Genomic DNA, 42,439 nt, shown 5'->3' with positions numbered 1-42,439 from the left:
GGCCGGGAACAGCAGGGTGCCGTCGCGGTGCATCTCGTACAGGCGGTGGACGCCGGTCGTGGTCTCCTCGGTCACGCCGCGGATCTCGGACGCCATCGAGGTCCAGTCGAGAGGGCTGCGCTCCAGCAGGGCCCGTAGCACGGCGAGTTCCTCGTTGTCGGCGGCCGGGAGCTCGCCCGTCTTGCGGTACTCGACGCCCTTGTGGACGAGGAGGGTGGCGTCACCACCGTCGTCCAGGATCATGTTGGGGCCGTCGGCCCCGGGCCAGGTCAGGGCCTGCTCGGTGCACCACCAGTATTCCTCCAGGGTCTCGCCCTTCCAGGCGAAGACCGGTATGCCCGCGGCGGCGACGGCGGCGGCCGCGTGGTCCTGGGTGGAGTAGATGTTGCAGGAGACCCAGCGGACCTCGGCGCCGAGGGCGACCAGGGTCTCGATGAGCACGGCGGTCTGCACGGTCATGTGCAGGGACCCGGTGATGCGGGCGCCGGCGAGCGGCTGGGCGGCGGCGTACTCCCTGCGGATGGCCATCAGGCCCGGCATCTCGTGCTCGGCGAGGGTGATCTCCTTGCGGCCGAACGCGGCGAGCGAGAGATCGGCGACCTTGAAGTCCGTGATGTCAGCGGACACTGAGGCTCCTTGACGTCTGAAGGTTGCGATGGATGTCGAGTGCGGCGGTGGACCGGTTGAGCGTGATGTAGTGCAGCCCCGGGGCTCCCTCCGCGAGCAGCCGCTCGGCCATGGCGGTGGCGTGGTCGACACCGATGCGGTGTCCGGCGGTGGGATTGCCACGTGCCTGTTCCAGGCGATGCGCCAGGTCCTCGGGGAAGGCGGCACCGGAGAGTTGGGCGAAGCGGTGTATCTGGCGGGCGTCCGTTGCGGGCATGATCTCCGGGATGATCGGGATGCCGCACCCCGCGGCCGTGACGCGGTCGCGCAGCCGCAGATAGTCCTCCACGTGAAAGAACATCTGGGTGATGGCGTAGTCGGCGCCTGCCCTGCACTTGTCTATGAAGTGCCGGATGTCGGACTCCCAGTCGGACGAGCGCGGGTGCCGCTCCGGAAAGGCCGCCACACCGATGGTGAAGTCCCCCAGCGAGCGGATCAGCTCCACCAGCTCGCGGGCATGCGTGAATCCCTCGGGATGAGCGGTCCACAGGCCGCCCGGATCGCCGGGCGGGTCCCCGCGCAGTGCCAGCACGTCACGGATGCCGGCGTCCGCGTACTGACCGATGATGTGGCGCAGTTCGGCGACCGAGTGGCCGACGGCGGTCAGGTGGGCGACCGGTCTGAGGGTGGTCTCCGCCGCGATGCGCCGGGTGACGGCGACGGTGCGGTCCCGGGATGAACCACCAGCTCCGTACGTGACGGAGACGAAGTCGGGGCGCAGCGGCTCCACCCGGCGGATCGCCTCCCAGAGCACCCGCTCGCCCAGCTCGGTCTTCGGGGGGAAGAACTCGAACGAGAAGGTTGTCATGCCCGCCCTCCCGCGTTGAAGTAGCCGGCCTCGGGGTGGTGCGTGACGATGGCGTCCGTCGACTGCTCGGGGTGGAGCTGGAACTCCTCGGAGAGCTGGACACCGATGCGCTCCGGCTGGAGCAGGTCGGCGATCTTGGCGCGGTCCTCCAGGTCCGGACAGGCCGGGTAGCCGAGCGAGTAGCGGCAGCCTTGGTACTCGGTGCGAAACATGCCGCTGAGCGACTCCGGGTCGTTCTGCTCGATGCCCAGTTCAACGCGCACGCGGGCGTGCCAGTACTCGGCGAGGGCCTCGGCGAGCTGTACGGACAGGCCGTGCAGTTCGAGGTAGTCGCGGTAGGCGTCTGCGGCGAAGAGCTTCGCGGTCTCCTCACCGATGCGGGAGCCGACGGTGACGACCTGGAAGCCGACGACGTCCCTCTCGCCGGACTCCTCCGGGCGGAAGAAGTCGGCCAGGCACAGGTGTCGGCCGCGCAGCTGGCGTGGGAACGTGAACCTGGTGCGCTCGTTGCCCGCCTCGTCGAGGACGATCAGGTCGTCGTTCTTCGAGACGCAGGGGAAGTAGCCGTAGACGACGGCCGCTTCCAGCAGGTTCTCCGTCTGGAGCCGTTCCAGCAGCCCGCGCAGTCGCGGCCGGCCCTCCGTCTCGACCAGTTCCTTGGTCAGACCCCACTGACCCCGGAAGAGTGCGGTTTCGTCCAGCCAGCCGGCATAGTCCCTGAGTTGGATGCCCTTGACGACGCGCGTGCCGCGGAAGGGCGGCTCGGGCACCGGGTTGTCGGTGGCGACATCGGAGCGCGCGGGCCCTCGTTCCGGGCGCTCTTCCAAGGTCACGGTGGCTGCCCGCACCCTGCGCTGCTTGAGATCGGGCAGTTTGGCGCCGGGCACGCCGCGCTTGATGCCGATCAGGGCGTCCATGAGGCGCAGGCCCTCGAAGGCGTCGCGGGCGTAGCGGACCTCGCCGTCGTAGATCTCGTGGAGGTCCTGTTCGACGTAGGCGCGGGTGAGGGCGGCGCCGCCGAGGATGACGGGGTAGTCGGCGGCCAGCTTGCGCTGGTTGAGCTCCTCCAGGTTCTCCTTCATGATCACCGTGGACTTGACCAGGAGCCCGGACATGCCGATGACGTCGGCCTTGTGCTCGTCGGCCGCCTCCAGGATCGCGGAGACCGGCTGCTTGATGCCGAGGTTGACGACGTTGTAGCCGTTGTTGGACAGGATGATGTCGACGAGGTTCTTGCCGATGTCGTGGACGTCACCGCGGACCGTGGCCAGCACGATGGTGCCCTTGCCGTCGTCGTCCGTCTTCTCCATGTGCGGTTCCAGGTGCGCCACCGCGGTCTTCATGACCTCGGCGGACTGCAGCACGAACGGCAGCTGCATCTGGCCGGAGCCGAACAGCTCACCGACCACCTTCATGCCGTCCAGCAGGGTCTCGTTCACGATCTCCAGCGCGGGACGCTCCTGGAGGGCCTCGTCCAGGTCCGCCTCCAGGCCGTTGCGCTCGCCGTCGATGATGCGCCGCTTGAGCCGCTCGTCAAGCGGCAGCGCCGCCAGCTCCTCGGCCTTGGACGCCTTGAGGGACTTGGCGGTGGCGCCCTCGAACAGCGCCATGAGCTTCTGCAGCGGGTCGTAGCCCTCACGACGGCGGTCGTAGATCAGGTCGAGCGCGGTGGTGACCTGCTCCTCGTCGAACCGGGCGATCGGCAGGATCTTCGAGGCGTGCACGATCGCCGAGTCCAGACCCGCCTTGACACACTCGTCCAGGAACACCGAGTTCAGCAGGATGCGGGCGGCCGGGTTGAGGCCGAAGGAGATGTTGGACAGGCCGAGCGTGGTCTGCACGTCCGGGTGCCGCCTCTTCAGCTCCCGGATGCCCTCGATGGTGGCGATGCCATCCTTGCGGGACTCCTCCTGGCCGGTGCAGATGGTGAAGGTCAGGCAGTCGACGAGGATGTCCGACTCGTGGATGCCCCAGTTCCCGGTGAGGTCGTCGATGAGCCGCTCGGCGATCTCGACCTTCTTCTCGGCGGTGCGGGCCTGGCCCTCCTCGTCGATGGTCAGCGCGATCAGCGCGGCGCCGTGCTCCCTCGCCAGCGCCGTGACCCGCGCGAAGCGGGAGTCGGGGCCGTCGCCGTCCTCGTAGTTCACCGAGTTGATCACCGCGCGGCCGCCGAGCTTCTCCAGCCCGGCCTGGACCACCTCGACCTCGGTGGAGTCCAGCACGACCGGCAGGGTCGACGCGGTCGCGAAGCGCCCCGCCAGCTCCTCCATGTCGGCCACTCCGTCGCGGCCGACATAGTCCACGCACAGGTCGAGCATGTGCGCGCCCTCGCGGATCTGGTCCCGGGCCATCTCCACGCAGTCGTCCCAGCGGCCCTCCAGCATCGCCTCACGGAACTTCTTCGAGCCGTTGGCGTTGGTCCGCTCACCGATCGCCAGGTACGACGTGTCCTGCCGGAAGGGGACCGTCTGGTAGAGGGAGGCGGCACCCGGCTCCGGACGCGGATCGCGGGCGGCCGGCGTGGTGTCGCGGACCCGCTCGACGACCTGGCGCAGATGCTCCGGTGTGGTGCCGCAGCAGCCGCCGATCAGGGACAGGCCGTACTCGCGGACGAACGTCTCCTGCGCGTCCGCCAGCTCCGGCGCCGTCAGCGGGTAGTGCGCCCCGTCCTTGCCCAGGACCGGCAGACCGGCGTTGGGCATGCACGACAGCGGGATGCGAGAGTGCCGGGCGAGGTAGCGCAGGTGCTCGCTCATCTCCGCCGGGCCGGTGGCACAGTTCAGGCCGATCATGTCGATGCCCAGCGGCTCCAGCGCCGTGAGCGCGGCGCCGATCTCCGAGCCGAGCAGCATGGTGCCGGTCGTCTCCACGGTCACCGACACGATCACCGGCAGGTCGAGGCCGAGGGCGTCCAGGGCGCGCCGGGCGCCGAGCACGGAGGACTTGGTCTGGAGGAGGTCCTGCGTGGTCTCCACCAGCAGGGCGTCCGCGCCGCCCGCGACCAGGCCCTCCGCGTTGCGCTGGTAGGCGTCGCGCAGCACCGTGTACGGGGCATGGCCCAGGGTGGGGAGCTTCGTGCCGGGGCCCATCGAGCCCAGCACCCAGCGCTGCCGGCCGTCACGGGCCTGGAACGCGTCGGCCACCTCACGGGCCACCCGCGCCCCGGCCTCCGACAGCTCGTGCACACGCTCGGGGATGTCGTACTCGCCCAGCGCGGAATGGTTCGCGCCGAAGGTGTTCGTCTCCACGCAGTCCACGCCGGCGGCGAAGTACTCCTCGTGCACCGAACGCACGATGTCCCGCCGGGTCAGGTTCAGGACCTCGTTGCACCCCTCCAGCTGCTGGAAGTCGTCCATGGAGGGGTTCTGCGCCTGCAGCATGGTGCCCATCGCGCCGTCGGCCACCACCACACGGGTGGCGAGGGCCTCACGGAGGGCGTCGATCCGCTGCTTCTGCCCGCCGCTCATGACGCGCTCACCAACAGGGGCTCGAGATCGCCGGCCGCTGCCCGGCCGTAGACGCGGTCGACGCGGGAGAGGAGGTCGGACGGCACGATTTTGTACTCCTGGGTGCCCACCGTTTCCAGTACCGCGGTGGCGAACACGCAGCCCAGCTGGGCCGCTCGCCGGTACGGCAGTTCGCCCGCGATGCCCGCGAGGAAGCCGGCCCGGAAGGCGTCACCCACCCCGGTCGGATCGGCGACCGCTTCCGACGGCACCGCCGGGACGTCCACCAGGGCGGCGTGGCCGGAGAGCAGAGTGACCCCGTCCGCTCCTCGGGTGAGGATCCAGGTGCCCACCCGCCGCAGTACCTCGGCCTCGCTCCAGCCGGTGCGCTCCTGGAGCAGGGCGGCCTCGTACTCGTTGGTGAACAGCCAGCGTGCCCCGTCGACCAGGCGTCTGGTCTGCTCGGTGTCGAGGCGGGCGAGCTGCTGCGAGGGGTCGGCGGCCACGTCGAGGTCGAGGTCGTGGGCGGTGCTCGTGTGTCTGAGCATGGCCCGGGGATCATCGGCGCCGACCAGGACGAGGTCCAGGCCGCCGACCGCGCGGCGGACCGTGCCGAGGTCGATGCGGCGGGCCTCGGTCATGGCGCCCGCGTAGAAGGTGGCGATCTGGTTCTGGTCGGCGTCGGTCGTGCACACGAAGCGCGCCGTGTGCAGCGTTTCGCTGATCCGCACGGCCGACGTGTCCACGCCGGCCGCCCGCAGACTGTCGCCGTACTCGGCGAAATCGGCACCCGCCGCGCCGACCAGTACGGGGCGCAGCCCGAGCCGGCCGAGGCCGAAGGCGATGTTGGCGCCCACTCCGCCGCGCCGGATGTCGAGCCGGTCGGCGAGGAAGGACAAGGACACACGGTCGAGCTGCCCTGAGATGAGCTGGTCGGTGAAGCGGCCCGGGAAGACCATGAGATGGTCGGTCGCGATCGAGCCGGTCACGGCGATACGCACGGCGTTTCTCCCTGAGAGGTCGGATGCCCGAGGTCGGGCCGGCGTGGGGGCGGATCAGTTCGGGGGCTGCCACGTCGGACGTGGCACCGAGAGCCAGGCGCCCGCGGCGCGGTGCGGCCCCTGGCGCAGCGCCCATCCGGCTCCCGGCCGCTGGAGCGCGGTGCGCAGCGCACCTTCGTCCCGGGCCGCCAGGGAGAGCAGGACCGCGGTCAGGGCGGCGAGTTCCTCCGGCCCGGGGTTGCCGTGCAGGACTCGGATGGCGGCGCTCATTGCGGCTGGTTTCCGTGTTTGCGGCTCGGGAGCGGAGCGTGCTTGGCCCTGAGGGCCGTGAGCGCGTCGACCAGCCGGGCGCGGGTGTCCGCAGGGTCGATGACGTCGTCGACCAGGCCGCGCTCCGCCGCGTAGTACGGGTGCATCAGCTCCCGCCGGTACTCGGCGATCCGTTCGGCGCGGGTCCGGGCCGGGTCGTCGGACGCGGCGATCTCACGGCGGAACACCACGCCGGCCGCGCCTTCGGCGCCCATGACGGCGATCTCGTTGGCCGGCCAGGCCAGGGCGAGGTCGGCGCCGATGGAGCGTGAGTCCATCACGATGTAGGCGCCACCGTACGCCTTGCGGAGGACGACGGAGACCCGGGGCACGGTGGCGTTGCAGTATGCGTACAGGAGCTTGGCCCCGTGCCGGATGACACCGTCGTGTTCCTGGCCGACGCCCGGCAGGAACCCCGGTACGTCCACGAGGGTCACCAGCGGAATGTTGAAGGCATCGCACATCTGGACGAACCGTGCGGCCTTCTCGGACGAGTGGATGTCGAGCACTCCGGCCAGGCTGGAGGGCTGGTTGGCGACGACACCGACCACGGCACCGCCGAGCCGGGCCAGGGCGCAGACCACGTTCGTGGCCCAGCGCTCGTGGACCTCGACGTACTCGCCGTGGTCGGCTATCTCCTCGACCACTCGGCGCATGTCGTACGACTGGTTCGGGTCGGCCGGTACGAGGTCGAGCAGTGCTTCGCACCGACGGTCCGCGGGGTCGTCCGTCGATGCCGGCGGTGCGAGCTCCCGGTTGTTCGACGGCAGGAGGGACAGCAGGTAGCGCACCTCGGCGAGACAGCTCTCCTCGTCGTCGTGGAGGAACGAGGCCACACCGGAGGTGGCGGCGTGCACCTCGGCGCCTCCCAGCCCGTCGTGGGTGATCTGCTCGCCTGTCACGGCCTGCACCACGTCCGGTCCGGTGATGAACATCTGGGAGGTGCCCCGGACCATGAAGACGAAGTCGGTCAGGGCGGGCGAGTAGGCGGCGCCCCCCGCGCACGGCCCCAGGATGACGCTGATCTGGGGAATCACCCCGGAGTTGCGGACATTGCGCTGGAATATGCCACCGTACCCGGCGAGGGCGGTGACGCCTTCCTGGATCCGCGCGCCGGCCCCGTCGCACAGCCCCACCAGCGGTGCGCCCGCGGCCTCGGCCAGGTCCATGACCTTGTGGATCTTCTGAGCGTGTGCCTCGCCAAGTGCGCCGCCGAACACACGGAAGTCGTGGGCGTACGCGAACACCCTGCGCCCGTCCACCAGGCCCCAGCCGGTGATCACGCCGTCGGTGTGCGGACGCCTCGCCTCCAGACCGAAGCCGCTCGCCCGGTGCCGACGCCATGGCTCGATCTCCGTGAACGTCGCCTTGTCGAAGAGGAGTTGCAGACGCTCGTGCGCCGTGAGCTTGCCCTTGGCGTGCTGCGCCGCTGTCGCCTCGGGGGCCGGTCCGTGACGGATCCGTTCCCGCAGCCCGGCCAGTTCCGCGGTGCGCTCCCGCAGCGTGGGTACGCGGGCCGGCCCCGGGGCGGGCGCGGAGCGCTGACCCGGTACGGCGGAGGGGACCGGTACGGGGGTGAAGGCGTGCAGGGGATGCGCCGAGTTCCTCTCCTCGACGATACTCATGGGCTGTCCTTTCGGCGGTGGGGTGGACGTGCGGGGAGGTACGTCCTACAGCCCGGCCGCGGTGCGCAGCGCCCCCACGCGGTCGGTCCTCTCCCAGGTGAAGTCGGGCAGCTCACGGCCGAAGTGGCCGTAGGCGGCGGTCTGGGCGTAGATCGGGCGGAGCAGGTCGAGGTCGCGGACGATCGCGGCGGGACGCAGATCGAAGACCTCGGTGATGGCACGCTCGATCAGGTGCTGGGCGACGGTCGCGGTGCCGAAGGTCTCGACGAACAGACCGACGGGCTCGGCCTTGCCGATGGCGTAGGCGACCTGTACCTCGCAGCGACGGGCGAGCCCGGCGGCGACGACGTTCTTGGCGACCCAGCGCATGGCGTAGGCCGCGGAGCGGTCCACCTTGGAAGGGTCCTTGCCGGAGAAGGCGCCGCCGCCGTGCCGGGCCATGCCGCCGTAGGTGTCGATGATGATCTTCCGGCCGGTCAGGCCCGCGTCTCCCATGGGTCCGCCGATCTCGAAGCGGCCGGTCGGATTGACCAGGAGCCGGTAGCCGTCCGTCTCCAGGTTGACGCCGTTCTCGGCGAGTTCCTTGAGTGTGTACTCGACGACCTGCTCGTGGACGTCCGGTGTCAGCAGGGAGCCGAGGTCGATGTCGCTCGCGTGCTGCGAGGAGACGACGACCGTGTCGAGGCGGACGGGTCTGGTGCCCTGGTACTCGATGGTGACCTGCGTCTTGCCGTCGGGACGCAGATAGGGCACGTCGCCGCTCTTGCGGACCTCGGTCAGACGGCGGGACAGCCGGTGGGCGAGGCTGATGGGCAGGGGCATCAACTCGGGAGTCTCGTCGGTGGCGTAGCCGAACATCAGGCCCTGGTCGCCCGCGCCCTGCCGGCTCAGCTCGTCTTCCCGGGCCTGCGGGCCGGATTCCGCGACGCGTGCCTCGTACGCCGTGTCGACGCCCTGCGCGATGTCGGGCGACTGGGCGCCGATCGAGATCGAGACACCGCAGGAGGCGCCGTCGAAACCCTTGGCGGAGGAGTCGTAGCCGATGTCGAGCACCGCGTCCCGCACCAGGGTCGGGATGTCGGCGTACGCGCTCGTCGTGACCTCCCCGGCCACGTGCACCTGGCCCGTGGTGATCAGGGTTTCCACCGCGACGCGCGCCGTGGGGTCCTGTGCCAGGAGTGCGTCGAGGACGGTGTCGCTGATCCGGTCGGCGATCTTGTCCGGATGGCCCTCGGTCACGGACTCCGAGGTGAAGAGCCGAGAAGACATGCGGTTCTCCCGTTCGGGGCGGAGGTTGGTTCCCGTCGCACCGATGGTCGAGAGGCTCACGGAAGCGGGGCAACGGACGGCGGGCCCGGTGGCCCGAAAGGGGTACGGCGCCCCCACCACCTTCGGCGTAGCGGCTGGTCAGCGCGGTCCGGCCGGGGAATCGAGGGCCTAGCTTCGACAGCGCACACGACCCTGTGGAAGGTTTCGTAAACGCAGCATGGGCAGGACGACTAGAACGTGCTGTGTGTTCAGTGTATTCTGAACAAGCCAAAGGAGGTGAAGGTCGATGTCGGTAAGCGCGGTCACTTCGGAGGAGCTGGAGTTCGTCGAGGCGGTCGCTCTGCAACTGGAGCAGCAGGGGCTGATCCGCATGTCCGGCCGGGCCATCGGCTGGCTGCTCATCTGCGATCCGGCCGAGCAGACGCTCGGACAGATCGCCGCGGCACTCTCCGTCAGCGTCGGTTCGATCAGTACGGCGCTGCGGCATCTGGTGCCCAGCGAGCTGGTCGAGCGCTTCCGCAGACCGGGTGAGCGGGGCGACCGGTATCGCATCAACCCTCACGCCTGGATCGAGCACGCCAAGACCCAGGCCTCGCGATACGGCGAGTTCAAGCGGGTCACCGCGCGCGGGCTGGAACTGCTGGCGGACCAACCGCCGGTACGCAGTCGGCGCCTGCAGGAGATGTACGACTTCTACGAGTGGCTGGAACGCGAGATGCCCCTCGTCTGGAGTCGCTGGGAGCAAGAGAAGAAGGAGCGGATGCAGCATGACCCCTGTGGCGCTGGCCGAGGGACTCAGTAAGTCCTACGGGAAGCACAAAGCCCTGGACGGGCTGTCACTGAGCATCAACCAGGGGGAAGTGTTCGGTTATCTCGGCCCCAACGGTGCGGGCAAGACCACGACCATCCGGCTGCTGCTCGATCTCATCCGACCCACCTCGGGCCGGATCGAACTCTTCGGCATGAACCCTCGAGAGGGCGGCGGCGAGCTGCGCCGGCGCGTCGGATACCTGCCGGGCGAACTCCCGCTCGCGGGACGCGGCAGCGGCCTGGAACTCCTGGAGTTCCTGGCCAAGGTCCGCGGCGGAGTGAACAAGGCCACGATCCTGTCGCTCGCCGAGCGACTGAACGTGGACCTCAAGCGTCCGGTGCACAACCTTTCCAAGGGCAACAAGCAGAAGGTCGGCATCATCCAGGCCTTCATGCACAACCCCGAGCTGCTGATCCTCGACGAGCCGACGACCGGTCTGGATCCGTTGGTGCAGCAGGAGTTCCTGGCCATGGTCCGCGAGGCGAAGCAGAACGGGCAGACCGTCCTGATGTCCTCGCACATCCTGTCCGAGGTCCAGCACGTCGGCGACCGGGTGGCCATCATCCGCGGCGGAAAGCTCATCTCCGTCTCGGACGTCGACACCCTGCTCGAACAGGCCCAGCGCCGGGTGGAGATCCGCTTCGCCGACCCCGTGGACCCGCGTCGCTTCTCCGTCCTGCCCGGTGTGCGCGACGTCGACGTCCGGGCCAACACGCTCAGTTGCACGCTCGACGGCGCGGCCGACGCGCTCGTCAAGACGGCTGCCCAGCACACCGTGGTCAGCCTGGTGTGCGAGGAGCCCGATCTGGAAGAGATCTTCCTGCACGCCTACGCGCAGGAGCCCGAGGAGGAGATGCACGGTGTCCGCTGAACCACTCGCCGTCTTCGGAAAGGCACTGCGCGACCAGCGCCGCGGCCTGGCCTTCTGGGCGGCCGGACTGGCTCTGGTCACCCTGATGTACACCTCGAGCTTCGACCCCGACAAGGTCACCGAGGACCCCAGCGGCTTCCAGAAGGCCTTGTCCTTCGACGACCTGGCGACCGGGCCAGGCTTCCTGCGAGCCACCATCCTCGGCATGATCGTGCCGCTGCTGCTCCTGGTGTACGTCACGATCACCGGCTCGAAGTCGGTCGCCGGGGAGGAGGAGACGGGGCTGCTCGACCTCTACCTCGCCCAGCCGGTCGAGCGCGGGCGGCTGCTGGTGCAGCGGTTCGCCGCGACCTGCGTCGCGGTCGCCGGCTTCTCGCTGATCGTCCTGCTCGAACTCGCGGTGCTCAACTCCGCGCTGGACATGCAGGTCGAGTTCGGCAACCTGCTCGTCACCGTCGTCGGACTGGCCTTCCTGGTGATCACGTTCGCGGCCGTGGCGTTCGCCACCGGCGCGATCACGGGCCGCCGTACCCTCACCCTCGGGGTGACGGCGGGCTACGGCGCCTTCGCCTTCGTCGTGAACGCCCTGGCCGGCCAGTCGGAGGCGCTCGAGCCGCTGAAGTACCTGTCGGCCTTCCACTACTACCTGGGCGGCAGCCCGCTCCGCGAGGGCTTCGACCCGGGGATGCTGGTTCTCCTGGTGGCTCCCGCGGTGCTCTTCGGCGCCGGCCTCGCCCGGTTCAGGAGCCGCGACCTGAACGTCTGAGCCGCGCGTCCACATCGCTCGACGGCCCTACGACCCTCCGCCGCGCCCCTGCCGGGCGCGGCGGAGTCACGAGGAGGGGACGATCCTTGACGTACGGTTCAGCGAAGAACGCACCGCGGGGCGGCGCCACGCCGAGGGCCTACCTGCCTGCCATGGACGGTCTGCGCGGCCTGGCCGCGGTGATGGTGGTCACCATCCACCTCGCCGGATGGACCGGGGTGGCCTTCGACCCGCAGGGCAAGGGACTGCTCGCCACCCTGGTCAACCGCTTCGGGGTGTCCGTGTACATCTTCTTCGTCATCTCGGGCTACCTGCTCTTCCGGCCCTTCGCGGCCGCGGCGCTGGAGGGGCGCGAAGCCCCCGGCCTGAAGGCCTACTACTGGCACCGGTTCCTGCGCATCTATCCGGCGTTCTGGGCGCTCCTCCTGCTCTCGGTACTCTTCTTCCACCGGAGCCTGACCGAGGAGCCGGCGCGCCTGCTGCGTGTCCTCGCCCTCCAGCACACGTTCGTGGCGGGCGATTTCCCGCACACGCCCGAGTGGCCGTGGAGCACGTTCTCCCAGACCTGGAGCCTGTCCACGGAGATCAGCTTCTACCTGGTGCTGCCGCTGCTGGCCGCGTTGTTCCGCGGGCTGCTCGGGGGTGGCCGGGGCCTCGGCCCTGCGCTGGCCGGCTGCGCCCTGCTGGAAGCGGTGAACGTGGCGTGGTGGATCGGCATCTGGTCGAGCGCGGACACCGCGGTCGATCCGACCCGGTGGTGGTGGCTGCCCGGATACATCGGCTTCTTCGCCGCGGGAATGGCTCTGGCGACGGTGTCCGTGTACGTGAGGCGACAGGCCGACGGGCCCCCGGCCCTCGTGCGGTTCGTCGTCCGCCGCCCCTGGCTGTGCTGGGCCGCGGCGCTCGCGGCGTACGTGGTGATCTCCACACCGCTGGCCGGCGGTCACATGGAGCCCCCGAGCCCGCGCACCGCCCTGGTCGAGCACTTCGGCTACCTGGTGGTCTCCGTGGGCCTCGCGCTTCCTCTGGCGCTCGCACCCGGGAGCGGCCCGGAGCGGCTGCTGTCGACCCGGGGCATGACCTGGCTGGGCCGGATCTCGTACGGAATCTTCCTGTGGCACATGTTCGTCATGGCGGCCGCGCTGCGCCTCGGCGGATGGGACTGGGGCGAACCGGGGATGAAGGGCTTCCTGCTCCTGCTCCCGGTCACGGCCGCGGGGACGGTGCTCCTCGGGTGGTTGAGCTACGTGCTCGTCGAACGGCCCTTGCGACGTCGGTTCCGCCGCCGAGTCCGCCCCTCGGACTCCGCAGGGCACGTGACGGCCGAGCGGGCGAGCGACGATCGCCGCGCGCGGAACGCCGGCATGTGATCACCGCTTCCCGCTGCCGCCTGCCGCGGCGCGGGACGGACGCCGTCGACGTCACTCCGCTCGCGGCAGGACGGCGACAGCCCGCAGACCGCCCGTGGGCGCGCGGCCCAGTTCCAGGCGGCCGCCCGAGGCCCGGAGGAGCGCCCCGGCGATGGTCAGGCCCAGTCCGGTGCCCTGCCTGCCGCGTCCCGCACTGCCCCGCCAGAACGGTTCGCAGGCATGGGAGATCTCCTCCTCCGTCATGCCCGGACCCTGGTCACGGACTTCGACCCGTACCTCGGCGGAGGACTCCTGGACGGTGACGGTGACACAGCCGCCGTCCGGGGTGACGTGGAGGGCGTTGTCCACGAACACGTCGAGGCACTGCTCCAGGGAGCCCCGGACCTGGCTGCCGGTGACCGCGATGCCGTCCAGGCCCAGCCGCACACCGCGGACGGATGCGAGGACCTCCCAGGCGTCCACGCGAGCCGCGGCGACGCCGAGGGCGTCCACCGTCTCCATGGGAACGTCGCTCTCCTGCTCGACGGTGCCCCATGCCAGGACCTGCTCCAGCACCTGCGAGAGACGGCCCACCTCCCGCAACACGCCGCGGACTTCGCGTCGGGCGTCCGCGCCCGGTGCCGCGGCGAGCCGGTCCAGCAGGAGCTCCAGGCGCAGACGCACGGACGACAGAGGGCCACGCACCTGGTGGGCGGCGACCGCGGCCACCGTGGTGGAGCCCTCTCGGGGCAGGGGCGGTGCCGGAACCGGCGCGGGAGCGGGCAGGATGGTCGTCATCGTCGTAGATCCCGTCTCAGACGTGGGCGGCCGTCGGTACCGCGAGTCGGTAGCCGACCCCCCGAACGGTCTCGATCCAGTGTGTGTTGCCGAGCTTGGTGCGCAGCGATCCCACATGGACGTCGAGGGTGCGGGTGGATCCGAACCAGTTCTCGTCCCACACCCGGGACATGATCTGCTGGCGTTCCACCACGGTTCCGGGCTCCTCCAGGAGCATCGTCAGGAGGTCGAACTCCTTGCGCGTGACGCGCATCTCCTCCCCGTGCACGAAGACCTTGCGGGTCCGTGGATCCAGCTGGACGGGGCCGGCCCGCAGCGGTGCCTTCTCGGGCCGGGGCGGTTCTCCGCCCGGTTCTCCGGAACCCGTTTGCGACCGCATGGCGGCGACGGGTGCGGGGAGGGGAGGGGGCACCGGCCCCGGCTCCGCCGGTGGGGCGGCGACCGTGGCCGGAGCGGTGTTCCGCGCGGGAACCGGGGAGGGAGGCACCGGCTGGTGCGGTGGCGCGCCCTCGGCGGCCGGGCGCCCCGCCCCGTGCAGAGCGCAGCCTCCCGCCCGGCGCAGGAGAGACCGGATCCGCGCCACCAGCTCGTGCCTGCCGAAGGGTTTGGGGACGAAATCGTCCGCGCCCATGTGGAGTGCCATGACCCGGTCCAGCTCCTCGGTCCGGCCACTCAGCGCGATGACCGGAACGCAGGACACCTCGCGGATCCGGCGGCAGACCTCGTGGCCGTCGAGGTCCGGAAGCCCCAGGTCGAGCAGGACGAGGCCGACGTGCGCGAGGTGGTCCAGGGCCTCGGCCCCGGTGGCGACACGACGGGTGCGGAAACCGTGGGCGCCCAGGGTCTCCTGGAGCGCCTCGGCCACTCCGTCGTCGTCCTCGACGATCAGCACGTTCATGGATCTGATGCCTCCCCGCAGGCAGAGCCCTGTCACGATCTCGAAGAACGGTGGAACGGTCCTTGATTGCTGCGAGTCAATCAATACTGGTCGACCGGTATCAACAGCGCGCAATGGCTTGGCTCCCAGTGAGGTACCCCCCGATGTGTCTTTAGGGGCACGGGACGCGGCCATCGGACGGCGGAAGGGGATCTTGACGCGTTCTTGACGCGCCTCGTTCAAGTGAGCGATGTAGTCTCCAGTACCGGACGCAGGTGCAAAGCGGAGGGGACGTTCGCCTGCTCAGCGGGGGTGTTTCGACGTGGAAGCTCGACGGGGCATGCGCAGCACCGCCGCTGCCGTGCTGGAGCGCCGTATGGACGAGATCCTGGCGGCGTACGAGGCGGCGCTGCACAGCACCGACTCCTCCCTGCTCAGGGAAGAGCGGAACGCGGAGCCCTACGTCGCGGAGGCACGGCGCGTCCTGGCCCATGTCATCTCCGAACTGCACCGCGGAACGTATCTGCCGCACGGCACGGACTACCTGGGCGACGCCCTGGGGCCCGGCGGTCCCCGCACCCATCCCGTCGAGTCCGGACGCGCCGCGACGGCACTGTTCGACGCGGTGGTCGTCGTGCTGACGGACGAGTCCGAGACGAGCCGGCCCGCCGCGGCCGAGACGGCCGTCCTCTTCTCCCTGCTGCACCGGCAGATCGTCGCCAGGCACACCGCCCGGTCCGTGGCGCACATCGGCTACCTGCTGGAGCGGATCCGCAGCGCGCACAACGACGAACGCCGGCGCATCGCCCGGGAGCTGCACGACGAGGTGGCCGGCCAGTTGGGCACCGCCCTCAACTGGTTCGAGCTGCACGAGGTGTACGAGCCCGACCAGCCAGAACTCGCCCGGCAGAAGCTCGACGCCGCCCGAGCCACGGTGCGGGACTCCCTCGGCAGCCTGCGCGAAGTGATGACGGGCCTGCGCCATCGGATCGACACCGCCTCGCTGCACACCGCCCTCACCCAGGACCTCGACGGCACGGGCGACGAAGGCGCCCAAGTGCGGGTCTCCGTGACGGGTGACGAATCGTGGCTGCCGCCCGGAGCGGCGGAAGAGCTCTTCCTGATCGTCCGGGAGGCACAGCGCAACGCCGTGCGCCACGCCCGCGCCACGCTGATCACGGTCGAGGTACACGTGGCACCCGGAGAAGTGCGCGCGGCCGTCGAGGACGACGGCATCGGGTTCGACCCGGTGGCCACCGTCCCGCGCGGTCACAGCGGCATGCTCTCCATGCGAGAGCGGGCCGAACTGCTCGGCGGCAGCGTGACGGTGGAGTCGCAGCCCGGCTGCGGCGCACGCATCTTGGTCTTCTTACCGCTGGAGGGGGAGAACAGTGGCGAGCCCGCGTAGACCGATCAGGATCCTGATAGCCGACGATCACACGCTGTTCCGGGAAGGCGTCACGGAGATCCTCACCGCCGCCGGAGGCGTCGAGGTCGTCGGAGAGGCCCACAGCGGCAAGGACGCCTGCGAGAAGGCGGCCGCGCTGCGCCCGGACGTCATCGTCCTCGACGTCGAGATGCCCGGCCAGGGAATCCGGGAGACGCTTCCGCAGCTGCGGCGGGTCTCGCCTCGTTCCCGTGTCGTCGTGCTGACCATGCACGACGACGTGGTGCTGGCCCGGGAACTGCTCGCCCTGGGCGCCAGCGCCTATCTCGTCAAAGGGTCGACGCGGCACGAACTGATCTCGGCCATCCACAGCGTCGTCGTGGACCGCGGAGCGGGCCACGTCATCCTTTCCGTCTCCCAACAGGGCCTCGACCGGGTCGGGCAGGCACCGGGCGACCTCCTCTCGGAACGCGAGCGCGAAGTGCTCGCCCTCACCGCCGAGGCGCTCAGCAACTCCCAGATCGCCCGGCGGCTGAACATCGCCGAAGGGACCGTCAAGCGCCACCTGCGCAACGTCTTCCGCAAACTCGGCGCGGTGTCCCGGCTGGACGCGGTGAACAAGGCGGTGGCCGCCTCGCTCATTCCGGCGCCACAGCCGAGGGAGGACTGAGCACCCGCGCCGGGCCGGCTCCGGTGCCGGATCAGGGGATCGTCGCGGCGTAGAGGTCCCCGGTGACGTCCGCGACGAGTTCGGCACGGCTGGGGTTCAGGAAGAAGTGACCGCCCGGGAAGGTCCGCAGGCGGAACGCCGACGCGGTGTGCTGCTTCCAGCCGTCCAGCTCGCCGGAGTCGAACTCCGGGTCGTCCTGGCCTCCGTAGGCCGTGACGGGGCAGGGCAGCGGCGGTGCGGGGGTGTGGACGTACGTCTCCAGCAGCGTGACGTCCGCGCGGAGCACCGGCAGGTAGAGCGCGCGCATTTGGGGATCGTCGCGGATGGCCGGCGGGATGGCGTTGAAGCGCCGGTCCAGTGCCTCCAGGAGCAGGTCGTCGGGCAGCCGGTGGACCACGGCGTGCCGGAGCGGGAGGTGGGGAGCCGAGCGGGCGGAGACCGCCAGGTGGACGGGTCCCCTGCCGTGGGAGCGGCGCAGTTCGCGGGCGAGTTCGTAGGCGATCAGCGCGCCGAGGCTGTGGCCGAAGAGGGCGTACGGGCCGTCCAGGGCCGGGCCGAGGACGGCCGCCGCCTCCTTGACGAGGACCGACACGTCGGTGTGCGGATCCTCGCGGAAGCGGGCCTCGCGTCCGGGCAGCCGGAGGAACCAGGGTTCGACGGTGTCCGGCAGCAGGTCGCTCCACCCCTGGAAGGCGGCGGTGCCCCCGCCGGCGTACGGCACGCAGAGGAGCCGGAGAAGGGGGGCCGTGCGTGGAGCGGGGCGCAGGACCCAGCGGTCGAGGTCGGACAGGGCCGTGGTCATGGTGGCACTCCAGGGGAGGAGGACGGTGCCGGCGGCGGGTCGGCCCGCCGCCGGCACCGGACTGCGGGGTGTCAGTTCCGGGCGTAGTACCAGGACAGGGCGTCGTCCGGGGCCGCGGCGGCGGGGGGCGCGGGGGACGCGAAGCGGGCCCGCAGCCCGTCGAGGCTGGGCAGCATGCCCAGGACCGTCTCGAACGGGACGCCGAAGTCGACCAGGCACGCGATCTCGCCGACGCCGATGTCGCTGAGCCGCCGCACCACCTTCGCGCACTTGTCGGGCGTACCGAGCAGCGAGCGGCGCTGGTAGAAGTCCTCCGCCGCGATGTCGACGAGGGCCTTGTGCTCGGCGTCGCTCATGGCCGACGACGCTCCGTCGACGGCGGCGTCGTTGCGCTTCTGGGCGACGAAGGAGGACAGGTAGTTCCGGACCGGTTCGTGCACGATCCGCTTCACCTCCGCCTCGTCGTCGCCGACGAACGTGTGCAGTCCCACGGTGACGATGCCGGACGCCGGGTCGAGCCCGGCCTCGGCCCGCGCCCTGCGGTAGGCGGAGATGTTCTCCTCCAAGCGCTCCCAGCTGTCCAGCAGCGTCAGGACGTTGAGCCCGGCGCGGCCCGCCTGGAGCCACGTCTGCGGGTTGGAGGTGTGCACCAGCCACAGAGGCAGCTCCGGCTGGTGCGGGCGCGGGTAGGTGCGCACGTTCAGGGGCTGTCCGTCCGGGCCCGGGAACGCCACCTGCTCGCCGCGCCACAGGGCGCGCAGCGTCTCGATGTGCCCGAAGGTGTACTCCCGCCGCGTCTCGTACAGGTCGGGGTGGAAGACGAAGTCGCCCTTGTGCCAGCCCGTGGCGAGGCAGATGCCGACGCGTCCGCCGGAGAGCTGGTCTACCAGGGCCCACTCCTCGGCGACCCGCACCGGGTGATGGTGCGGAAGCACGACGCTGCCGGCCCGCAGGTGCAGGTTCTTCGTCGTGGCCGCCAGGGCCGCGCTGAGGACGGACGGGTTGGGGAAGCTGCCGCCGAACTCCTGGAAGTGGCGCTCCGGGGTCCAGATGGCCTTGAAGCCCTTGTCGTCGATGGCGCGGGCGACGTCGAGGACGAACCGGTACCGGTCCCCGAAGCCGTTGCGGTCGTTGGAGGAGAAGAAGTAGACGCTGAAGTCGGTCATGAGCGCGGTCCGTTCGGAGCGAGTGCGGGCAGGGTGCGGGTCACGACCTCGGCGATGGCGCGCAGGTTGTCCTCCAGGACGATCGTGAAGTGGTCCGCGTCCAGGTCGTGGATGCTCACGTCGTCCCCGGCGAGCGAGCCGAGACCGTTGGTGGTGTCGGAGTCGTCCCGCCCGATGGCGGGCATGCCGTACGGATTCTCCGCGGCGGAGAAACCCTTCGTGGCGTGGAAGACCGTCGTGCGCACCGGGCGGGCGAACGGCCGGGCCTCGTAGTCGAGCAGCAGCTTGCCGTTGAGGTCGAGCAGGGCGAAGCGGGTGCGGACCAGCCGGTGCACCTCGTCCGCCGCCAGCTGCGCCGGGGAGCCCTCCACGACGTGCCGGGTGATGTGGTCGATGGCCTCGTCGCTGGACATGCCGATCAGTTCGTCGATGGTCAGCGTCGGATCGGCCTTCCACAGCTGGGACGCGGAGTTGCCGATCAGCATCAGCGTCACCGCGTCCTGGTTCTCCTCGGTGATCACCGTGTTGTCGACGCCGTTCCAGGCACCGGTGCCCGGCAGCAGCGCGTCCACCAGGTACAGGCGCGACACCTCCTGGCCCGCCTCGACCAGCTGACGCGCCATCTCGAAGGCGAGGATGCCGCCGAAAGAGGCGCCGCCGAGCACATACGGCCCCTCGGGGTGCTCCTCGCGGATCTCCGCCACATAGCGGGCCGCCATCGCCTCGATCGACGGGAACTCGGTGAACCGGAGGTCGGAGTCGAGCTGCTCCAAGCCGTACAGCGGGTGCTCCATGCCGAGATACCGGGACAGGTAGATGCAGTAGCTGACATCTCCGAACAGGTGGTGCACCCAGAACGACGGCGTCTTGCCGCCGCTGCGGTTGATCGGCACCAGGAAGTGGCGGTCATCCGCGGGCACGGTGCGGACCTCGCGGTCGGTGATCCGCAGCGGTGTCCGCGCCGCGGGCGCCGGCTCGGCGGTGCGCGTGGCCAGCAGGGCCGCACCCTCGCGGGACACCGCCCCGCCGGGCACCGTCACCGGTTCCAGCAGCGCCGGCGGCGGCACGAGCGCCCGGTCCCAGGACCTGGCGTCGGGCGTGGCCAGGACGGCGGTCCGGCCGGCCAGGGCCAGCGGGCGGACCGCGGTGTCGCCGGCCGCCCGGCGCAGCACCCCGCGCCAGTCGGCGGCGAAGGCCAGGCGCTCGGTGAGTTCCGTGCCGCGCAGGGGAACTCCGGGTAGCGCGGAGAGGGATTCCGCGGCCGACCGCAGGGCGGACGCACGGTCCGGGCCGGTGCCGGTCGTCGTCAGCGGATTGCCGGACCACACGGCGGCGAAGTGCTCGGCCACGGCCCGGACGTCCGTCGCGGGGTCCTCCGCGAGCGTGGCGTCGGGTCCGGGCGCGTCCAGGAGGATCAGCTGCGCGACCTCGTGACCGGCGTCGGTCAGGATCCGGGCCGTCTCCGCCGCCAGACGCGCGGCGACCGAGTGCCCGGCCAGCCGGTACGGGCCTTCGGGACGGTCGGCCAGGATCGCGCCGGCGCACGTCTCGGCGAGCTCGGTCAGACCGTGGCCGTTGTTCGTGCCGTGCGGCGCCGGGGAGGTGAACTCCACGCCGCGGACTTGGCCTTCGGCGCCGAACCAGGCGCGCAGGTGCAGCAGCCAGGTCAGTTCGCCGGTGGCTCCGGGCAGGCCGTACAGCGGGGTACCGGGGCCGTCATCGCCGAAAGGGACGACGGCTGCCTCCGGGGCGGCGGCGTCCGGCTCGACGGGCGCCTCCGACGTGCGCGGGGTGGCTGCTTCGGTGTCACCGGCCGCTGTGCCGCGCGGCGAGACGCCGTACTCGTCGACCAGGTGCTGGACCAGGCTGTTCAAGGTCGTGCACTCGAAGATCGCCGCCATCGGGATGTGGTCGCCGAACGCCGCCTGGATGCGCTGCATGATCCGCAGAGCGGAGATCGAGTCGACGCCGTACGCCGTCAGGTCGCGGCCGGCGTCCACGGACTCGGGCGGCAGCCCGATGCCCTCGGCCAGGAGGGACCGCACCTGTGCGGCCAGTTCCTCGGAGGGACCGGAGGCCGGGCCCGCCGCCGACGCGCCGGTCGAGTCGGCCGCGGTCGTGGCGGTGGGCTGGACCGGGACGGACGGGGCTTTGGGCCCGGGGCCGGTGACGGCGGTCGTCGGGACGGTGCCGTCGGCCGACGGCGCGGCACCGCTGACGGGGGAAGCCACGGGGAGCGGTGGTGCGGCGGGGGAGACCGGGCCTGCCGCGGCCGGGGCCGCCGGAACCGCCGCCGGAACCGCCGCCGGAAGGGGCGCCGGAAGTGGCCTCGGAAGTGGCGCGGGCGGCGTCGTGGGGCTGGGCGCGGGGTTCGCCGGCGCCGCGGCCGGGGCGGGAGCGGTCGGCGCGAGGGTCGGAACCGGAGGCAGCCAGTGGCGCTCGCGGGCGAACGGGTACGTGGGCAGTCCGGTCACCCGGCGCCACGGGGCACCGGTGTGCAGCGCCGACCAGTCGATGTCCGTGCCGCGCACCCACAGCGCCGCGGCCTTGCCGAGGTCACCGGACCGGGCCAGCTCCAGCACACGTGCCCGGTCGTCGTCGTCGAGCAGGCCGGCGGCGGTCCGGTCGGGGGCGGCCGGGGTGGACTCGACGGCGAGGTCGTTCTTCTCCCCGGTGGCGAAGGCCCGCAGCGCGTCCGCCAGCCGGGCGGCCGAGTCGGTGACCACGGCCAGACGGCGCTCCAGCGTGGGCCGCCCGCGCTGGAGCGTGCGGGCCAGACTCCGCAGATCGACGGCGTCGCCGCCACGGGCCGCCGCCCGTGCCACGTGGTCGGCGAGCAGTGCCGCGTATGCCTTGAGCCGGTCGTCGGTGCGGGCGCTCAGGACGAACAGCTCGGGGGTGCCGTCGTGGACCTCGGCCGGACGCGGGTCGACGAACTCCTCGACGACCACGTGGGCGTTGACCCCGCCGAAGCCGAAGGAGCTGACCCCGGCGAGGCGCGGCGCCTCGGCCCCCGAGGCGGTGCGCGGCCGGTCCCAGGGACGGGCCGAATCGACCAGGTGGAACGGGCTGCCCGCCAGGTCCAGCAGCGGATTGGGCCGCTCGACGTGCAGGGTCGGCGGGAGCATGCGATGGCGCATCGCCAGCACGATCTTGATCAGACCGGCGATCCCCGCCGCGGTCTCCAGGTGGCCGACGTTGGTCTTGACGCTGCCGAGCCCGATGAACCGGCCCCGGTCGGGGCCCACTCCCAGCTCGCGGAACGCCTGGGTCAGGCCGTTCAGTTCGACCGGGTCGCCCAGGGCGGTCCCGGTGCCGTGCGCCTCGACGTAGCCGACGAGAGAGGCGTCGGTGCCGCCGCGCCGGTGGGCCGCCGTGATCACGGCCGCCTGCGATCCGGAGTTCGGCGCGGTCAGCGAGGCGGCCCGGCCGCCGTGGTTCACCGCCGTACCGCGCACGAGCGCGTACACCGTGTCGCCGTCACGCAGGGCCGCCGACAGGGGCTTCAGCAGGACCGCGCCCACCCCCTCACCGCGCACATAGCCGTCGGCGCGGTGGTCGAACGTCTTGCAGCGGCCGTCCGCGGCGAGCATCCCGGACTTGCCGAACGCCAGGTAACCGGTGGGGGTCAGGGTGAGATTGACGCCGCCGGCGATCGCCGCCGAGCACTCGCCGTCCTGGATGGCCCGCACCGCGCGGTGCACGGCGACCAGACTGGAGGAGCAGGCCGTGTCCACCGGCTCGCTCGGACCGCGCAGGTCCAGCAGGAAGGAGACCCGGTTGGCCAGGACGCTGTGCGCGTTGCCGGTGGCCAGCTGGCCGTCGATCTCGACGCCGGACTGGAGCAGCAGCGTCGCGTACTCGGTGGAACCGCAGCCGACGAAGACGCCGGTGTCGGTACCGGCCAGGGACGCGGGGTCGTGCCCGGCGTCCTCGACGGTCCGCCACACCGTCTCCAGGAAGAGCCGGTGCTGCGGGTCCATCAGCTTGGCCTCGCGCGGCGAGATGCGGAAGAAGCCGGGGTCGAACAGGTCGGCGTCGGTGAGGAAGCCGCCCCAGCGGGAGGGCACCTTCTCCGGGTCGGTGCTCGGGTCGCCGTAGATGTCGTGCCAGTCGAAGCGCTCGGCGGGGATCTCCGTGACGAGGTCCCGTCCGGCCAGCAGATGGGACCAGTACGCCGGGAGGTCGGGGGAGCCGGGGAAGGATCCGGCCATGCCGACGACGGCGACGGGCTCGTCCGCGTGTCCGACCGGGGCCTCCTCCGCCACGGCCGTGGGGAGTACGGGCTCCTGCCGTACGGGGGCGGGTTCGTCCCGTACGGGGGCGGGTTCGTCCCGTGCGGGGGCCGGTGCCGTCGCTCCGGCGGTCTGCCGGGCCAGCTCCTGGACCAGCGCCCCGACGTTGCGGAACCCGTACAGGTCGGCCGGGTTCAGGGCGGTGCCCAGCTCGGCGTTGACCCGGTCGGCCAGGTCGACGACCGTGACGGAGTCGAAGCCGAAGTCGCTGAGGTGCTCGTCCAGGCCGATGTCCTCCGGCCGTACCCCCAGCACCGCCGCCACCGCGTCCACCACGGTCGTACGTATGCGCTCGACGGCCTCCGGCGCAAGGTGGCCGTTGGTCTCTGACACGTCGTTCTCCTCCAGGTCCGAGGGCTGCCGGGACTGTGGTGCCCGGGATGGGAAAGAGGCGGGCGCGGGGGTGCGGTGAGGCGTTTTTGCGCGGTCCGCGTCGGGCGTCCGGGCGGCCGTGGCGGAACCCGGCTCGGCGGGCAGGCGGTGCACCGTCCGCGCGAACGGGTAGCCCGGCAGCGACACGATCCGTCCGTCGGTGTGGCCGAGCGCCCCGTCCGCGCCGGTCAGCCGGGCGCCCGTGACCCAGGCCGCGCCCGCCGCGACGAGCGCCGTGGTGCCGTCGCCGGCATCGGCGTCGGCGTCGGCGGGGACGGGGACGGGGACGGGGACGGCATACTCGGTGTCCGCGTCGGCGGGGGCATGACCGGTGCTGACCCGCTCCGGCCGCTCGCCCGCGAGGTGGCCGTCCAGCAGGGTCAGCAGTTCAGGCACGCCACGTGCGACGACGGCCAGCCGCCGGCCGAGGGGTTCACGGCCCGCGGCGAGCGTCCGCGCGATGTCCGCGAGCGCGGGCGCAGCGGTGCCGAGCGCCGTCAGATGATCACGCAACCGCTCGACGTGGGTGCGCAGTTGGTCCTCCCGCCGGGCCGACAGCAGCACCAGCCGCGGCCTGTCCCGCGGATCCGCCGTCCGTGCCGGGGTGGGCGGTCCGGCCACCACCACATGGGCGTTGGCACCGCCCGCGCCGAAGGAACTGATCGCGGCCACGCGCTCGGCCGGGGGCACACGGCCCGGCCATGGCTCCCGCTCGCGCACCAGGCGCAGTGTCCGGCCGTCGAACTCCTCGACCGGCTGCGGGCAGTCCAGCGTGGCGGCCAGCTCGCCGTGCCGCATCTGCAGCAGCACCTTGGCCAACTGGGCCATGCCGGAGGCCGCTTCCAGGTGCCCCAGCGAAGGCTTGACGGAGCCGACCGCCGTGCCACGCCCGCCGAACACCCGGGCCAGCGCCGCGGCCTCCACCGGGTCGGCCAGCGGGGAGCCCGTCGCCTGGGCCTCGACGTACTGCACCCCGTCAGGGCGCACGCCGGCGCGGGCGAGGGCCCGGCGGAGCAGTTCCTCCTGCGCGTCGGCGCTCGGGGTGACCATGCTGTCGGTCGCCCCGTTCGCGTTGACGGCGGTGCCGAGCACCAGCCCGTGGACGCGGTCACCGTCGCGCAGCGCCGCCGACAGCGGCTTGAGGACGACGGCGCCGACGCCTTCTCCGGGCACCATGCCGTCGGCGTCCCGGCCGAAGGAGCGGCTGCGGCCGTCCGGCGAGAGCATCTTCATGCCGGCCAGCGCGGTGTGGTGGGACGGGTCCAGGATCAGGTTGACCCCGCCCACCACTGCCGCGCCGCAGTCGCCGCGCCGCACGGCCTCGCCCGCCAGGTGCAGTGCCGTCAGCGCGGACGAGCACGCCGTGTCCACGGCGAGGCTCGGCCCGGTGAAGCCGAAGACGTGCGAGGCGCGGTTGGCCACGGACCAGTGCGCGGAATGGGCGTGCGCGTCGGATCCCGCGCCGCGCAACTCGGCGGCCAGCACCTGATAGGGACTGTGCATCAGACCGGCGAACACGCCGACACCGGTGCCGGCCGTGGCCCGCGCCGAGCGCTCCAGCCCGGCGCGCGTCGTCCCCGCGTCCTCCAGCGCCGTCCACACCGCCTCCAGGAACAGCCGCTCCTGCGGGTCGCTGCGCTCGGCGTCCCGCGGCGACATCCGGAACACCAGCGGGTCGAAGGCCTCCACGTCGTCGAGGAACGCGCCCCAGCGGCCGGCGCGGTCCGCGCCCGCCGGGTCCCAGCGGTCGCCGGGCACCTCCGTGACGGCCCGACGGCCCGCGCGCAGGTGGTCCCAGAGGCCGTCGAGGGTGTCGCCGCCGGGGTAGCGGCCGGAGACGCCGACGATCGCGAGGGGCTCCTCCACGGCCGGCGGCGGCGTCGCCCGGGCCTCTGCCGGGCCGGCGACGGGAACGTGCGTGGTGACCGGAGTGGCCGTCTCGGCGGGTACTCGCGCGGCGACCGGAGTGGCCACCGTGCCCGGTGCCGGGGCGGTCGCGGCAGCCTCTTCCGAGGCGTCGCTCACGGCCGCCTCGGGCCGTGCCTCGGTCGGCTCGGGCCGCCTGCGGCGCCGGGTGGGAACCGTCGGCGTGCTGGTGTCGACCAGGCGGACCAGCGGCTGCGCCGGATCGTTCAGCAACGCCTCGACCACACCGCTCAGGGACGTCGACTCGTAGGGAATCGTGCGCGGGACAGGGCCGAGGTCGGCCTCGATCCGGTCGACGACCTCCATGCTGACGAGGGAGTCGGTGCCGTAGGAGGACAGCGGCGCGGCCGCGTCAAGCTCCGCCTCGTCGAGCCCCAGCACATCGGCGAAGATCCGCCGCAGATAGGCCGTGGCCACCTCGGTCAGTTCGGTGTCGGTGTCGGTGCCGGACGCCGCAGGCTCGGCGGCGGGCTCCGTCGCCCCCGCCCCGGTGAACCGGGCGAACGGCTCCGCGGCAGCCTCCAGCAGTGCCGTCGCGACCCCGTCCAGGGACATCGACTCGTAGGGAATCGTGCGCGGCGCGGTCCCCAGATCGGCCTCGATCCGGTCGGCGACCTCCATGCCGACGAGGGAGTCGGTGCCGTACGAGGACAGGGGCGCCGCGGGATCCAGCTCCGCCTCGTCCACCTTCAGTACGTCGGCGAAGACCCGCCGGAGATAGGCCGTGGCGGCCTGGGTCAGGTCGGGCACCGGCGCCTCGGGAACCGGAGGTGCGGGCACCCGCTGCGAAGGCGCCGGTTCGTCGGTTGCCGTACCCGCCGGTTCCGGGGCCCGCTGCTCGGGCACCGGCCAGGCGTCGCGCTCGGCCAGCAGCACGTGCTGGCCCGCCGCTGTGTCGTCCGGCCCGGCCGCGCCCACGGTCCGCACCCCGCGCAGCCCGGAGTCCAGCAGCACCGACCGCCAGGCGCCCGGGGTGAGCAGCGGCGAGTGGGGCTGCCGCAGCTCACCGTCGTCGTACGCCCACCAGCCCTCGGTCAGGCCGAAGATCATGGTCACGGCGTCCAGTACCCGCGTGCCCTCGTTGACCACCAGCAGCCCGCCCGGCCGCAGCAGCCGGGCCGCGGCACGCACGTTGTGCCGTACGTCGGAGGTGGCGTGCAGCACGTTCGCCGCCAGGACGACGTCGTACGCACCCTCCTCGAAGCCCTGGGACGCCGGCTCCCGGGCGACGTCGAGGACCGAGAACCGGGCCTGCGGGTACGGCTCGGAGAACCGTTCGCGCGCCTTGCGGACCAGCCCGGGGGACAGGTCGGTGAACGCGTAGTCGAAGCGGTCACCGAAGGGCTGGAGCGCGTCGAGGACGGGACGGCTGGTGCCGCCGGTGCCCGCGCCGATCTCCAGCAGCCGCAGCCGTTCGTCACCCTCGCCGAACCGGTGCTCCGCATAGCCGGCGACGGCAGCCGCGCACACCGCGTTGAAGTGTTCCGAACGTGGGTCGTCGTGGTAGAGCGGCGCCAGCTTGTGCTCGCTGCCGCCGGGGAAGAGTACCGACAGACCGCTGCGCCGGCCGCACAGCACCTCGGGCAGCACCTCGGTGCACTCGCGCAGCAGGTCGGCCAGCGCGGTGGCGTGCGGATAGGCGGACACGAGACGGTCGCGCAGGGCCGCGGCGGCCGCCGGGTCCGGAACCTCCGGCTCGGTGGCGGGAACGGTGAGCGTGCCGTCCGGGTTGGCCGTGAGGTGTCCGCCCCGGGTCAGCGCGTACAGCGCGGCGTCCAGCAGCCGCTCCTGGACGGGCACGACCGCCAGACGGCGGACGAGTTCGTCGCGGGTCACGGTCGTGCCGGGCTCGGGCCACGCGCCGTGGCCGAGGAAGGCGTCGCGCAAGAGCACTCGCGCGTACGGCTCGAGGGATGCGAAGAAGTCCGCCCCGGTCAGTCGTGCGTCGTCGGCGGTCCGCCTGCGTGCCGCGGCCTCGGCCACGCGCACGGCTGCGGACGAGGCGGACGAGGCGGACGAGACGGCCGGTGAACGCCCGGCCGTCTCGTCCCCGGACCCGGCGAGCCGCACCGGTGCCACCTGCACGGCGGGCCCGGCGAGCACCCGCCGGAAGGCGCCGAGACCGGCCGAGTCGCTGATGGGCTCGACACCGAGCCGGGAGGTCACCCGGGCCCGGTAGTCGTCGGTGGCGACCGAACCGCTCTCGCCCCACAGCCCCCAGTTGAAGATGCGCACCGGCCGGTGCAGCCGGGCGGCCAGGAAACGGCCGTACGCGTCCTGGAGCGTGGACGCCGCCGCGTAGTTGGCCTGTCCCGCGTTGCCGTTGTGCGAGATGGCGGACGAGAACACGGCGAAGAAGTCGAGCGGTTCGTCGGCCAGCACCCGCTGGAGCACGACCGTGCCGTACGCCTTCGGACCGAACGACGAGCGCAGCGTCTCCTCGTCCATCCGCGACAAAGTGCGGTCCTTCAGTACGAACGCCGAGTGCACGACGCCGTCCACACCGCCCCACGTCTCGCGCATCCGCGTCACCGCCCGGCGCAGTGCGGCCTCGTCGGTGACGTCCGCGGCCGCGTACGCCACCCGGTCGGGCACAGCCGACAGCAGGACCCGGGCGCGCTCGGGCAGCTCCTCCTGCGGCCTGCGGCCGGTGAGCAGGACCCGGGCGCCGTACGCCGTGGCCAGGTGCTCGGCGACGACCGTGCCCAGACCGCCGGCGCCGCCGGTGACCAGATAGCGGCCGCCTTCCCGCAGGGGCAGTACGTCCTCGCCGCCGGACACGTCGACGCGCTCCAGCTCCTGGGCGTACCGCACCCCGCCGCACAGGGCGACCGAGTGGGCCGGACGGGCGGCGGGCTCGGCGGTCAACTGCCCGGTCAGCGCGGCCCAGTCGTCCAGCCGGGCGCATCGCAGCAGGTCCTCGCGAGCGACGTCGACACAACTCAGGGAGAGGAAACCGAGCTCGCGCGACGCCGCGGCGACGAGTCCGGGCACCCCTCCGGAGAACGGGTTGCGGGCCGGCAGGGCCTCGTCGGTCGCCTGCACGCCTGACGTCACCACGTGCACGCGTACGCCGGTCCGCGCGCGCCGCGCGTCCAGGGCCTTGAGCAGATGGAACAGGGCCACCGGGCCGCGGTCCAGCGCCTCGGTCAGCTGACCCAGGTCGTCGGCCGAGTACAGCCGTTCCTCGACGCCGCCCAGGAACCAGACGGTCCCCGGGTCACCGGCCTCTTCCAGCACCCGGCCGAAGGCCTCCGCCGAGAGGGCGACGTCTTCCAGCAGCACGTGCCGGACCGGGTGCCCGGCCGCCCGGTGGCGAGCGGTCAGCGCGCCGCCCAGGCCGTGGTCGCGGGTGGTGCCCAGGACGAGGACCGGACCGCTGTCGCCGGCCGGGGCCGGTTGGTTCGCCGCCGACGGACGCCACACCGGACGGTACAGCGGAACGTTGTCCTCCGCAGTGGTTCCCTCCGGCGCGGACGCCTCGGACCGTGCGGCGGGGCGGGCGATGCGCAGCCCTTCGAACCGGGCCAGCACGGTGCCGTCGGCGGTGGCCAGGGCGATGTCCGCCCGCGCGGTGCCCCGCTCGGCGTCCCTGGCCACCAGCGTGACGTGGGCGTAGCGCGCCTGAAGAGGCGACGCGCCAAAGCTGATCCGGGAGGCCGACGCGGGCAGCGCGGCGCGGCCGTCGTTCTCGGGCAACACCCCCTGTATGGCGTGCAGAGCGCTGTCCGTCATCGCGGCCTCGGCCGCCCACACCGGGGCATCCGCCCCGGGCCCGGACAGCTCCGCCAGGGCCTCGCCGTCACCTCGGTGGAGTGCGACCAGCCCCCGGAACAGCGGCCCGTACCGCAGCCCCGCGGCCTCCGCCCTGCCGTACACCTCGGCGGCGTCGATGCGCCGGGTGCACCGGGCGCGGGCCGCGGCCACGTCGAGGCGGCCGAGGTCCGCTCCGTCGCCGGTGGCGAGCCGGCCGCTGGAGTGCACCGTGCCGGTCGCGGTGCCGCACAGGTCGAAGGACGTGCCGTCCCCGGTGAAGCGGACGGCCACGTCCAGCGTGTCGTCCTCGACCTCCAGCGGCACCCGCCAGCGGACGTCCTGGAACACCACGGCGCCGTCGGTGAGTCCGGCCGCCTGCCGTGCCAGCCCCAACTGGACGACCCCGGCGACCACGGGCCGGCCCAGCACCGTGTGGTCGGCGATGACGGCGTCGGTGCCGCGGAGCACCGCGAGCCCGGTACCCGGGGCAGCGGCCGCTTCCTCGACCAGATCCACCCAGTACCGCTTGCCGCCGAACGGGTACGACGGCAGCGGCACGGGTGTCGGACGAGGACCGTCCTCGAACGCCGCCCGCCAGTCGACGGGAGACCCGGCCACCCAGGCGTCGGCGAGCTGTTCCCAACGCCCTTCCGTCGTCGAGGGCCTTACGTCAGCGGGTACTTCGCCACGATCGGCGCGACCGGTGCGCACGGCCGACGACACCTCGCCGTCCAGGTGGCCACGCAGGCGGGCGAGCAGTTCGCCGGCCGACGAGACGACGACCGCCAGCCGGTGATCCCACGCGTCGCGGCCGGCCAGCAGGGTGAAGGCGATGTCGCGCAGTGCGCGGTCCGGGTCGCGGACGAGGTCGTCGACGAGCTGCTCGACCCGCTGCCGCAGCTGCTCGGGAGTGCGCGCCGAAAGGCCCACGGCGTACGGGCGGCCGTCGTCCACGGAGCCCTGCGGAGTGGGCCATTCCTCCAGGACCACATGGCCGTTGGCGCCGCCCGCGCCGAAGGAGCTCACCGCGGCGCGGCGGGGCACGCCTTCTGGAGCGGGCCAGGGAGCGGTGGTTCGCTGCGGCCGGAACGGGGTGGTCTCCAGGTCGAGCCTGGGGTTGACCGGCTCGCTGTGCAGTGTCGGGACCAGGGTGCGGTGCGCGAACTGCAGCACGACCTTGGTGATGCCGCACACCCCGGCCGCCGCCTCCAGATGGCCGAGGTTGGACTTCACGGAGCCGATCGCGCAGAAGCCGGTGTCATCGGTGTACTCGGCGAACGCCCGCTTCAGTCCCTCGACCTCGACCGGGTCGCCCAGGGCCGTCCCCGTGCCGTGCGCCTCGACGTACCCGATGGTGCGCGCGTCGACGCGGGCGGCCCGCAGGGCGTCCGCGACGACCGCACCCTGGGCGCGCGGAGTCGGCACGGTGTAGCCGTTGCTGCGGCCCCCGTGGTTGACGGCGGTTCCGCGCACCACGGCGTGGATACGGTCGCCGTCGGCGAGGGCGTCGGACAGCCGCTTGAGGATGAGCGCCCCGGCGCCCTCGCCCGGCACGAAACCGTCACCGCCCTCGCCGAACGCCCGGCAGCGGCCGTCGGAGGCCAGCAGCCGCATGTCGGTCAGCGTCGCGTACTTGATCGGGTGGATGTTGACGTTGACGCCGCCGGCGATCGCCATCTTCGTCTCGCCCGACAGCAGACTGCGGCAGGCCAGGTGCAGCGCGGTCAGCGAGCCGGAGCAGGCGGTGTCGAGGACCATGCTGGGGCCGTGCACGTCCAGGACGTAGCTGAGCCGGTTGGCGATCGAGTAGTCCATGGAGTGCGCGAACACCTTGTTGCCGCGGCCCCACTGCTCGGCGCCGACGAGGCCGTACTGGGAGCCCGTCACACCGACGAAGACGCCCACGGAGTGCGTGTCGCCGACGCGGGTCGTCTCGTGCAGCCTGCGCCGCGAGTATCCGGCGTGCTCCAGCCCGGCCCAGGCGACCTCCAGGAAGATCCGCTCGTTCGGGTCGAGCCTGGCGGCCTCGCCGGGCGAGATGGCGAAGAACAGCGAATCGAAGCGGGCCACGTCGTCGAGGAAGCCGCCCCACCTGCCGGTGATCGCGCCGGGCGTGCCCCGCTGGGCGGCGAGGTGGCGGTCGTTGTCCCAGCGGTCCCGGGGGACCTCACGGATCAGGTCGGTGCCGGCGGCCAGCGACTGCCAGAACTCCGTCGGGTCGGCACCGCCCGGATACCGCCCGCCGAAGCCCACGATGGCGACCGCCTGGTCGTGGGGCAGACCGTCGCCGAGTTCGGCGGGCGCCGTCTGCGCAGGCCGCTCCCGGTCCACGGGGACCGGTCCGGTGACGGCCGACGGCCCGGCCGGCCCGGCGGCCCGCGGGGTGTCCGGACCCAGGACCGAGCGGAGGGCGTCCGGTCGCCGGTCGGCGAGGAAGCGCGCCAGCTCGGCCACGGTCCGGTACTCGAACAGCAGAGTGACCGGAAGGTCGCCGAAGCGGTCCTCCAGGGTGGCGGTGAGCTTCTTGATGAGGATCGAGTCGACACCGAAGGTGGAGAACTCCTGGTCGGCGCGGAGCCGTCCGGAGGGCAGTCGCGCCGTCTCGGTGACGAGGTCCAGCAGGTACGCTTCCGCGGCGGTGCCCAGGTCCTCGCTGCTCGCGGTGGTCGAAGCCGCGGTTTCGGGCACCACGTCGCCGGTGGCCTCCTCCGCGGACACCTCCGCCACCCAGGCGCCGACGCGGTCGGCCCGTCCGTAGACCACCAGCGTCTCGGGTTCCCCGCCGACGACGGCGTCGGACAGGGCACGCAGCCCCACCTCGGTGGGCATGGGAAGCATGCCCTGCGTCTCCTCCAGGACCCGCCGGTTGTCCGCCGGGATCGCCATGCCGCCCTCGGCCCACAACGGCCAGGCGACCGCCACCGACGCGCCGTGGCGGGAGCCCGCGGCGGCCCGCCGGGCCCGGGCGGCGGCCAGCTCGCCCAGCGCCCGGTTGGCGGCGGCGTAGTCGGCCTGCCCCGGGGCGCCGAAGTAGGCCGACGTCGACGAGAACAGGACGAAGAAGTCGAGCGCCAGATCGGACGTCAGCCGGTCCAGGTGGTCCGCGCCGTCGACCTTCACGGACAGCACCCGGTGCGCCGACGCGGTGTCCTTGTTGACCAGGTAGGAGTCCTCGTTCAGCCCCGCGGAGTGCAGCACACCGTCCAGACCGCCGTACTCGCGCCGGGCGGCCTCGACGGCCGCCTGCGCGTCCTGGTGGCGGGTGATGTCCCCGCGGACGTGGACGACCTGGGCACCTGCCTCCTCCAGACGGCGGAACTCGGCCAGTTGCTCCGCGTCGGGTTCGGAGCGGCCGGTGAGGACCAGCCGGGCGCGATGTTCCCGGGCCAGCAGCGCGGCCAGACGCAGCCCGATGCCCCTGGCACCGCCGGTGATCAGATACCGGCCGCCGTCGCGGAACGCGGACGGCCGGCCGGGGTGGGCCGGGGAGGGACGGAGCACCCGGATCTCCCGGCCGTCCGCGCCGTACCGCACCTGGGCCAGGCCCGGCCGGACCGCGGACAGTTCACCGAGAGCCACCTGGAAGGCGTCCTCGGCCCATGCCGGCACGTCGTCGACCTGGACGCAGACCGCCCGCAGTCTGCGGTCTTCGGCGCTCGCCACCTGCGCCAGCGCGCCCAGGGCGGCGCCCGTCTCCGGGCGGGACCGGCCGGTGAGGAACACAACGGGCACCGGGCCTTCCGCCCGGTCGGAGATCAGGGCGCGCAGTGCGGGAAGCACCAGCTCGACCGCGCGCACGCACCGAGTGGTGGCGGCCGACAGGTCGAAGACCAGCCCGCGCGGCCGCCTGCCTCGTGCGGTCTCCTCGCGCAGGTACGCCGTCCACGACGCCGTGTTCCCGTCGAGGTCGATGCCGAGCCGGACGGCCCGGACACCGGCCGGCGGGTGCGCGTCGGCGCCGTCCACCACGAGCAGGACGTCACCGGCCGTGACAGCCGGGTACGCGGCCGGACGTGGGGCCGCCGGCTCCCAGACGGGGGTGTACCCGACGAGTTCCATGCCGTCGGCCGGGTCGGCGCCGCCGCCGGCGCGGGCGAGCAGCCGGGCGGCCACCGCCGGGTCGAGCTGCCCGCCGCGGACGCGCTCGAGTACCAGGCGGCGGACGGTTTCGGTGTTCGGTGTCATCGTTCCATCCCGTCGTTCCGGACCAGGCTCAGGTCCACGTCGTCAACGGTCAGTTCGCCGCGGCTCAGGGCGTCGAGCATGGCGACCAGCTCCTCGGGGGCGTCGTCCTCGGCGGTCGCGGAGGTCCGGTTCCCGCGATGGTCCGCATCGGCGGTGGTGGGGTGCGTGTCGGCCTCGGCCGTCGCCCAGAACGTGGTGGGCGCGAAGGGGTAGCCGGGGAGACTCACCCGGCGGACACCGGCCGGGGAGGGGGCGGCGAGAGCTTCCGAACCGGCCCTCCCCTCGACCCACTGGCGGCCCAGCGCCCGCGGGTCGTCCGTGGGCACGGCGACCGGCCCCGCGCTGCCGGCCCGGCCGGTGAACAGGCGGTCGTCGCCGCGGCCCGTGGCGTGCGCGCGCAGCGCCGTGACCAGCTCCGGAAGCGTCCCGGCGACCACGGCCAAGCGGTGCTCCATCGTGCTCCGGCCCGTGCGCAGCGTGTGTGCCACCTCGGCGGGGGAGACCGTACGGTCGCCGTCGAGGCGATCCGCCAGCGCGCGGGCCGCGTCCCTCAGCCGATCCTCATCGCGGGCCGACAGCACGAACAGTTCGAGTCGTCCGGCCCCGACAGCGGCGGCGCCCGGAGCGTGGTCCGGGTACTCCTCCAGGATCACGTGGGCGTTGGAACCGCCGAATCCCATCGAGCTGACGGCCGCCCTGCGGGGCAGCGTCCCGTCCCCGCCGCCGGTGGGCGCCGGCCAGTCCTCACGGCGGTCCGCGATACGGAACGGGCTGCCGTCCAGGTCGAGGAGCGGATTGGCCTCGTGGAAGTGGATGCTCGGCGGGATCTCGCCGTACCGCAGGGCGAGGGCGGCCTTCACCACGCCGGCGAGACCGGCCGCGGCCTCCAGGTGTCCCATATTGGACTTGATGGACCCCACCGCGCACCAGGCGTCCACGCGCTCGTCCTCCCCGAGGCCCGCCCGCTCCGCGAAGGCCCGGCGCAGACCTCGCAGTTCGATCGGGTCGCCGACCTCCGTACCGGTGCCGTGCGCCTCGACGTAGCCGATGGTGCGCGGGTCGGTGTCCGAGTCGCGGAGCACCCGTGAGATCAGCGCCGCCTGGGCGGCCGGGTTGGGCACCGGCAGCGACTGGGCGCGGCCGCCGTGGTTGACCCCGCTGCCGCGCACCAGCGCGTACACGGTGTCGCCGTCGGCCAGCGCACGGGACAGCGGCTTGAGGTACAGCGCGATGACGCCCTCACCCCGGCTGAAGCCGTTCGCGGACCGGTCGAAGGCATGGCACCTGCCGTCCGGGGACAGCGCGCCCATCTGGCCCAGCGCGACGTACATGTCGGGCGCCAGCAGCAGGTGCACCCCGCCGACCAGGGCGTCGGAGCACTCGCCGTTCTCGATGGCGCGCGCCGCGCGGTGCAGGGCGGTCAGCGAGCTGGAGCAGGCGGTGTCCACGGCCTCGCTCGGCCCGTGCACCCCGAGTTCGAAGGAGATGCGGTTCGCCAGCACCGTCTTGGCGTTGCCGTTGACGGCGTACGGCTCCCGGTAACGGCCCACACGGGCAAGGTGCGCCGTGTAGTCGTGGGAGGTGGCGCCGACGAACACACCGGTGTCGCCGCCGCGCAGCGACGACGGCGCGTGTCCGGCGTCCTCCACCGCGTGCCAGGCCGTCTGCAGCATCAGCCGCTGCTGCGGGTCCATCACCTCGGCCTCACGCCCGGATATCCCGAAGAACTCGGCGTCGAACTCGGTGACCCCGTCGACGAAGGCGCCCCACTTGCTGTTGGTCGTGCCCGGCTCGCGGTGCGGGTCGCCGAACAGGGGTCGCCAGTCCCAGCGTTCCGCGGGGATCTCGGTCATGTGGTCGGTGCCCGCCAGCAGATCACGCCACAGGGCCCGTGTGGTCCGTGCGCCGGGCATCCTGACGGCCATGCCGACGACGGCGACGGGGTCCCGCCGCTCAGCGCCATCGGTCCCGGTCCCGTCCTCGGGCCGCGCCGCCGCAGCGGGCGTCACGGACGTCTCCGTGGTCGCGGCGGTGCCGGCCCCGCGGGCGAAGCGGGCGCAGCTGTCCGGCGCGCGGGCCAGCAGCTCCCGGGCGAGCGCGGCGACCGTGCCGGCCTCGTAGAGCAGGACCTTCGGCAGCTTGCCGAAGTCCTCCTCCAGCTCCCGCACGAGCTGGATGGTGCCGAGCGAGTCGACACCGAGTTCGGTGAAGGAGGTCTGCTCGTCCACGCTGTCCGCCGAGACGGACAGGAAAGAGGCGACGACCTGACGCAGATGGGCCCGCACCCCTTCCTCGGGCTCGGCCGGCCCGGACGCGGCGGGCGCGGCGGCGGACACCGTCCTTGGGGTTTCGGCGCGCGCGGTGACGGACGGCGGACCGCCCTCGGCGCGCGCCACGATCACGCACTGGTCGTCCTCGTCCGGGACGCCGTTGTCGTGCGTCTGCACCCAGCTCTGCGCGAAGCCGGCCCGCCGCAGGACGTCCTGCCAGCGGTCCTGCGCCAACAACGGGGCGCCCGGCATCCGCTCGGTGTCCCGGCAGGTCCACCAGCTGGGGATCATTCCGAACAGCAGGAACTGGTAGTCGATGTTGGAAGTGATCTCGTTCAGCAGCAGCAGACCGCCGTCGGACAGCAACCGGCGCAGATGGGCCGCCGACTTGGTGATGTCCTCCGTCGCGTGCACCACGTTGGACGCGATCAGCAGGTCGTACGCGCCCGCCTCGACGCCCTGGGCGGCCGGGTCGTGCTCCAGGTTGAACGTGGAGAACACCATCGGCAGGCCCGCGTCGGCGAACTTGCGGCGCGCTTGGCGGAAGTACGAGGCGGAGATGTCGGTGAAGGTGTACTCGACGCGGGCTCCGTAGCCCGCCAGACGTTCCACGACCGGCCCGGTGGTGCCGCCGGTGCCCGCCCCGACCTCCAGGATGCGCACCGGGCGGCCGGGGTCCCGCGCCAGGCGCTCGCGGACGCAGCCGTCGGCGAAGTGGGCCACCACGGCGTTGTAGTGGTCGGCTATGGCGTTGCCGTGGTAGACGCCGCTCAGCAGGTCCGCGACCTCCCCGCCGAAGTACAGTTCGATCGCCGAGGTGCCGCCCGTCACGACGCGCGGGATGTGCGGGATCACGGCCCGGGCCAGCGCGACCAGGTCGCCGACCTCGGGGTGGTCGGTCGTCAGGTCGTCGAACTCCTTGTCGATCAGGTTGCGTTCGGCCGCCGGGTCGGGCAGCGGGCGCGGCGCGGCGGTCACCACGTCGGCGAGTCGCGCGACGTAGCGCTCGTACGGTTCGACGGGCGGCAGGCCGGCGAGGACGTCAGCGCCGGACAGCTCACCGGTGGCACCCAGGTGCTCGCGAACCGACAGGGCGGCGAGCCGGGAGCCGACGACGCCCAGCCGGTCCAGGCCGCGCCGAACGCCGATGGCGTCGTACCCGGACCCGTACATGAAGGACCTGGCGGTGGCGAGAGCCTGGGCGGCAGGGCCCTCGGCGTCCCGCGCGGCGGGCCGGGCCGCGGTGGCGGCAGTGGCCGAGGTGTACGGGGCCGGAGCCGCGGCGGTGGGAGCGGGCGAAGGGGACGGATCCGCCGCGGTGGCCGGCCCGGCGGAGACGGGCGGGGCCGCCGGTGCGGGTGCGGCGTGCTGCTCGGGCTCGCGCAACCAGAAGCGCTCGCCCCCGAAGGCCCGGCCGGGCAGATTCAGGCGTGGCGCGTCGGAGCCACCCGAGACCGGCGTCCACGCCACCGTCTCCCCGCCGGCCCAGCGCCGCGCGGCCGCGACGGCCGACGCGTCCGATCCGGGCGCCGCGCGGACCGTTCCCGCGTGGACCGGGCCCGCGAGCAACGCATCCAGTTCCGCGCGCAGTTCACCGTCGGTGGCGGCGACCACGGCGAGCCGGGCGGGCAGGGGATCACGGCCCTGCTGCAGGGTGGCGGCCACCGCCGCCAGGCCGGGCCGCCCGTCGAGGGCGGTACGGTGCCGGCGCAGCACCTCGGGCAGCGCCTGCGCGGACGAGGCGGAGAACGGCACGACCAGGCTGTGGCCCCCCGCCCACGCCGTAGGGGCGCGGTGCGGCGCCTCCTCCAGGACGACGTGGGCGTTGGCGCCGCCGAACCCGAAGGAACTCACCCCGGCCCGGCGCGGCGTACCCGGCCGCGCGGGCCAGTCGGAGGTTTCCGTGGCGAAGGTCAACTCCGCGCTGTCCAGGGCGAGGTACGGGTTGGCCTGCCGGAAGTCGGGCATCGCCGGGATCCGGCCGTGCTCCAGGGACAGCACCGCCTTGACGACTCCCACGACGCCCGCGGCGCCCTCGGCGTGCCCCAGGTGGGCCTTCGCCGTGCCGACGACGACCGGCGGGGCGTCGCCCGGGCGTTCGGTCAGCGCGCCGCGCAGCCCCTCGATCTCGATGGGGTCGCCGAGCTTCGTTCCGGTTCCGTGCGCTTCCAGCAGGCCCATCGTGTGCGCGGGCAGACCGGCGTCACGCCATGCCCGTGCGATGAGTTCGCTCTGCCGCTGCGGGTTGGGCGCGGTGACCGCGCCCGTGTGGCCACCGTGACCGACGGCGACCCCCTTGATGACGGCCCGGACCGGATCACCGTCGGCGATTGCGGCGCGCAGCGGCTTCAGCAGGACCGCGGCGACCGCCTCCGCCGGCACGTAGCCGTCGGCACGCTCGTCGAAGGCGTGGCAGCGGCCGCTCGGCGACAGCGCCCCGGTCCCCGACAGCGACAGGTAGTGGCGCGGCGTCAGCATCAGGTTGGCGCCCGCCGCGAAAGCCATGGAGCACTCGCCGCGGCGCAGCGACTCCACCGCCAGCTGCAGCGCGTGCAGCGACGAGGAGCAGGCCGTGTCGACGGTCAGGCTCGGCCCCGACAGGTCGAAGTGGTGCGAGGGCCGGTTCGCGGCCATCGTGGTGGCGATGCCCGTGGCGTCGTACGGCCCCGGCCGGCGGCCGCGGGTGATCATCTCGCCCTCGTAGTCGCGGAAGCACTCGCCGACGAAGACGCCGGTGTCGCTGCCGCGCAGCCCGGGCAGGACGGCCCCGTCCTCGGCCGCCTCGTACAGCACCTCCAGCAGGAGGCGCAGCTGCGGGTCCATCGCCTCGGCCTCGGCCCGGGAGATGCCGAAGAACGCGGCGTCGAACCGGCTCACCTCGTCGAGGAAGCCCCCGGCCGGGCACTCGGTCGTCCCCGCCGCACCGTCGGCGTCGAGGTACCGGCTGTGGTCCCAGCGGTCCGCCGGCACGTCGCCGACCAGGTCCCGCCCGGCGAGCAGGGCGTCCCACAGCTCGTGGACGTTCGAGGCGCCGGGGAAGCGGCCGGCGAGGCCGATGACGGCGATGTCGCGGTCCGTCGCGTCCGGGCCGGGGGTGGGTTCCACCACGGAGGCGCGGGGCGGCGGGGCCGGCACGACGGCGGAGCTGTCCCGGGTGACCGGTGTACCCGGTTCGGCCGCCGTCCCCTTGAACGAGCCGTACCAGGCGCGCACCGCCTCGCCGTGCTCCTGGGCAAGGTGAGCCGCCAGCTCGGGGACGCGCGTGCAGCGGAAGAACACCGTGGGCGCGATCTCGACGCCCAGCTGCTGCCCCAGCCGGGCACCCAGCGTCACCACGTCCACCGAGGTCAGCCCCAGCTCCATGAAGGTCCAGGCCGTCAGCTCCGCGGACAGGCTCGCCGCCTGCGGCAGTACGCCCGTCACCGTCTCGGTGATCATGGCCTCCAGTTCGGCCGCGAGCTCCGCGTCCGCCGGGCCGGCCACTCCCACGACCGGCTCGGCCCTGCCGTCCGGGGCAGCCCCATCGCCGGGGGCAGCTCCTTCGCCGGGGGCGCCCCCATCGTCGGGGGCCGCCGTCCGGACGCGTTCCGGCCAGATGACCGCGAGCAGGCGCTCGACCTTGGCGCGGTCGCCCTCGAAGACCGCGAGCTGCGGCCCGTCGTGGGCCAGACCGGCCTCCAGCGCGGCCAGACCGTGCGCCGTCTTCAGCGGCACCAGCCCGGTGCTCTCCAGCACCTGGGCCTCCACGGCCGGGTTGATCCGCATGCCGCCGTCGTCCCACAGCGGCCAGTTCACGGCCACGCTGCGGCCCCGGCGCTCACCCCGCGCCACGAGCTCGTCCCGCCAGGCGGCGAAGGAGTCCATGTAGGCGTTGGCGGCGGTGTAGTCGGTCGTGCCGATGGAGCCGAGCACGGCCGAGGTGGAGGAGAACAGCACCAGGTAGTCCAGCGGCCGGTCGGCGGTGGCCAGGTCCAGGTTGCGGGCACCGTCGAACTTCGGTCCCAGCACCCGCCGGACGGAGTCCCCCGTCTTGGTGATCAGCAGGCCGTCCTCCACGACGCCCGCGGTGTGAATCACCCCGGTGACCGTGCCGAACCGCTCCTCCGCGGTCGCCACCAGCCGCCGTACGTCCTCCAGCCGCGTGACGTCGGCCTGGACGTACACGGCGCGCGAGCCGAGCCCGGCCAGCTCGGCCAGGAACTCACGCTGCGTGGCGCCTTCCGGGGAGCGGCCGAACAGCACGATGTCGGGCCGGGCCGCGCGGGCCATGCGCCGCGCCACGTGCCGCGCGATACCGCCCGTGCCGCCGCTGATCAGACAGGTGCCGCCGGGCCGGGCCAGCGCGGTGCCGGCGGGCAGCGGACGGGTGGGCGCGAAGCCGCGCACCTCGCGGACACCGGCCGCGGTGTACCGGACCTCCAGGTCGGCGGGCGACGATGCCTCCGCGAGCAGCACTTCGGTCGTCCGTGCCGCGTCGTCCGTGGGCGCGGCGAACCGGACCGTACTCAGCGGCAGCTTGGGCTGCTCCAGGCGCAGTCCGCGGGCCAGGCCGCCCACGGAGGCGTCCGGCGGGCACTCCGTGGGGGAGTGGTAGGCGTGCACGACCGGTAGGGCCACGCGGCGGCCCACCGCCCACGCCTGGCACAACGCGTACACCGACAGCAGTCCGGTCGGCCGCTCCGGCGGTCCGTCGGGGGCGGAGCCGTCGAGGTGCCACAGGTGCAGGATCGCGGCGGGGACACGGCCCTCCTGCTCCAGGGCCTTGCGCAGGTGCCCGTGGTCCTCGGGGGAGTCGGGCGAGAGGGTGAAGTGGTCGGCGGACAGCCGGGCGAATCCGCTGCCCGGAGTGACGAGCACCGGGCGGAGGCGGGAGCGCAGGGTCGCGCAGCGCGCGTCGGACGTGTCCAGCACCAGCACGGTCTCGCCGTCGAGCGGGACGGTGGCGGGCGGTGTCGGGCGGGGCGCCCAGGCAGGCTCGTACAGCATCACCTGGCGCAGGTCGTCCAGTGGGACGCTGCCGGTGCCGGGGACCGCGCTCCGCGGCTGTGCCGCGCGCTGCGGAGGGACGCTCCTCGGCTCGTCGGCGGGGGTGATCCAGTGGCGTTCCCCGGCGAACGGATAGGAGGGCAGCGCGATCCGCCGTCCGCCAGGCACCGGGGCGAGGGTGCCGACCGTGCCGTTCGCCCAGGACTCGGCGGACTTCTCGGGCACGGCCGGCGCCTGCGCGGGCTCCACGGCTCCGGTCGCGGTCCGCCGGGCCGTGGCACGGGTGTGGGGCACCGCGGGTGTACGGCCCGTCGCGAACGCGTCGAGCGCCTCGGCCAGTTCCGCGGTGGAGGCGACGACGAGCGCGAGCCGCTCGCCCAGGTGGCGTCGCCCGACGGCGAGCGTGTGCGCGACGTCGGCGAGCCGCGTCTCGGGGCGCGCCCGCAGGGCGTCCGCGAGGTCGGCCGCCCGCCGGGTCAGCTGCTCGCCGGTGCGGGCCGACAGCGCGACCACCTGCCGGGCCGACGCCGCCTGCGAGCCGGCGGGCGGGGACTCGGGTGACACGTATTCCTCCAGGACGACATGGGCGTTGGCCCCGCCGAAGCCGAACGCGCTGACCGCCGCGCGCAACGGCGCGGGACGCCCGGTGGCCGGGTCCGTCAGCGGCGTCCAGGGCTCCTCGGCGGCCGGGAGGCGGAACGGTGACGCGGCGAAGTCGATGGCGGGGTTCGGGCGTTCCGCGTGCGGTGACGGCACAAGGGTGCGGTGCCGCAGGCACAGCAGGATCTTGGTGAGCGAGGCGAGGCCGGCGGCGGCCTCGGTGTGGCCGATGTTCGCCTTCACCGAGCCGATCGCGCAGAAGCCGACCGCGTCGGTCTCCTTGCGGAACGTCCGGGTCAGGGCGTCCACTTCGAGCTGGTCACCGAGCGCGGTCGCCGCCCCGTGCGCCTCCAGCAGCGTCACCGCCGACGCCGGGAGGCCGGCTCGCGCCAGGGCTTCCTCGACCACCCGGCCCTGCGCCTCCGGGCTCGTGATCGTGTAACCGGGGGTGCGGCCGGTGTGGTTCACGGCCGATCCGCGTACGACGGCCAGGATGCGGTCGCCGTCCGCCTCCGCGTCCGCCAGCGGGCGCACGATCAGCGCACCCACGCCGTCCGCCGGGACGTACCCGGACGCGTCCGCGCCGAAGGGGCGGCTCGTACCGTCCTTCGCCAGCAGGCCGTTGGCCGCCGAGCGGACGTACTTGTACGGATGCAGGGACAGACTCACCCCTCCGACCAGGGCCGTGCGGCACTCTCCTCGGCGTATCGCCTCACAGGCCTGGTGCAGTGCTGTCAGCGAGGACGAGCAGGCGGTGTCCACCAGGACGCTGGGACCGCGGAAGTCGAAGGCGTGGCTGACCCGGTTCGGGATGCCGCCGAGCCAGCTCAGCGCGACGTCCGTGCCGCCGTCCCGCACGCTCTCCAGACCGTGCAGGTGGTAGTCGGCCCACATCGAACCCGCGAACACACCCACGGGACCGCGGGCCGCCGCCGACAGTGATTCCGGGGTGTATCCGGCGTCCTCCAGAGCCGACCAGGCGACTTCCAGGAACTGCCGCTCGTGCGGGTCCATCAGTCTGGCCTGCTGCGGCGGGATGTTGAAGAACAGCGAGTCGAACCGGTCGACGTCCTCGATGAAGCCGCCCCGCTTGAGGTACGAGCGGCCCGGTGTGCCCGGCTCGGGCGCGAACCAGGCGTCCGCGTCCCAGCGTTCGGCGGGCACGTCGTCCAGGCAGTCGCGTCCGGTGCGCAGCACCTCCCAGAACTCGTCGAGATTCCGGGCGCCGGGATAGCGCCCGGCCACGCCGACGATCGCCATCGGGGCGTCGGCGAACGGCGGCGCGGCCGGGGCGGGCGCGGTGGTGTCGGCCGTCGGGGTGGTCTCCGGGGTGGTGTCGGTGGGTGTGTGGAGGCCTTCGTCGGTGAGGTGGGTGACGAGTTGGCCGATGGTGGGGTGTTCGAAGAGGAGGGTGGGGTAGAGCTCGGT

General features: G+C 72.9%; 19 protein-coding genes. 6 read left to right on the top strand and 13 right to left on the bottom strand.

The features are described from left to right. The 7 genes from ACFW01_RS22805 to metK all read right to left on the bottom strand — a co-directional run. A partial coding sequence (locus ACFW01_RS22805; RefSeq protein WP_384506068.1) for an adenosylhomocysteinase occupies window positions 1-627 on the bottom strand: 627 nt, incomplete at its 3' end. Next, complete coding sequence (gene metF / locus ACFW01_RS22800; RefSeq protein ID WP_234961838.1) at window positions 617-1,474, bottom strand: methylenetetrahydrofolate reductase [NAD(P)H]; 858 nt, start codon at window positions 1,472-1,474, stop codon at window positions 617-619. The genes ACFW01_RS22805 and metF, both read right to left, overlap by 11 nt. Beyond that, window positions 1,471-4,941 carry a methionine synthase gene (gene metH / locus ACFW01_RS22795; protein WP_384506065.1) on the bottom strand — a complete coding sequence of 1,157 codons (3,471 nt, stop codon included), beginning with the start codon at window positions 4,939-4,941 and terminating at the stop codon, window positions 1,471-1,473. Before metH ends, metF begins: the two co-directional genes overlap by 4 nt. Next, on the bottom strand, window positions 4,938-5,921 hold the full coding sequence (locus ACFW01_RS22790; protein WP_234956678.1) for a carbohydrate kinase family protein: 984 nt from the start codon (window positions 5,919-5,921) through the stop codon (window positions 4,938-4,940). Before ACFW01_RS22790 ends, metH begins: the two co-directional genes overlap by 4 nt. Window positions 5,922-5,975: 54 nt before the next feature. After that, on the bottom strand, window positions 5,976-6,191 hold the full coding sequence (locus ACFW01_RS22785) for an acyl-CoA carboxylase subunit epsilon (protein ID WP_234956679.1): 216 nt from the start codon (window positions 6,189-6,191) through the stop codon (window positions 5,976-5,978). Continuing rightward, window positions 6,188-7,855 (bottom strand): acyl-CoA carboxylase subunit beta, encoded by a 1,668-nt coding sequence (locus ACFW01_RS22780; protein WP_384506061.1) that lies wholly within the window; start codon window positions 7,853-7,855, stop codon window positions 6,188-6,190. The genes ACFW01_RS22785 and ACFW01_RS22780 overlap by 4 nt, the downstream gene beginning before the upstream one ends. Window positions 7,856-7,900: 45 nt before the next feature. Further along, a complete protein-coding gene (gene metK / locus ACFW01_RS22775) occupies window positions 7,901-9,124 on the bottom strand; it encodes a methionine adenosyltransferase (protein ID WP_384506058.1) in 1,224 nt (407 codons plus the stop codon). Between the two features lie 286 nt (window positions 9,125-9,410). Between metK and ACFW01_RS22770 the strand changes: the two genes are divergently transcribed. The 4 genes from ACFW01_RS22770 (at window position 9,411) to ACFW01_RS22755 (ending at window position 12,942) form a co-directional block, all read left to right on the top strand. Next, on the top strand, window positions 9,411-9,926 hold the full coding sequence (locus ACFW01_RS22770; protein WP_384506055.1) for a GbsR/MarR family transcriptional regulator: 516 nt from the start codon (window positions 9,411-9,413) through the stop codon (window positions 9,924-9,926). Beyond that, window positions 9,892-10,806, top strand: coding sequence for an ABC transporter ATP-binding protein (locus ACFW01_RS22765; protein ID WP_234956683.1), 915 nt, complete (start codon window positions 9,892-9,894; stop codon window positions 10,804-10,806). Before ACFW01_RS22770 ends, ACFW01_RS22765 begins: the two co-directional genes overlap by 35 nt. Beyond that, complete coding sequence (locus ACFW01_RS22760; RefSeq protein WP_234956684.1) at window positions 10,796-11,572, top strand: ABC transporter permease subunit; 777 nt, start codon at window positions 10,796-10,798, stop codon at window positions 11,570-11,572. Before ACFW01_RS22765 ends, ACFW01_RS22760 begins: the two co-directional genes overlap by 11 nt. Before the next feature lie 86 nt (window positions 11,573-11,658). Then, window positions 11,659-12,942: an acyltransferase family protein gene (locus ACFW01_RS22755; protein WP_384506050.1), complete on the top strand. Its 1,284-nt coding sequence runs from the start codon at window positions 11,659-11,661 to the stop codon at window positions 12,940-12,942. 51 nt (window positions 12,943-12,993) lie between these two features. On the opposite strand, the gene ACFW01_RS22750 is transcribed toward ACFW01_RS22755, so the two are convergent. Then, entirely contained in the window at window positions 12,994-13,719 is a 726-nt protein-coding gene (locus ACFW01_RS22750; RefSeq protein ID WP_234956686.1) for a HAMP domain-containing sensor histidine kinase, read from the bottom strand. Window positions 13,720-13,735: 16 nt separating this feature from the next. After that, window positions 13,736-14,617 (bottom strand): response regulator transcription factor, encoded by an 882-nt coding sequence (locus ACFW01_RS22745; RefSeq protein ID WP_234956687.1) that lies wholly within the window; start codon window positions 14,615-14,617, stop codon window positions 13,736-13,738. A 319-nt stretch (window positions 14,618-14,936) separates the two neighbouring features. Here ACFW01_RS22745 and ACFW01_RS22740 point away from each other — a divergent pair, with 319 nt between their 5' ends. Next, complete coding sequence (locus ACFW01_RS22740; protein WP_384506045.1) at window positions 14,937-16,004, top strand: sensor histidine kinase; 1,068 nt, start codon at window positions 14,937-14,939, stop codon at window positions 16,002-16,004. Then, the gene (locus ACFW01_RS22735) at window positions 15,988-16,653 is read left to right on the top strand and encodes a response regulator transcription factor (RefSeq protein WP_234956689.1); all 666 of its coding nucleotides are present in this window, start codon (window positions 15,988-15,990) and stop codon (window positions 16,651-16,653) included. Before ACFW01_RS22740 ends, ACFW01_RS22735 begins: the two co-directional genes overlap by 17 nt. A 31-nt stretch (window positions 16,654-16,684) precedes the next feature. On the opposite strand, the gene ACFW01_RS22730 is transcribed toward ACFW01_RS22735, so the two are convergent. The 4 genes from ACFW01_RS22730 to ACFW01_RS22715 form a co-directional block, all read right to left on the bottom strand. Continuing rightward, the gene (locus ACFW01_RS22730; protein ID WP_234956690.1) at window positions 16,685-17,455 is read right to left on the bottom strand and encodes an alpha/beta fold hydrolase; all 771 of its coding nucleotides are present in this window, start codon (window positions 17,453-17,455) and stop codon (window positions 16,685-16,687) included. Window positions 17,456-17,526: 71 nt separating this feature from the next. After that, on the bottom strand, window positions 17,527-18,621 hold the full coding sequence (locus tag ACFW01_RS22725) for a MupA/Atu3671 family FMN-dependent luciferase-like monooxygenase (RefSeq protein ID WP_234956691.1): 1,095 nt from the start codon (window positions 18,619-18,621) through the stop codon (window positions 17,527-17,529). After that, window positions 18,618-33,155, bottom strand: a complete 14,538-nt coding sequence (locus ACFW01_RS22720) for an SDR family NAD(P)-dependent oxidoreductase (protein WP_384506040.1) — start codon at window positions 33,153-33,155, stop codon at window positions 18,618-18,620. The genes ACFW01_RS22725 and ACFW01_RS22720 overlap by 4 nt, the downstream gene beginning before the upstream one ends. Next, window positions 33,152-42,439: SDR family NAD(P)-dependent oxidoreductase (locus ACFW01_RS22715; protein ID WP_384506037.1), on the bottom strand; the 9,288-nt coding region annotated here is incomplete at its 5' end. The genes ACFW01_RS22715 and ACFW01_RS22720, both read right to left, overlap by 4 nt.

It is taken from the genome of Streptomyces sp. NPDC058985 (assembly GCF_042740985.1).
Lineage (GTDB): Bacteria > Actinomycetota > Actinomycetes > Streptomycetales > Streptomycetaceae > Streptomyces.
Note: the sequence above shows the minus strand (reverse complement) of the source record. Positions and strands in the feature narration are given on the sequence as shown.

Bases quoted from the DNA above. Each gene is read 5' to 3' on its own strand.
- metF (WP_234961838.1), bottom strand. From the start codon at position 1,474: ATGACAACCTTCTCGTTCGAGTTCTTCCCCCCGAAGACCGAGCTGGGC.
- ACFW01_RS22720 (WP_384506040.1), bottom strand. From the start codon at position 33,155: ATGACACCGAACACCGAAACCGTCCGCCGCCTGGTACTCGAGCGCGTC.
- ACFW01_RS22750 (WP_234956686.1), bottom strand. From the start codon at position 13,719: ATGACGACCATCCTGCCCGCTCCCGCGCCGGTTCCGGCACCGCCCCTG.
- ACFW01_RS22730 (WP_234956690.1), bottom strand. From the start codon at position 17,455: ATGACCACGGCCCTGTCCGACCTCGACCGCTGGGTCCTGCGCCCCGCT.
- ACFW01_RS22740 (WP_384506045.1), top strand. From the start codon at position 14,937: ATGCGCAGCACCGCCGCTGCCGTGCTGGAGCGCCGTATGGACGAGATC.
- ACFW01_RS22785 (WP_234956679.1), bottom strand. From the start codon at position 6,191: ATGAGCGCCGCCATCCGAGTCCTGCACGGCAACCCCGGGCCGGAGGAA.
- metK (WP_384506058.1), bottom strand. From the start codon at position 9,124: ATGTCTTCTCGGCTCTTCACCTCGGAGTCCGTGACCGAGGGCCATCCG.
- ACFW01_RS22725 (WP_234956691.1), bottom strand. From the start codon at position 18,621: ATGACCGACTTCAGCGTCTACTTCTTCTCCTCCAACGACCGCAACGGC.
- ACFW01_RS22745 (WP_234956687.1), bottom strand. From the start codon at position 14,617: ATGAACGTGCTGATCGTCGAGGACGACGACGGAGTGGCCGAGGCGCTC.
- metH (WP_384506065.1), bottom strand. From the start codon at position 4,941: ATGAGCGGCGGGCAGAAGCAGCGGATCGACGCCCTCCGTGAGGCCCTC.
- ACFW01_RS22770 (WP_384506055.1), top strand. From the start codon at position 9,411: ATGTCGGTAAGCGCGGTCACTTCGGAGGAGCTGGAGTTCGTCGAGGCG.
- ACFW01_RS22780 (WP_384506061.1), bottom strand. From the start codon at position 7,855: ATGAGTATCGTCGAGGAGAGGAACTCGGCGCATCCCCTGCACGCCTTC.
- ACFW01_RS22765 (WP_234956683.1), top strand. From the start codon at position 9,892: ATGACCCCTGTGGCGCTGGCCGAGGGACTCAGTAAGTCCTACGGGAAG.